General features: G+C 67.9%; 54 protein-coding genes and 1 tRNA gene (1 of these 55 only partly in view). 27 read left to right on the forward strand and 28 right to left on the reverse strand.

The window, feature by feature from the left end; genetic code table 11:
* Window positions 1-80: 80 nt before the first annotated feature.
* A complete protein-coding gene (locus JDV09_RS17005) occupies window positions 81-2,480 on the reverse strand; it encodes an ATP-dependent DNA ligase (RefSeq protein WP_221370408.1) in 2,400 nt (799 codons plus the stop codon).
* 41 nt (window positions 2,481-2,521) lie between these two features.
* Here JDV09_RS17005 and JDV09_RS17010 point away from each other — a divergent pair, with 41 nt between their 5' ends.
* From JDV09_RS17010 to JDV09_RS17085, 16 genes are all read left to right on the forward strand, one after another.
* Window positions 2,522-3,454, forward strand: a complete 933-nt coding sequence (locus JDV09_RS17010; RefSeq protein WP_221370318.1) for a carbohydrate kinase family protein — start codon at window positions 2,522-2,524, stop codon at window positions 3,452-3,454.
* Window positions 3,454-4,359 carry a non-homologous end joining protein Ku gene (ku, locus tag JDV09_RS17015; RefSeq protein ID WP_221370319.1) on the forward strand — a complete coding sequence of 302 codons (906 nt, stop codon included), beginning with the start codon at window positions 3,454-3,456 and terminating at the stop codon, window positions 4,357-4,359. Before JDV09_RS17010 ends, ku begins: the two co-directional genes overlap by 1 nt.
* Window positions 4,360-4,467: 108 nt before the next feature.
* Window positions 4,468-5,259 carry an SDR family oxidoreductase gene (locus JDV09_RS17020; RefSeq protein ID WP_221370320.1) on the forward strand — a complete coding sequence of 264 codons (792 nt, stop codon included), beginning with the start codon at window positions 4,468-4,470 and terminating at the stop codon, window positions 5,257-5,259.
* 11 nt (window positions 5,260-5,270) lie between these two features.
* Window positions 5,271-6,356, forward strand: coding sequence for an NAD(P)H-dependent amine dehydrogenase family protein (locus JDV09_RS17025; protein ID WP_221370321.1), 1,086 nt, complete (start codon window positions 5,271-5,273; stop codon window positions 6,354-6,356).
* A gap of 29 nt (window positions 6,357-6,385) precedes the next feature.
* Complete coding sequence (locus JDV09_RS17030) at window positions 6,386-6,616, forward strand: hypothetical protein (RefSeq protein ID WP_221370322.1); 231 nt, start codon at window positions 6,386-6,388, stop codon at window positions 6,614-6,616.
* Between the two features lie 264 nt (window positions 6,617-6,880).
* Window positions 6,881-7,012, forward strand: a complete 132-nt coding sequence (locus tag JDV09_RS27515) for a hypothetical protein (protein ID WP_372452943.1) — start codon at window positions 6,881-6,883, stop codon at window positions 7,010-7,012.
* A gap of 36 nt (window positions 7,013-7,048) precedes the next feature.
* Window positions 7,049-7,285 (forward strand): hypothetical protein, encoded by a 237-nt coding sequence (locus JDV09_RS17040; protein WP_221370324.1) that lies wholly within the window; start codon window positions 7,049-7,051, stop codon window positions 7,283-7,285.
* 112 nt (window positions 7,286-7,397) lie between these two features.
* On the forward strand, window positions 7,398-8,624 hold the full coding sequence (locus JDV09_RS17045) for an Nramp family divalent metal transporter (protein ID WP_308124150.1): 1,227 nt from the start codon (window positions 7,398-7,400) through the stop codon (window positions 8,622-8,624).
* Window positions 8,625-9,701, forward strand: coding sequence for a poly-gamma-glutamate hydrolase family protein (locus JDV09_RS17050; RefSeq protein WP_221370325.1), 1,077 nt, complete (start codon window positions 8,625-8,627; stop codon window positions 9,699-9,701).
* 130 nt (window positions 9,702-9,831) lie between these two features.
* Entirely contained in the window at window positions 9,832-11,133 is a 1,302-nt protein-coding gene (locus JDV09_RS17055) for an NAD(P)/FAD-dependent oxidoreductase (RefSeq protein ID WP_372452948.1), read from the forward strand.
* Window positions 11,130-11,861, forward strand: coding sequence for a DUF1365 domain-containing protein (locus tag JDV09_RS17060; protein ID WP_221370327.1), 732 nt, complete (start codon window positions 11,130-11,132; stop codon window positions 11,859-11,861). Before JDV09_RS17055 ends, JDV09_RS17060 begins: the two co-directional genes overlap by 4 nt.
* On the forward strand, window positions 11,858-13,129 hold the full coding sequence (locus tag JDV09_RS17065) for a class I SAM-dependent methyltransferase (protein WP_221370328.1): 1,272 nt from the start codon (window positions 11,858-11,860) through the stop codon (window positions 13,127-13,129). Before JDV09_RS17060 ends, JDV09_RS17065 begins: the two co-directional genes overlap by 4 nt.
* Complete coding sequence (locus tag JDV09_RS17070; RefSeq protein WP_221370329.1) at window positions 13,130-13,915, forward strand: DUF1295 domain-containing protein; 786 nt, start codon at window positions 13,130-13,132, stop codon at window positions 13,913-13,915.
* A gap of 2 nt (window positions 13,916-13,917) precedes the next feature.
* The gene (locus tag JDV09_RS17075) at window positions 13,918-14,493 is read left to right on the forward strand and encodes a sigma-70 family RNA polymerase sigma factor (RefSeq protein ID WP_221370410.1); all 576 of its coding nucleotides are present in this window, start codon (window positions 13,918-13,920) and stop codon (window positions 14,491-14,493) included.
* On the forward strand, window positions 14,490-15,206 hold the full coding sequence (locus tag JDV09_RS17080) for an anti-sigma factor (protein WP_221370411.1): 717 nt from the start codon (window positions 14,490-14,492) through the stop codon (window positions 15,204-15,206). Before JDV09_RS17075 ends, JDV09_RS17080 begins: the two co-directional genes overlap by 4 nt.
* 114 nt (window positions 15,207-15,320) lie before the next feature.
* On the forward strand, window positions 15,321-16,145 hold the full coding sequence (locus tag JDV09_RS17085) for a TIGR03621 family F420-dependent LLM class oxidoreductase (RefSeq protein WP_221370330.1): 825 nt from the start codon (window positions 15,321-15,323) through the stop codon (window positions 16,143-16,145).
* Between the two features lie 7 nt (window positions 16,146-16,152).
* Here the strand turns inward: JDV09_RS17085 and JDV09_RS17090 are convergent, their stop codons facing one another.
* Genes JDV09_RS17090 through JDV09_RS17100 form a run of 3 tightly spaced genes read right to left on the reverse strand, consistent with a single transcriptional unit; the run spans window position 16,153 to window position 17,667 of the window.
* Window positions 16,153-16,422, reverse strand: coding sequence for a cytochrome C oxidase subunit IV family protein (locus JDV09_RS17090; RefSeq protein WP_221370331.1), 270 nt, complete (start codon window positions 16,420-16,422; stop codon window positions 16,153-16,155).
* Between the two features lies 1 nt (window position 16,423).
* Window positions 16,424-17,017, reverse strand: a complete 594-nt coding sequence (locus tag JDV09_RS17095) for a cytochrome c oxidase subunit 3 (protein WP_221370332.1) — start codon at window positions 17,015-17,017, stop codon at window positions 16,424-16,426.
* Window positions 17,014-17,667 carry a hypothetical protein gene (locus JDV09_RS17100; RefSeq protein WP_221370412.1) on the reverse strand — a complete coding sequence of 218 codons (654 nt, stop codon included), beginning with the start codon at window positions 17,665-17,667 and terminating at the stop codon, window positions 17,014-17,016. The genes JDV09_RS17095 and JDV09_RS17100 overlap by 4 nt, the downstream gene beginning before the upstream one ends.
* A gap of 156 nt (window positions 17,668-17,823) precedes the next feature.
* Between JDV09_RS17100 and JDV09_RS17105 the strand changes: the two genes are divergently transcribed.
* Both JDV09_RS17105 and JDV09_RS17110 read left to right on the forward strand, forming a co-directional pair.
* Window positions 17,824-17,899 (forward strand) — tRNA-Arg (locus JDV09_RS17105).
* A 225-nt stretch (window positions 17,900-18,124) separates the two neighbouring features.
* Window positions 18,125-19,429 carry a DUF1254 domain-containing protein gene (locus JDV09_RS17110; protein ID WP_221370333.1) on the forward strand — a complete coding sequence of 435 codons (1,305 nt, stop codon included), beginning with the start codon at window positions 18,125-18,127 and terminating at the stop codon, window positions 19,427-19,429.
* A gap of 42 nt (window positions 19,430-19,471) precedes the next feature.
* Here JDV09_RS17110 and JDV09_RS17115 read toward each other — a convergent pair whose 3' ends face one another.
* From JDV09_RS17115 to gntH, 3 genes are all read right to left on the reverse strand, one after another.
* Window positions 19,472-19,669, reverse strand: a complete 198-nt coding sequence (locus tag JDV09_RS17115; RefSeq protein WP_221370334.1) for a hypothetical protein — start codon at window positions 19,667-19,669, stop codon at window positions 19,472-19,474.
* 490 nt (window positions 19,670-20,159) lie between these two features.
* On the reverse strand, window positions 20,160-21,188 hold the full coding sequence (locus JDV09_RS17120) for a CobW family GTP-binding protein (RefSeq protein ID WP_221370335.1): 1,029 nt from the start codon (window positions 21,186-21,188) through the stop codon (window positions 20,160-20,162).
* Window positions 21,185-22,504 carry a guanitoxin biosynthesis MBL fold metallo-hydrolase GntH gene (gene gntH, locus JDV09_RS17125; protein WP_221370336.1) on the reverse strand — a complete coding sequence of 440 codons (1,320 nt, stop codon included), beginning with the start codon at window positions 22,502-22,504 and terminating at the stop codon, window positions 21,185-21,187. Before gntH ends, JDV09_RS17120 begins: the two co-directional genes overlap by 4 nt.
* Before the next feature lie 452 nt (window positions 22,505-22,956).
* Between gntH and JDV09_RS17130 the strand changes: the two genes are divergently transcribed.
* Window positions 22,957-23,427: a MarR family winged helix-turn-helix transcriptional regulator gene (locus JDV09_RS17130; RefSeq protein WP_221370337.1), complete on the forward strand. Its 471-nt coding sequence runs from the start codon at window positions 22,957-22,959 to the stop codon at window positions 23,425-23,427.
* Between the two features lie 347 nt (window positions 23,428-23,774).
* Here JDV09_RS17130 and JDV09_RS17135 read toward each other — a convergent pair whose 3' ends face one another.
* Window positions 23,775-24,440, reverse strand: a complete 666-nt coding sequence (locus JDV09_RS17135) for an FmdE family protein (protein ID WP_221370338.1) — start codon at window positions 24,438-24,440, stop codon at window positions 23,775-23,777.
* 59 nt (window positions 24,441-24,499) lie between these two features.
* The gene (locus JDV09_RS17140; protein WP_221370339.1) at window positions 24,500-25,288 is read right to left on the reverse strand and encodes a sulfite exporter TauE/SafE family protein; all 789 of its coding nucleotides are present in this window, start codon (window positions 25,286-25,288) and stop codon (window positions 24,500-24,502) included.
* 833 nt (window positions 25,289-26,121) lie between these two features.
* Between JDV09_RS17140 and JDV09_RS17145 the strand changes: the two genes are divergently transcribed.
* Window positions 26,122-27,489, forward strand: a complete 1,368-nt coding sequence (locus tag JDV09_RS17145; protein ID WP_308124151.1) for a phenylacetate--CoA ligase family protein — start codon at window positions 26,122-26,124, stop codon at window positions 27,487-27,489.
* Window positions 27,490-27,758: 269 nt separating this feature from the next.
* Window positions 27,759-29,183 carry an outer membrane porin GjpA gene (gene gjpA, locus JDV09_RS17150; protein ID WP_221370341.1) on the forward strand — a complete coding sequence of 475 codons (1,425 nt, stop codon included), beginning with the start codon at window positions 27,759-27,761 and terminating at the stop codon, window positions 29,181-29,183.
* A 204-nt stretch (window positions 29,184-29,387) separates the two neighbouring features.
* Here the strand turns inward: gjpA and JDV09_RS17155 are convergent, their stop codons facing one another.
* The 3 genes from JDV09_RS17155 to JDV09_RS17165 all read right to left on the reverse strand — a co-directional run bounded on the left by JDV09_RS17155 (window position 29,388) and on the right by JDV09_RS17165 (window position 32,036).
* Complete coding sequence (locus tag JDV09_RS17155; RefSeq protein ID WP_221370342.1) at window positions 29,388-30,053, reverse strand: arsenate reductase ArsC; 666 nt, start codon at window positions 30,051-30,053, stop codon at window positions 29,388-29,390.
* 418 nt (window positions 30,054-30,471) lie between these two features.
* Window positions 30,472-31,329 carry an alpha/beta fold hydrolase gene (locus JDV09_RS17160; RefSeq protein ID WP_308124152.1) on the reverse strand — a complete coding sequence of 286 codons (858 nt, stop codon included), beginning with the start codon at window positions 31,327-31,329 and terminating at the stop codon, window positions 30,472-30,474.
* The gene (locus tag JDV09_RS17165) at window positions 31,326-32,036 is read right to left on the reverse strand and encodes a ZIP family metal transporter (protein WP_221370414.1); all 711 of its coding nucleotides are present in this window, start codon (window positions 32,034-32,036) and stop codon (window positions 31,326-31,328) included. Before JDV09_RS17165 ends, JDV09_RS17160 begins: the two co-directional genes overlap by 4 nt.
* 242 nt (window positions 32,037-32,278) lie before the next feature.
* On the opposite strand from JDV09_RS17165, the gene JDV09_RS17170 reads away from it, so the two are divergent.
* The 4 genes from JDV09_RS17170 (at window position 32,279) to JDV09_RS17185 (ending at window position 36,596) form a co-directional block, all read left to right on the forward strand.
* Window positions 32,279-33,508 carry an acetyl-CoA acetyltransferase gene (locus JDV09_RS17170; RefSeq protein WP_221370343.1) on the forward strand — a complete coding sequence of 410 codons (1,230 nt, stop codon included), beginning with the start codon at window positions 32,279-32,281 and terminating at the stop codon, window positions 33,506-33,508.
* Complete coding sequence (locus JDV09_RS17175; RefSeq protein WP_221370344.1) at window positions 33,505-35,034, forward strand: carotenoid oxygenase family protein; 1,530 nt, start codon at window positions 33,505-33,507, stop codon at window positions 35,032-35,034. Before JDV09_RS17170 ends, JDV09_RS17175 begins: the two co-directional genes overlap by 4 nt.
* A 30-nt stretch (window positions 35,035-35,064) precedes the next feature.
* Complete coding sequence (locus JDV09_RS17180; protein ID WP_221370345.1) at window positions 35,065-35,934, forward strand: winged helix-turn-helix transcriptional regulator; 870 nt, start codon at window positions 35,065-35,067, stop codon at window positions 35,932-35,934.
* 212 nt (window positions 35,935-36,146) lie between these two features.
* Complete coding sequence (locus JDV09_RS17185) at window positions 36,147-36,596, forward strand: Hsp20/alpha crystallin family protein (RefSeq protein WP_221370346.1); 450 nt, start codon at window positions 36,147-36,149, stop codon at window positions 36,594-36,596.
* A gap of 9 nt (window positions 36,597-36,605) precedes the next feature.
* Here the strand turns inward: JDV09_RS17185 and JDV09_RS17190 are convergent, their stop codons facing one another.
* Window positions 36,606-37,202 (reverse strand): GNAT family N-acetyltransferase, encoded by a 597-nt coding sequence (locus JDV09_RS17190; protein ID WP_221370347.1) that lies wholly within the window; start codon window positions 37,200-37,202, stop codon window positions 36,606-36,608.
* Window positions 37,199-37,657, reverse strand: a complete 459-nt coding sequence (locus JDV09_RS17195) for a hypothetical protein (RefSeq protein ID WP_221370348.1) — start codon at window positions 37,655-37,657, stop codon at window positions 37,199-37,201. Before JDV09_RS17195 ends, JDV09_RS17190 begins: the two co-directional genes overlap by 4 nt.
* 25 nt (window positions 37,658-37,682) lie before the next feature.
* Between JDV09_RS17195 and JDV09_RS17200 the strand changes: the two genes are divergently transcribed.
* Window positions 37,683-38,156: a cupin domain-containing protein gene (locus tag JDV09_RS17200; protein ID WP_221370349.1), complete on the forward strand. Its 474-nt coding sequence runs from the start codon at window positions 37,683-37,685 to the stop codon at window positions 38,154-38,156.
* Here the strand turns inward: JDV09_RS17200 and JDV09_RS17205 are convergent.
* Window positions 38,146-38,892 (reverse strand): 3-keto-5-aminohexanoate cleavage protein, encoded by a 747-nt coding sequence (locus JDV09_RS17205; protein WP_221370350.1) that lies wholly within the window; start codon window positions 38,890-38,892, stop codon window positions 38,146-38,148. The genes JDV09_RS17200 and JDV09_RS17205 overlap by 11 nt on opposite strands.
* A 52-nt stretch (window positions 38,893-38,944) precedes the next feature.
* Here JDV09_RS17205 and JDV09_RS17210 point away from each other — a divergent pair, with 52 nt between their 5' ends.
* The gene (locus tag JDV09_RS17210) at window positions 38,945-40,633 is read left to right on the forward strand and encodes a potassium channel family protein (protein WP_221370351.1); all 1,689 of its coding nucleotides are present in this window, start codon (window positions 38,945-38,947) and stop codon (window positions 40,631-40,633) included.
* Between the two features lie 32 nt (window positions 40,634-40,665).
* On the opposite strand, the gene JDV09_RS17215 is transcribed toward JDV09_RS17210, so the two are convergent.
* From JDV09_RS17215 to JDV09_RS17275, 13 genes are all read right to left on the reverse strand, one after another.
* Entirely contained in the window at window positions 40,666-42,363 is a 1,698-nt protein-coding gene (locus tag JDV09_RS17215) for a class I adenylate-forming enzyme family protein (RefSeq protein ID WP_221370352.1), read from the reverse strand.
* Window positions 42,364-42,365: 2 nt separating this feature from the next.
* A complete protein-coding gene (locus JDV09_RS17220; protein WP_221370353.1) occupies window positions 42,366-43,565 on the reverse strand; it encodes a MaoC family dehydratase in 1,200 nt (399 codons plus the stop codon).
* A 9-nt stretch (window positions 43,566-43,574) separates the two neighbouring features.
* Entirely contained in the window at window positions 43,575-44,558 is a 984-nt protein-coding gene (acuI, locus tag JDV09_RS17225) for an acrylyl-CoA reductase (NADPH) (protein WP_221370354.1), read from the reverse strand.
* Between the two features lie 22 nt (window positions 44,559-44,580).
* Window positions 44,581-46,017 carry an aldehyde dehydrogenase family protein gene (locus tag JDV09_RS17230; protein ID WP_221370355.1) on the reverse strand — a complete coding sequence of 479 codons (1,437 nt, stop codon included), beginning with the start codon at window positions 46,015-46,017 and terminating at the stop codon, window positions 44,581-44,583.
* A gap of 41 nt (window positions 46,018-46,058) precedes the next feature.
* Complete coding sequence (locus JDV09_RS17235; protein ID WP_221370356.1) at window positions 46,059-47,774, reverse strand: thiamine pyrophosphate-binding protein; 1,716 nt, start codon at window positions 47,772-47,774, stop codon at window positions 46,059-46,061.
* Window positions 47,775-47,776: 2 nt separating this feature from the next.
* Window positions 47,777-48,820, reverse strand: a complete 1,044-nt coding sequence (locus tag JDV09_RS17240) for an acyl-CoA dehydrogenase family protein (RefSeq protein ID WP_221370357.1) — start codon at window positions 48,818-48,820, stop codon at window positions 47,777-47,779.
* Window positions 48,820-50,052, reverse strand: a complete 1,233-nt coding sequence (locus JDV09_RS17245) for an acyl-CoA dehydrogenase family protein (RefSeq protein ID WP_221370358.1) — start codon at window positions 50,050-50,052, stop codon at window positions 48,820-48,822. Before JDV09_RS17245 ends, JDV09_RS17240 begins: the two co-directional genes overlap by 1 nt.
* Window positions 50,049-50,966 carry an acyl-CoA dehydrogenase family protein gene (locus JDV09_RS17250; protein ID WP_221370359.1) on the reverse strand — a complete coding sequence of 306 codons (918 nt, stop codon included), beginning with the start codon at window positions 50,964-50,966 and terminating at the stop codon, window positions 50,049-50,051. Before JDV09_RS17250 ends, JDV09_RS17245 begins: the two co-directional genes overlap by 4 nt.
* Window positions 50,963-52,138, reverse strand: coding sequence for an acyl-CoA dehydrogenase family protein (locus tag JDV09_RS17255; RefSeq protein WP_221370360.1), 1,176 nt, complete (start codon window positions 52,136-52,138; stop codon window positions 50,963-50,965). Before JDV09_RS17255 ends, JDV09_RS17250 begins: the two co-directional genes overlap by 4 nt.
* Window positions 52,139-52,140: 2 nt before the next feature.
* Window positions 52,141-53,307 carry a CaiB/BaiF CoA transferase family protein gene (locus JDV09_RS17260; protein WP_221370361.1) on the reverse strand — a complete coding sequence of 389 codons (1,167 nt, stop codon included), beginning with the start codon at window positions 53,305-53,307 and terminating at the stop codon, window positions 52,141-52,143.
* Window positions 53,300-54,223: an SDR family NAD(P)-dependent oxidoreductase gene (locus JDV09_RS17265; RefSeq protein ID WP_221370362.1), complete on the reverse strand. Its 924-nt coding sequence runs from the start codon at window positions 54,221-54,223 to the stop codon at window positions 53,300-53,302. Before JDV09_RS17265 ends, JDV09_RS17260 begins: the two co-directional genes overlap by 8 nt.
* Complete coding sequence (locus JDV09_RS17270) at window positions 54,220-56,079, reverse strand: flavin-containing monooxygenase (RefSeq protein WP_221370363.1); 1,860 nt, start codon at window positions 56,077-56,079, stop codon at window positions 54,220-54,222. Before JDV09_RS17270 ends, JDV09_RS17265 begins: the two co-directional genes overlap by 4 nt.
* 66 nt (window positions 56,080-56,145) lie before the next feature.
* Window positions 56,146-57,207, reverse strand: the 3' portion of a protein-coding gene (locus JDV09_RS17275) for an aromatic ring-hydroxylating oxygenase subunit alpha (protein WP_221370364.1). The gene runs 324 nt beyond the window's last position; only the last 1,062 of its 1,386 coding nucleotides appear in the window; the start codon falls outside the window, past its right edge; it ends in the stop codon at window positions 56,146-56,148.

Here is a 57,207-nt window from a genome sequence, read left to right on the forward strand (position 1 = left end):
CAGAGCCTCCCTCGACATGACTCGAACATACATTCGACCACCGACAAACCCGGTTCGCCGCGGCACCCAGGTGTAACGCGCTATTCCCACCTGACGTCGGCGGGCTCCTTGTCCGGACGTAGCCCCCGCCAGCTCGGCTGCCGCAACCGCCCGTCACCGGTGCGTTCGCTGTAGCGGACCTCGCCGACCAGCTCCGGCCGCACGAACGTGACGCCCTGGGCGTCCTGCTTCGGAAGCGCAGTAGCGAAAGGGGATTCGTCGCTCTGCAGCGGCTCCAGCGTCTTGCGCAGCGAGTCGAGCTGCTTTTCGGTGAAGCCGGTGCCCACCCGGCCGACAAAGCTGAGGCCGCCGGCCGCAGCATCCGGGTCGGGGATACCGAGCAGCAGGGCGCCGATGCCGCTGGTTCTGCCCCCGGTGCCCGCGCGCCACCCCCCGATGACGACTTCCTGAGTGCTCCAGATCTTGTCCTTGATCCACGACGACGACCGTCGGCCGGGCTGGTAGGTGGAGTCACGCTTCTTGGCGATGACCCCCTCCCAGCGTTTCGACCGCGCGATCTCCACCGCTTCGGCGCCGTCGTCGGCGTCGATCACGTCCGGCACGATCACGTCCCCGCCCTCGGCGAGCGCCTCCAGCAGCCGTCGCCGGTCGGAGTACTTGGCGCGCAACAACGATCGACCGTCGAGGTGGAGGATGTCGAACGCCCAGAACTCGACGCGGGAGGACGTGGCACGGTTCTGCATCTCGGCGAAGCTCGGCACACCGGATTCGTCGAGCGCGACCACCTCGCCGTCGAGGATCACGTGGTGATCGGCGAGATCGGCGCCCAGCGCCTGCAGTTGCGGGTACTCGCCGGTGACGTCGCGACCCCGGCGCGACCGCAGCGTCAGGCGTCCGTGGTCGGCTTCCACCAGCAGCCGGTAGCCGTCCCATTTGCCTTCGAAGGCCCACTGCGCCTTGGTCAGTCGGCTCGCCGAACCCTCGGTCGCCAACATCGGGGACAGATCGGCGACGGTGGGGTGCTGCTGCTCCTTCATCCGGTGGGCAAGCCAATTCTTGCCGTCCGTCTGGATCAGCGCGTACCTGCCCTCGACCTTCTGCCCGTGCAGGGTGACGATGACCTCGCCGCCCTTGTCGGGTCCGTCCGGTGGGTTGTCGCGGAACTTCTCGGCCTCGTAGGTGCCGGTGTCCCAGATGTGGACCTGACCGCCACCGTATTCACCCTTGGGGATCTCGCCGGAGAAGGTCAGGTACTCCATCGGATGGTCCTCGGTGTGCACCGCCAGGTGGTTGACCGACGGAGAGTCCGGCAGGTTCTTCGGCACCGCCCAACTCACCAGCACGCCATCGCGTTCCAGTCGGAAGTCGTAGTGCAGCCGCCGGGCGTGATGCTCCTGGATCACGAACCTGTCGTTGCCGCCCACCGTCGGCGCGTCCGCGGGGACCGGTTCGGGCGTCTTGGCGGTGTCGCGCATGCTGCGGTACGCCGTGAGCCGATCGGGCACCGCCATCGTCTCGTCGAGTTCGGCGAGCAGATCGCCATCGGACCCGACCCGGTCGAGCACCTCGGCGTAGGTCAGATGACGCAGCTGCGGGTCGTCGAGCTCGTCCCAGGTCCGCGGCGCGGCCACCGTCGGATGTGGTTGCCCCCGAAGCGAATAGGGTGCGATCGTGGTCTTGTTTGCGTTGTTCTGACTCCAGTCGACGAACACCTTTCCGGCGCGCAGGCTCTTGGTCATGGTTGCGGTGACCTGAGTGGGCATGGCCTGTTCCAGTTGCTGGGCCACGCGTTTGGCCAGCACCGACGCCCCGCGTGAACTGACCGGCTCGCCAAGCGGCACATACAGGTGCAGACCCTTGCTGCCGCTGGTCAGCGGGAAGGTGCGCAGGCCGATGTCGGCGATCAGATCACGCACCGCACGCGCCACCTCGCACAGCTGACTCATCGCGACGCCCTCGCCCGGGTCCAGGTCGAACACGATTCGCGTCGCCGGTCCCACCCGGCCCGAGTCATTGCCCACCCCGCTTCGCCCGCCCGACTCTTTGCCCGCCCCGCTTCGCCCGCCCGACTCTTTGCCCACCCCGCTTCGCCCGCCCGACTCTTTGCCCACCCCGCTTCGCCCGCCCGACACGAACCGCCACTGCGGGACGTGCACCTCCAACGCGGCCTGCTGCGCGATCCACGCCAGCCCCTCGACCGTGTCGATGATGGGGTAGGTGGTGGCACCCGACTTGTGCGCGATCGTGCCGCGGTCGAGCCAGTCCGGCGCCGACGAGGCGAGCTGCTTCTCGAAGAACGACGCCGCCGCCACGCCATTGGGCCATCGCTTGCGCGTCACCGGGCGACCGGCGATGTGCGGCAACATCGCCGCGGCGACCGCGAGGTAGTACTCGAACACCTCCAGCTTGGTGGTGCCGGTGGCCGGATACAGCACCTTGTCCGGGTTCGTCAGTTTCACCCGGTCATAGCGCTCCACGATTCCCCAGTATCCAAGGTGCAGGCCCCGGTAGCGTCGATACGGTGAGGGCACTGGTCATCGGCGAGGCGTTGATCGACATTGTCGAGCGGGGCGGGCGGGTCACCGGCGAACATGTCGGGGGCAGCCCGCTCAACGTGGCCGTCGGGCTGGCCCGGCTGGGCCGCGACGTCGACTTCCTGACCCACATCGGCCCCGACGAGTACGGCCACCGCATCCGCGAGTACGTCGAATCCTCTGGTGTGCAAATTGTTCCCGGCAGCCAGGACGCGGCACGCACCGCGACCGCACGGGCGCAATTGGACGACGCGGGATCGGCCTCCTACCTGTTCGACATCGACTGGCGACTCAGCGGCACTCCGCAGGTGGCGCCACCGCTGGTGGTGCACACCGGGTCGATCGCCACCGTGCTCGAGCCCGGCTGCCTGGCCGCCGCCGCCCTGGTCGACACCTACCTGCCGTCGGCCACCTTCACGTTCGACCCGAACGTGCGCCCGGCGCTGATCGACGATGCCGACTCGGCCCGCGCGCGCATCGACCGATTGCTCGAGAAGGCAGACGTGGTGAAGGCCAGCGACGAGGATCTGCGCTGGATCGACCCGACCCGCACGGTCGAGCAGATCGCCGGCGCGTGGCTAGCGCTGGGGCCGTCGATCGTCGTCGTGACGATGGGCGCAGACGGCGCACTGGCGATGTGTGCGGCCGGATCCGTGCGGGTACCCGCCATGGATGTGGACGTGGTGGACACCGTGGGCGCGGGCGACGCGTTCATGACCGGGCTGATCGACGCGCTGTGGACCCGCGATCTGCTCGGGGCGCACCGACGGCCTGCGCTGGCCGCCATCGGGGTGGACACGTTGAACGGCGCGGTGCGCACCGCCTCGCTGGCGGCGGCGCTGACCGTGACTCGGGCGGGCGCCGACCTGCCCGATCGCGACCGGATGGTCGCGGCCGGTTCATCGGACATACTGGGCTGATGCGATCCATCTGGAAGGGTTCGATCGCCTTCGGCCTGGTCAACGTACCGGTGAAGGTCTACAGCGCCACCGAGGACCACGACATCAAGTTCCACCAGGTGCACGCCAAGGACAACGGCCGTATCCGGTACAAGCGGGTGTGCGAGGTGTGCGGGGAGATCGTCGAATACCGCGACATCGCACGCGCGTACGACTCCGACGACGGCCAGACCGTGATCATCACCGACGACGACATCGCGACCCTGCCCGAGGAACGCAGCCGCGAGATCGAGGTGCTCGAATTCGTGCCCGCCGGCGACCTCGATCCGCTGATGTACGACCGCAGCTACTTCCTCGAGCCGGAGGGCAAGTCGACGAAGTCCTATGTGCTGCTTGCCAAGACGTTGATGGAAACGGACCGGGTCGCCATCGTCCACTTCGCCCTGCGCAACAAGACCCGCCTGGCCGCGCTGCGGGTCAAGGATTTCAGCAAGCGAGACGTCATGGTCATCCACACCCTGCTGTGGCCCGACGAGATCCGCGACCCGGACTTCCCCGTGCTGGACAAAGAGGTCGAGATCAAGCCGGCCGAGCTGAAGATGGCCGGCCAGGTGGTCGACTCGATGACCGACGACTTCAAGCCAGACCGCTATCACGACGACTACCAGGAGCAGTTGCACGAGCTGATCCAGGCCAAGCTCGACGGTGGTGAGGCGTTCGCCACCGAGGAGGAACCGCAGGAACTCGACGAGACCGAAGACGTGTCCGATCTGTTGGCCAAGCTCGAGGCCAGCGTGAAGGCGCGCCGGGAGCAGGCCGCCCCCGCCGAGAGGACGCCGGCCGAGAAAGCCGCCGCCAAGAAGGCGCCGTCGAAATCACCCGCCGCCAAGAAGACGGCCGCCAGGAAAGCACCCGCCAAGAAGTAGCCAGCGAAGAGGCGCCCCCGAAGAAGTAGCCCGGTCACCAACCTCCGCATCGGATCCCTGCACAGAAACCGCGCCGAACTAGAACAGGTTCTTGTTACGGTGGCGCCCGTGATTCTCGACAGGTTCCGACTCGACGATCGGGTTGCGGTGGTGACCGGCGCGGGCCGGGGTCTGGGGGCCGCGACGGCCGTGGCGTTCGCCGAAGCCGGCGCTGACGTGCTCATTGCCGCCCGCACCCGTGCGCAGCTCGAAGAGGTCGCCGCGCAGGTGGCCGCCACCGGCTGCCGGGCCCACATCGTGGTCGCCGACCTGGCCCACCCGGAGCAGACCGCCGCGCTCGCGGCGCAGGCCGTCGAGGCCTTCGGCAAACTAGACGTCGTCGTCAACAACGTCGGGGGCACCATGCCCGCACCGCTGCTGGACACCTCGGCGAAGGACATGCGCGACGCGTTCACGTTCAATGTGTCCACCGCGCACGCGCTGACGGTCGCGGCGGCGCCGTTGATGCTGGAGCACTCGGGCGGGGGCAGCATCATCAACATCACCTCCACGATGGGCCGCCTGGCCGGGCGGGGTTTCGCGGCCTACGGCACCGCCAAGGCGGCGCTCGCGCACTACACCCGGCTCTCGGCGCTCGACCTGGCACCCCGCATCCGGGTGAACGCGATCGCGCCGGGCTCGATCCTGACCTCGGCGCTGGACATCGTGGCCGGCAACGAGGAACTGCGCACCCCGATGGAACAGGCCACCCCGCTGCGGCGGCTGGGCGATCCGCTCGACATCGCCGCAGCCGCGGTCTATCTCGCATCCCCCGCCGGGGGCTACCTGACCGGCAAGACGCTCGAAGTCGACGGCGGCATCACCTTCCCCAACCTCGACCTCCCGATTCCCGACCTGTAGAGGACGACATCATGGCCATCCCCAGCCCTATCCGTGTCGCCGCCATCGGGACCGGAAACGTCGGACGACACGCTTTGGCACAGCTGATCACCGATCCCCGGTTCGAGCTCACCGCGGTGTGGGTGTCCTCGGCGGCCAAGGCGGGCCGGGACGCCGCCGAGCTTGCGGGACTGGCGAATTCGACCGGGGTGCTGGCGACCACCGACCTCGACGCGGTACTCGCCACCCATCCCGCCTGCGTGGTCTACACCGCGCTGGCCGACAACCGGCTGGCCGAGGCGCTCGAGGACTACCGCCGCATCCTGGCCGCGGGAATCAACGTCGTCGGCAGCAGCGCGGTGTTCCTGCAGTACCCGTGGCGGGTGTTGCCCGCCGAGATGATCGCCCCGATCGAGGAGGCCGCCAAGAACGGCTCTTCGACCATATTCGTCAATGGCATCGACCCCGGTTTCGCGAATGATCTGTTGCCGCTGGCGCTGGCCGGCACCTGCCAGAGCATCCAGCAGATCCGCTGCATGGAGATCGTCAACTACGACACCTACGACAGCGCGTCGGTGATGTTCGACGTGATGGGCTTCGGCGGCGACATGGCCGAGACGCCCATGCTGCTGCAGCCGGGCGTGCTGAGCCTGGCCTGGGGTTCGGTGGTCCGGCAGTTGGCGGCCGGGCTCGGGATCGAACTCGACGAGGTCACCGAGACCCACGTACGGGTGCCCGCCCCCGGGGACTTCGACATCGCGGCCGGCCCGATCGCCGAGGGCACCACCGCCGCGATCCGATTCGAGGTGCGCGGCATCAAAGACGGCAACGTCGCCGTCGTACTCGAACACGTGACCCGGTTGCGCGACGATCTGTGCCCGGACTGGCCACAGCCGGCCCAGCACGGCGGCTCGTACCGGATCGAGATCACCGGCGAACCGTCCTACGCCCTCGACCTGTGCCTGAGCAGTCCCAACGGCGACCACAACCACGCCGGGCTGGTCGCGACGGCGGCCCGCGTCGTCAACGCGATCCCGGCCGTTCTCGATGCCTCGCCGGGCATCGTGACCACGCTCGATCTGCCCACGCTGACGGCGACCGGCCTATACGCTGGTTGACGGCGCACCCGTACAGAACAGGACACGAAATGACGGCCCGCATTGCCATCCTGCTTGCCGCGCTGAGCGCTGCAGCGGCCATCGCCGCCGCGCCCAGCGCTCTCGCGGAGCCGAGCTGCGATCAGGCGGTTCACGGAGGTCAACAGGCTGACGTCGGTACCTGCGAGTCGACCGGAGACACCCACATCGACGCCGGCTGGCCGGACATCATGCCACCCGGATATTGGGGCGGCGGCACCGATGGCTTCCACGTCGAATGATGTCCGTCGGATTCCCGTGAATCGCCTCTGGTCGTTGGTGATCGATGCTGCGCCGGGGATTTTCGCGGCGCCGGAGCTACCTCCCTCAACTGGGAAACAGCTGTACGCTGGGTGCCGACACCCGCTGGAAGGATTGAGAACATGAAGGCTCGCTTGAGCGCCATTGCCGCTCTACTCGTTGCGGGCGGTGCTTCGGTCGCAATCGCCGCCGCACCAGCCGCTCTCGCTCAACCGAGTTGTGAGCAGACCAGCTCCGGAGGTGGAATGCAGGGTGGCGCCACCACGGTGTGCGAGTCCCCGGGCAACGCACAGATCAGCTCCACCCCTCCGGCCTACGCACAGCCGTGGTACGGCGGCGGCATGTTCCCGTGGGACTACGGGATGTACGTCCTCTGACCGGTTTCCGCACCGGCATCTGAGATCGGGGCGATCATGAAGACCCCTGTGCGCTGCGTGGTTCTCGCGCTCACGGGTGCGGCCGTGGCCGTGGGCCTCGCCCCACCGGCGGGGGCGGCGCCGCGGTGCACCGACGTCGGACCGACGGTGACGTACTGCGAGACCAACGGCAGCACCCAGCTGACCACCCAACCACCGCCGTGGAACTTCGGTGGCTGGTACGGCGGTGGCGGCTGGCCGATCTACGGTGGGTTCGGCTTCGGCCCGCAGTAACAGGCCCAGCGCAGACCGCAGCGGTGCTGCGCGGTGAAGGTGCTGGCCCGCCCGGAAGTTTTCGGCTACCCTAACTTTTCTATTCGTATTGCCGGATAGGGAAGGGGGTGCGGTGGCGCAGGACGTCGAACCGCGGGCGCGGCCCGGCTGGATGCTACTCGGCCCGGCGTTCGTCGCGGCGATCGCCTACGTCGACCCGGGCAACGTCGCCGCCAACGTCAGTGCCGGCGCGCAGTTCGGCTTCCTGCTGGTCTGGGTCATCGTCGTCGCGAACCTGATGGCGTGCCTGGTGCAGTACCTCTCGGCGAAACTCGGCCTGGTCACCGGCCACTCGCTGCCGGAGGCCGTCGCCGCCCGGATGGGCCGGCCGAGCCGGCTGGCCTACTGGGTGCAGGCCGAACTGGTGGCGATGGCAACGGATCTCGCCGAGGTCGTCGGCGGTGCGATCGCGTTGTACCTGCTGTTCGATCTGCCGCTGCTGCTCGGCGGTGTGATCACCGGGGCGGTGTCGCTGGGCCTGCTGGTGGTCAAGGACCGGCGCGGTCAGCGGATGTTCGAACACGTCATCACCGGGCTGCTGCTCATCATCGCGGTCGGGTTCCTCACCAGCCTGGTCGCCGCGCCGCCACCGCTCGCCGATACGGCCGCGGGCCTGGTGCCCAGGTTCGGCGGCACCGAAAGCGTGCTGCTGGCCGCCGCGATGCTCGGCGCCACCGTGATGCCACACGCGGTGTATCTGCACTCCGGCCTGGCCCGCGACCGGCATGGCCACCCCGCCCCCGGCCTGCCCCGGCGCCGGTTGTTGCGCGCCACCAGATGGGACGTCGGGGTCGCGATGTTGATCGCCGGCGCGGTGAACCTGGCGATGCTGCTGGTGGCGGCCACCAACCTGCAGGGAATGACGAACACCGACTCGATCGAGGGCGCCTACGACGCGGTACAGGGCACCCTCGGCCACACCGTGGCGCTGCTCTTCGCGATCGGCCTGCTGGCGTCCGGGCTGGCATCCTCGTCGGTCGGCGCCTACGCCGGGGCGATGATCATGCAGGGTTTGCTGCGCAAGTCGGTGCCGTTGCTGGCGCGCCGTCTCATCACGCTGTTGCCCGCGCTGGTGGTCCTGGCCATCGGCATCGACCCCAGCCGCGCGCTGGTGTTGTCGCAGGTAGTGCTGTCGTTCGGCATCCCGTTCGCGCTGATCCCGCTGATCCGGATCACCGCCGATTCGGGCCTGATGGGCGCCGACGTGAACCACCGGGTCACCACCGCTCTCGGGTGGATCGTTGCCGGACTGATTACGCTGCTCAATGTGGTGCTGATCTACCTGACGTTCGCGAGCTGAATGGCCGATCGGCGGTCCGGGCCGCACACCTACTTCGCGTACGGGTCCAACCTGTGCGTGCGGCAGATGGCGCAACGGTGCCCGGATGCGGTCGACCCGCGACCCGCGAAGTTGGCAGACCACGACTGGCTCATCAACGAACGCGGGGTGGCCACCGTCGAACGATTCTCCGGCGGCGAGGTGCACGGGGTGATCTGGCAGCTGTCCGATCGCGACCTCGCGACGCTGGACAGCGCGGAGGGCGTGCCGCTGCGCTACCGACGCGACGAGCTGACGGTGCACACCGAACACGGACCCGCCACGGCGTGGGTCTACATCGACCACCGCGTCGAGCCCGGGCCGCCCCGGCCCGGCTACCTCGAGCGCATCCTCGACGGTGCACGCCACCACGGGCTGCCGCGGCGGTGGATCGAGTTCCTCGAGCGCTGGGATCCCAGCCGTTGGCCGCAACGCCCGGCAGGAACTGGATCCGTTGCACCACAGAGCCTTTCGCAACTGCTTGCCGACCCGGCCGTCAGCGAGCACAGCACGCTGCGGTCCCGGTTCGGATTCCTTGCCATCCACGGCGGCGGCCTGGAGCAGATGACCGACGTCATCGCCGAACGCGCCGCCGACGCCGCCGGCGCGTCGGTGTACGTCGTACGCCACCCCGACCACTACCCGCACCACCTCGCCTCGGCGCTCTACGATCCGGCCGAGTCGGCGCAGCTGGCCGGGTTCCTCGCGCACGTCGACGCCGCGGTGTCCCTGCACGGTTACGGCCGACTGGGCCGAAGCACCCATCTGCTCGCCGGCGGCGGGCACCGCAACCTCGCCGAACACCTGGCACAGCACATCGACGTACCCGGCTACCACGTCGTCACCGATCTCGATGCGATCCCTCGTGAGCTGCGCGGACTGCACCCCGACAACCCCGTCAACCGGACGCGCGACGGCGGTGCTCAGCTCGAGCTGCCCGCCCGGGTCCGCGGCATCAGTCCCCGCAGCCGTCCACCGGATGACGACGGCCTGTCGCCGGCCACCGCCGCGCTGGTACAGGGCCTGGCCGCGGCCGCACGATCATGGTCGCGACACTGACCTGCTGACCCCGCACGCCCGGCACCCATCCGCGGCCGCACGATCATGGTCGCGACACTGACCTGCTGACCCCGCACGCCCGGCACCCATCCGCGCGCCACCTCGCTCCGAATACCCGTACGTGGAAGCCATTCATTCAGGTCAGCGTTCCGTCGCGGTCATCGGAGGAGGCGTGGCGGGCCTGGTGGCCGCCTATGTCCTGTCCGGGCGCGACCGCGTCACCCTGTTCGAAGCGGACACCCGCATCGGCGGGCACGCCCACACCCATCACGTCGACCGGGGCGACGGCCGGGTCGTCGCCCTCGACAGCGCGTTTCTGGTGCACAACGATCGCACCTATCCCACGCTGTGCCGGCTCTTCGACGAACTGGGGATCGCCACCCAGGAGACCGACATGTCGATGTCGGTCCGCGACGACCGCAGCGGGCTGGAGTACGCGGGTGCACGCGGCCTCGGCGGACTGTTCCCCACCCCGTCGTCGCTGACCCGGCCGCGATACCTGCGGATGCTCGCCGAGGTCAAGCGATTCCACGGTGCGGCCACCAGACTGTTGCGCAATCACGACGAGACGCGCGACCAGGAGAGCCTGGGCGCGTTCCTGGACCGGCACGGCTTCTCCGGCTATTTCGTCGACAACTTCATGACACCCCTGGTCGCCGCCGTGTGGTCCTGCCCGCCCGGGGATGCGATGCGCTACCCGGCGCGCTATCTGTTCGTGTTCCTCGAACACCACGGGATGCTGTCGGTGTTCGGCTCACCGACGTGGCGCACCGTGACGAACGGATCGGCCACCTATGTCGACGCCGTCGCCGGCCACATCGCCGAGATCCGCACCTCCGCCGCGGTCACCTCGGTGCTCCGCACCGCCACCGGCGTCGAGGTCACCGCCCGCGGTTGCGCTCCGGCGTCGTTCGACGCCGCCGTGATCGCCTGCCACCCCGATCAGGCGCTGCTCATGCTCGCCGAACCGACCCCCGCCGAGCGCGCGGTGCTCGGCGCGATGCCCTACTCGTCGAACCTCGCCCAGTTGCACACCGACGAATCGGTGCTGCCGCGCCACCGCCGCGCGCGGGCATCGTGGAACTACCTGATGACCGACCGTGACGACCGCGTGGTCGTCAGCTACGACATCACCCGGCTGATGCGCCTCGACGGACCGCGCCGGTTCGTGGTCACACTCGGCGGACACGATGTCGTCGACCCCGCCGCGGTGATCGCCGAGATGACCTACGACCACCCGATGTACACCACAGAATCCGTTGCCGCACAACAGCTCCTTCCGTTGCTGAACGACGAAAAAGTGGTCTATGCCGGCGCCTACCACGGCTGGGGCTTCCACGAGGACGGAGCGGCGTCGGGCCTGCGCGCGGCACGCGCCCTCGGCGCCGACTGGCCGGCCGCGGGCGCACAGCCCGAGGCGGTGATGGCTTGACCACGGCTTTGTACCGCACTCGGATCACCCACCTGAGGCGCGCTCCGGTGCACCACCACTTCGAACACCGCAGCTACAGCTGGTTCGTCGACCTCGACGCGCTGCCCCGGCTGCCCGCGTGGCTTCGGCCGTTCGCCAGGTTCGACGCCCGTGACCACCTGTCCGGAACCGACGGCGACACGTTACGCGCCCGTGCGGAGGCGTTCCTGGCCGACCGCGGCGTCGACCTCGCCGGTGGCCGTATCACGGCGCTGTTCCAGCCCCGGGTGCTCGGCTACGTGTTCAACCCGCTGAGCCTGTTCTGGTGCCATGACGAGCGCGGGGTGCTGCGCTACGTGATCGCCGAGGTACACAACACCTACGGCGGACGGCACGCCTACCTGCTGCCGCCGTCGGGCGACCGGCCGGCGATGGTGTCCAAGAAGTTCTACGTGTCACCGTTCAACGACGTCGACGGCCACTACCTGGTTCACGCGCCACAACCCGGCGAACGGCTGGATATCCGGATCTCATTGCACCGCAGCGGCCAGCCCCCCTTCGTGGCCACCTTGAGCGGCAATCGCCGGCCCGCCGGTGTGAAGCAGATCGTCGCGATGCAGTTCGTCGCCCCGTTGGCCCCGCTGATGAACGCGCTCGGCATCCGGGTGCAGGGAATCCTGCTGTGGTTGCGCCGGGTTCCGGTGGTGCCCCGCCCAACTGCCCAACGAGAGAAGGTGGACCAACTGTGACCATAGACATTGCCGGAACGTCCACTGCGCCAGTCGATCCAGGTCTATGGCCGGCGGTCACCAGAGCCCCCCGCGGCCCACTGGCCGGCGCCGCCGGCGCGATCGCCGACCGGCTGTTCCGCCGTGCCGCGGCCAGGCTGCCGATCCGGGTGGTCTACCCCGACGGCACGCTGATCGGCGCCGCCGATCCGACCCTGCCCACCATGGTGGTGCACCGGCCGCAGGCGCTGGTCCGGCGGGTCGGCCGGTACGGCCTGATCGGCTTCGGCGAGTCCTACATGGCCGGAGACTGGACCTCGACCGACCCGGCCGGCCTGCTGACCGAGTTCGGCAAGCGCCTGGCCGAACTCATCCCCCCTGTGCTGCAACGCTTCCGGCCGCTGGCGGTGGTGCGTCAACCCCGCTCGCAGCACAACAGCATCGCGCAGGCCCGCCGCAACGTGTCCGAGCACTACGACCTGTCCAACGACCTGTTCGCAGAGTTCCTGGACGAGACGATGACCTACTCGAGCGCGTGGTTCGGCTCGCTACCGGCCAGCTGGCCGGACCTGCCCGACGCGCAGCATCGCAAGATCGACCGGCTGCTCGACGCCGCCCGGGTGGGCCCCGGCAGCACCGTGCTCGAGATCGGGACCGGCTGGGGCGAGCTGTGCCTGCGCGCCGCCGCGCGCGGAGCGCGGGTACGCTCGGTCACCCTGTCGGCCGAGCAGCAGCGGCTGGCCACCGCGCGGGTCGCCGCCGCGGGCCTGGCCGACCGGGTCGACATCGAGCTGCGCGACTACCGCGATGTGGACGGCAGCTACGACGCCGTGGTGTCCGTTGAGATGATCGAGGCGGTGGGTTATCGGTTCTGGCCCACCTACTTCGCCGCGCTGGATCGCCTCGTCGCGCCCGGGGGGCGGGTCGCGATCCAGGCGATCACCATGCCGCACGACCGGATGATGGCCAGCCGCAACACCCACACCTGGATCCAGAAGTACATCTTCCCGGGTGGCCTGATCCCGTCCACCGAGGCGATCATCGGGATCACCGAAGGCCAGACCCGGCTCCGCACCGTCGACATGCTCTCGCTTCGCCCCCACTACGCCGCGACGCTGCGGCTGTGGCGCGAGCGATTCGTGCAGCGGCGGGACGCGGTGGCGGCGTTGGGTTTCGACGACGTCTTCCACCGGATGTGGGAGCTGTATCTGGCCTACTCGGAGGCCGGGTTCCGGTCCGGCTACCTCGACGTCTACCAGTGGACCTTCGCGCCGACGGGAGGGCCCTAGATGTCGTTTCTCGCGGTTTCCGTTGCCTCCCTTGCGATCCTGGTACTGGTGCACGCCATCACGTTCGCCGTGGGCCGCAGGATCGGCCGCTACAACGTCGTCGACGTCACCTGGGGGCTGGGTTTCGTCGCCGTGGCCGCCGTCTGCGCGGCCATCGGCGACGGCGATCCCCTCAGGCGCCTGCTGCTGCTGGCACTGGTGGCGGTCTGGGGACTCCGGCTGGCGTGGCACATGGTCGGCAAGTCGGCGGGCAAGGGCGAGGATCCCCGCTACCGGGCTCTGCTGCGCAACGACTTCTCCGCCGGAAACGTGATCCGCCGGATCTTCGTCGTTCAGGCATTGGCCGGCTGGTTCATCTCGCTTCCGCTGCAGGTGTCGGCCGTCCTGGGCCCCACACCGGCGGTGCTGCTACCCGTACTGATCGCGGGCGTGGCGGTCTGGATGCTCGGCCTGACCTTCGAGGCGGTCGGCGACCACCAGCTGCGGCGCTTCAAGGCCGATCCGGCCCACCGCGGTGCGATCATGGACCGTGGCCTGTGGGCGTGGACACGGCACCCGAACTACTTCGGTGACGCGTGCGTGTGGTGGGGGCTGTGGCTGGTCGCGTTCACCGGCTGGATATCCCTGGTAACGGTGGCCTCCCCCGTCCTGATGACGTACTTCCTCGCCTACGCGACCGGCGGCCGGCTCACCGAAAAGCTGATGGCAGACAGGCCGGGATTCAGCGAATACTGTTCGCGTACATCATTTTTCATCCCGCGACCGCCGAAGTTACGATTAACGTGACGATGTCGACCCTGGTGGCTAGGCTACCGCTCGTGACCGCCGAACTCGACCATCTGCTGCGCCAGGTGGCCCGCCAGGACGTCGACGCGTTCGCGACCTTCTACGACCAGACCCGGTCACGCGTCTACGGCCTGGTCACCAGGGTGCTGCGGGACCCCGGCTACAGCGAGGAGACCACCCAGGACATCTACCTGCAGGTATGGCGCAACGCGGCCGACTATGACCCGTCGGCGGGCTCGCCGCTGGCCTGGCTGCTGACGCTGGCGCACCGCCGTGCCGTCGACCGGGTGCGCTCCGAGCAGGCCGCCAGCACCCGGGAATCGCGCTACGGCGCGGCCAACGTCGAACCGCCGGCCGACCACGTCGCCGACGCGGTGATCCTCAGCGAGGAACGCCGCCAGGTGACCGACTGCCTGGCCGGCCTGACCGACACCCAACGGGAATGCATCCAAATGGCGTACTACGACGGCCTGACCTACGCGCAGGTGGCGGAACGCTTGTCGGCCAACCTTGCGACCGTCAAATCCCGGATGCGCGACGCGATCCGAGGTCTGCGCCGATGTCTGGGGGTCTCATGACCGGACCCGCCGCTACCGACCTGCTGTCGCTGGCCACACCGTATGCGCTGCACGCCCTGACCGCTGCCGAAGCCGCCGAGGTCGACCGCCGAATCGCCGGCGCACCCCCGGACGTGGTGGAGACGTTCGTGGCCGAGGTGCGCGCGGTGCGCGAGACGATGGCCGTCATCTCCGCCGCAACGACCGTCGAACCGCCCGCGCACCTCCGGGACGAGATCCTCACCCGGCTCACCACCGAGCCGGTCCCCCTACGCCGGGCACCGCAGGGGACTCGCTGGACCAGGCTCGTACTGGCCGCCGCGGCCGTCGCCGCGATCGGCCTCGGCGCGCTCGGCATCGGTGTCGCGCTGCGGCCCGGGCCGGCGCCGTCGACGGCCGATCAGGTGTTCGCCGCGCCCGATGTGCGCACGGTGTCCGGAGATCTGCCCGGCGGCGGCACCGCCACGGTGGTGTTCTCGCGCGAGCGGCATTCGGGTGTGCTCGTGATGAACAACGTGCCGCCGCCGCAGCAGGGCACCGTTTATCAGATGTGGTTGGTCGACGCCGACGGAGCGCACTCAGCGGGCACGATGGGCCCGGACTCGGTCACCCCGTCGACCACCGCTTTGCTGCCCGACCTCGGCTCCTCGGAGTCGCTGGCGTTCACCGTCGAACCGCCGGGCGGCTCCGCGCAGCCCACCAGCCCGGTGTTCGCGCGGCTGCCGCTGGTCTAGAAATTCGATCCGGCCCGCCGGAAACGATGCACGACGGGCCGGATCGGTGCAGCAAGCCGATGGTCTCTATGCCCGGCTCGGAACGGCGCCAAACATCGGGCCTACCATCGACGCGTGGCCAAGGGTTTCCGGTTCGGGGTCGGCGTCATGCGCGGTGGCTCGCGCGCGATGCTCGAGGATTCCGCACGGCGGGCCGAGGATCTCGGTTACCACGTCATGCACGTGCCCGACCACCTCGGCGGACCCGCCCCGTTCCCGGTGATGACGGCCATCGCGATGGCGACCTCGTCGCTGCGGGTGGGCAGCTTCGTGATGAACTCGGCCTTCTACCGTCCCGCGCTGCTGGCCCGTGACGCCGCCGCGCTGCGCGACCTCAGCGGCGGCCGGCTCGACCTCGGCCTGGGCACCGGGTACGTCGAGGAGGAGTTCGTCGCCGCCGGGATCCGCTTCCCGAGCGCCCGCGAGCGCGTAGACCATCTGCGCGACACCACCGAGTACCTGGCCGAGCATCTGCCCGACGTGCCGATCATGATCGCCGGCAACGGTGACCGGGTGCTGAGAATCGCGGCGCGCTCGGCCCACATCATCGGGCTCACCGGCGGGGACCGGGCCGCCGGTGACGACCAGGATCCCCTCGCCGACCGGATCGCGTTCGTCCGCGCGGCCGCCGGCGACCGCTTCGACGCCCTCGAACTCAACATCGCGATCACGGCGATGCCGCTCGACGACTCGGGCCTGCCGGACCTCACAATCCCCCGCCACTTCCTGCCCGGTCTGTCCGACGAGGAGTTGTTGTGCCACCCCGGCGTGCTGTCGGGATCGACCGACGAGATCGCCGACCGGATACGCGGCTACCGCGACGTCTACGGCATCAGCTACGTGATCGTGCAGGACCGCCACGCGGAGGCGTTCGGCAAGGTCATCGCGCGGCTGACGTAACCCACGGTCACAGCCACAGGTACAGCGCCGAGAGCAGCGCCCACATCCCCACGCAGTAGCACTCGAACGCGGCCCGCAACGGGATGGGCGCGTGCCGCAGCTCCATGAAGTCCAAACCGACCAGCCGCACCTTGACCGCGGCGATGGCCAGCACCACGATCGCCACCATCGAACCGGTGCCGTGCTCGGCGCCGACCGCCCACGACACGACGGTCGCCGCGACCAGGACGAGCCAGCTGACGGTGGCGCGGCTTCGGAGCAATCGCAGGGCGGTCACGTCAGCTCACCAGGTACAGCAGTGCGAACAGGAAGATCCACAGCAGGTCGACCAGGTGCCAGAAGCAGGTCGCACCTTCGACCAGCGCGGTGCGGGTGGCGCCGAGCTCGGAGCGGCGGGTCTGGGTGAGCACGAACGTCAGTGCCGCCAGGCCCAGGCAGACGTGGAACAGGTGCAGCCCGGTCAGGATGAAGTAGTACAGGTAGAAGTGATTGGCGCCGGGCCCATGCCCCGCCGAGGCCAGCGAAACGTACTCGAACACCTTCAGTCCGACGAAGCCCAGCCCGCACACCACGGCTGCGGCGACCGCCCGGGTTCCGATCGCGTTGGCGCCGGCGCGTATCGCCGACAGCGCCAGCACCACGAACAGCGAACTGGTCAGCAGCACCAGCGTGTTGACCACGCCGACGCCGATGTGCAGCGTGGTGCGCGCCGCGTCGAACACCTCCGGCGCCTTGGACCGCTCGACCAGGAACGTGACGAAGAAGGCGCCGAACACCAGCATGTCACCGAACAGGAACACCCAGGTGCCGGCCTCGCCCGGGGTCCTCCTCGCCGCGCGCGGTGGTACGGCGGTCGCCGTCGGGCCCGTCACGCCGGCTGTGCCTGCTCGGCCTTGATCGATTTCAGCATCACCGCGGTGGTGGCGAACAGCCACACCACCAGCACCAGACCCGGAATGTAAAACGCGAACACCCCGTTCCAGGCCAGCGGCCCGTCGTTAAACACCACCACCACGCACCCCGGCAGCGACAGGATCGCCACCCACAGGTTGAGGTAGCCGTACCAGCGCGGGAACGTCGGCGGGTCGGCCTTGTCGGTGAACGCGGCGATGGCCAGGGTGATGTTCTGGATGATGATGGTGCCGACGATGCCGATGAACCACAGCCAGAAAACGTCGTTGAGCGCCTGGGTGAGTTCGGCGGAGCGCTGCTCGGGCCGGTAGGCGGCCACGGCCAGGAAGAACTGCGGGAAGAGCAGGCCCGGGACGAACACCGTCGCGGCCATCAACTGCGTCATCGACAACATGCCCCAGCCGCCCTCGGCACGGCGGATGCGCAGCACGATCGTGGCCAGGAACGGCAGCGCCACGGCAGCGCTCAGCAGCGCGCCCGACACCCCGAACCGGATCCAGAGCTTGTGATCGGTGAAGAACTCGGCGATCTCGGCGGGCGACGAGACCGGCGACAGCGGGGGGAAGAGCCGGGCGACACCGGAGAAGCTGGCGCCGTAGAGAAGGATCATGACCGTGCCGGACCACGCACCGATGCGCTGAAGCGTCAACTCCACGGCTGGCACGCTACCGTCGGTCAACCCGGGTTCTGTCACTTTTGCCACATCCGGACAGCCGTGAGCCGTTGTCGCTTCGCGGTGTCAGCCGGGTAAGCTCCCAGCGGTTACGCCCTCGTAGCTCAGGGGATAGAGCACGGCTCTCCTAAAGCCGGTGTCGCAGGTTCGAATCCTGCCGGGGGCACCAGATCAGGGCATGTTTTCGGAAGTCTGCACGATCAGTGCACGATCACGACTTGCGTCCAAGGATGCCTGAAGCGAACACTGAGCCGCACAACGAGGGGATGGGTCTTTTCCGGCTTGAGCGCGCGAAGGGGAATTTCGATGCACAAGAACATTCCTGGGAGCGTTTCTATGGGCTTGAATCACACCGTGTGCGGGCTATTTGCGATCCACTGAAAGGGTTGATGTCTTGACTACGTTGTCCGATGACCTCCGGACGCTCAGCTACGAGGCGTTCATCTATTTCTATCCGCTGGTGACGATGGACATCACCCGAATGCAGGCCATCAACGCGCCGACAGGTCCCCTGGCCAGCGCCCCGAATCAGTTCCAGCACATCCGCGAATACCCGAGCGCGGATTTCCGTGCCGTGGTGCGGCCCAACTTCGACACCCTCTACTCCACTGCCTGGCTTGACCTGACCGGCGGCCCCGTCATCCTGAGCGTCCCTGATACCGATGACCGGTACTTCATGCTGCCGCTACTGGACATGTGGACCGATGTCTTCGCCAACCCGGGCAAGCGAACCACGGGCACAGCTGCGCAGAAGTACGTCCTGGTCGGGCCCGGACCGGCGGGAACGCTGCCCGACAACATCCCGGTCATCGAAGCCCCGACACCCTACGTGTGGATCATCGGTCGCACCCAGACCAACGGTCCCGCCGACTACTCCGCAGTGCACGCTGTGCAGGACAGCTACACGATTACTCCGCTGGCGCCCGCAGCGGGGCCGTACCCGAAAGACGAGGGCTACGACGTCACAACGGAGCCGTTGCGCATAGTCAACGGCATGGCCGCGCTGGACTACCTGACCTACGCCACGGAGTTGCTCACGGTCAATCCGCCGCACCGGACAGACTTCTCGATCCTGGCGCGGCTGGCCAACCTCGGCATCGAGGCGGGTAAGCCCTTCGACGCAGGACGATTCGGTGCCACCGAGCGCGCCGAGATCGAGGCCGGCAAGAAGGACGCACTGGCTGCGATGGAGACCGGGGCCACGACGTTGGGCACCATCATCGACGGGTGGATAAGTACCACCGAGAATATGGGGGTCTACGGAAACTCCTATTTTCGCCGTGCGGTGGTCACCCTGATCGGGCTCGGCGCCAATCCCCCCGAGGACGCAGTGTACCCACTGCTCGTCACGGACGTAGACGGGCAGCAACTCTCGGGCGAGAACAACTATCTCATCCACTTCGACGCCGACAAGCTGCCACCCGTGGATGCGTTCTGGTCGGTGACGATGTACGACGAAGAGGGCTACCAAGTGGCCAACGAGATCAACCGCTTCGCAATCGGTGATCGGGACGCGTTGCGCTACAACACCGACAGTTCGCTGGACCTGTACCTGCGCCACACCAATCCGGGGCCCGACAGGGAGTCGAACTGGTTGCCCGCCCCACCGGGACCGCTGGGTGTGACGCTGCGCCTGTATGCGCCCAGGCGCGCGGTGCTCGACGGCACGTGGAACCCACCGCCGGTACACAAGGTCTGACTGAGTCCCCAACTCAGGTCTCGCAAACTCCTAGGCGGGTTGCTATACCGGGGTTCGGATGATGAACGAGTCGGTGTTCTCGTCGTAGCCGACTGTTTGATCCACAAACAGTTCCCCGACCGGGCGACCGTCCTCGGCGACGGCGATGAAGGTGGCTGCCTCCTCGTCGTAGGTCACCGATCCTTGCACGAACATCGCGGCGATCTCGTGGCCGTCGGCTGCGAAGACGACAAGCTTCAAACTGTGCCGCGCGACAGCGCAGCGCTCGTGCTCGCTGTCGACGCAGACGTAATCGCGATCGACACCGCACGCGCCACGGCAGCAGCACGAACCGTCAACGCATGGGACCTCGCACGCGCAGGTGCCCCGCTGCGACTCGCAGCACCGTCAGCGTTCATCGAGGCTGTAGGTCGCATCACCGCTGAACGGCAGCGGCGCACGGCAGCGCGAACATGAAGAGTGTCGCGCACCCCTGTCGCGCCAGCGGTCGCTGCGACGGGCCCCCGCCGTCGCGTTGTGCAGCGAGACGAGAACGACTATCAGCGCGACGTGGCCAGTGGTCCCCCACCCACCCCGTAGGCGCCACCCGGCTGCATAAGCGGGATCTCTCTACAGGAGAATTTCTCAACCATGGTTGAGGCTCGTGGGAATTCAGGTATCCCGCGTCGACCTCAAATGGCGGACGCTCGGCAGTGCCTGATTACGGGTTGTCCCGCGGCGGGGCCGCGGCTCAACGGGGATGGCACCGCTCCGCGGGTCTGACTACGCACGTGTCGAACAGGTGACCAAGCTCTGAGCCGTTGATCTGCCTGCCGATCGCCACGAGTTCACTTGTTCCTTTCGATACCCGACCCTCGAGGTCGAGCGGGGTGATGTCGCAGCGGCGGCCGACGACTTGTAGGGCGTGGGGCTGATCAGAGTCGGTGGTGAAGATGACGCCCTTGCACCGGTACACCGAGGCGGGAAGCTCGCGTTTGACCATGCGTTGCAGCGCATCTGGGGAGAATCGGTCCCGGGTGCGGTGGCTCCAGCGCTCGACCGGCGGCCCCGCCGGTCGGTGCGTCTGGTCGTTGGCTGGTAGGCGCGTGGGATCGAAGCGACCCGCTCCGAGCAGTACCTCCAGCGGGGCGTCGCCGTGGGTGGTTTCGACGATGCGGATCCGCTTGATGTGCAAGTCGATCCAGTCCCGGATCACCTCGACGTGGGCCGGTCCGACCAGATCGGTCTTGTTCAGCACGACCAGGTCGGCGAAGGCGATCTGACGCAGTTTGAGCGCGTTGAGCCGGTCGTCGTCACCGTCGCGGAAAAGGCCCTCGGCGTCGACGAGACAGATGATGCTGTCGATACGCAGCAGCCCCGTGTACCGGGCATCGAGGAAGGTCATCACGATACCGGCCGGATCGGCGATCCCGCTGGCCTCCAGGATCACGTAGTCGATGCTGTCGGTTCTGTCCAGCAGGTTTTCGACCGAGGCGACGAGGTCGTCACGGATTTCACAACACACGCACCCGTTGGCCAGGCTGATCGTGTTCTCCTCGACGCTCTGCACCAGCGCAGCATCGATGTTGATCGCCCCGAAGTCGTTGACCAGCACCCCGACCCGCAGGCCGTGATCCCCGGTCAGGATCCGGTTGAGCAGCGTGGTCTTGCCCGCACCGAGGAACCCGGTCAGCAGCGTGACCGGCACCGGACCCCGGCCCGGCGCCACCGACGGGCGGGCCCGCGGCGCCGGCGCCAGCAGCGGGGCTTGGGACCTCATGAGGGCTTGCGCCAGTCGGGGTCCAGCTCGATGCCGCGCTGGGCGAGCATCTCGCGCGGGTTGATCGTGACACCGGGCCAGGTCTGCGTCGGCTCCCGGAAGACGTCACGCGGATAGTACTTTTCGGGGTCGATCTCCAGATCACGCACGAACTGCTCCTGCTGATTCTCCCGGGGGTTGCGCGGGGTGGGGAAGGTGATCGACTCCGGCAGCGGGTCACCGGGTTTGAGGAACCAGCGCGGGTCCATCGAGGCCGGTGCCGCCCCGTCGGAGACCACCGCCTGGCGCGACCAGATCGCGTCTTTGGTGATGTTGATGACGTTGAGGTCGAACCCGAACATGAACAGCCCGTCCCAGTGCGAACGGATCTCGGCGACCGACTCGGCCATCAGTTGATCGTCGCTCCACTCGAAGTGACAGATCGCCCCCATCCGGGGCTGCGCCTGGGCGAACATGTAGCCCGCCGCGTAATAGGGCGTGTGGTAGATGTCCATCGTGTACTCCCACAGATCGGCGGGCGCGCCGACCTTCAGCCCGGTCAGCCACGGGGTGTCGATGGTGCCCTCGGTGACGAACAGGTCCACCCCCGCGCCGTACTGCACCGACAACTCGTCGGGACGTCCATCGCCGGTCCAGACGAACGACAGGCCGGCGTCCTCCCAGTCCAGCCGGTAGGCCGACGCGCCGTCCTTGACGTGTGAGCGCGGCCAGTGCCGCACCGTGACCCCGTCCTGCTGATAACAGATGCCGTTGCGCTCGGTCCAGTCGAACTCGTGGACGTCGATCTCGAAGCCGTCACCGATCGGGCAGGAGTCGAAGTTCTCCTCGTGCCAGCGGTTCATCTTGCGCATGTTCTCCACCATGGCGGCCATCCCCAGCTCGGGTGTACGGCCGGACGGGCCGTACACCCGCAGCGCCTCGAAGCCACCCGAGAACGCCCGGAACGGATACATGTAGGGCAGATCGGCGTAGTGGTCGGCGTGCAGGTGGCTGATGAAGATGTCGTTGATCAGGGCTGGTGGGACCTGCAGTGCGATCGCGTGGCCCACGCTGCCGTTGCCCAGATCGAAGAAGAACCGCCGCGGTTGGTCGGTGCCGTTGCCCAACTCGACCAGCATCGAGGTGCCCTTCTGCAACGCATTGGGCGGCCACGGCGAGCTGCCCAGAAACGTCACCCGCATCTCGTTCTCGGGCAACACCTCGGTACCCGGCAAGAACATGTTGCGGTTTTTGATCGCCGGCCACGGCTGGTAGTACTCCGGCAGGCTGATCCCGCCCCCCGGCCGCCCCCCATACGGATTGGATGAACCTGACATTTCGTTCACTCCCTTTTCTTCGTCGTCACATGCCGTGACGAGCGCGGACGCTGTTGCCGTGCCCGCCCCGAGCACCGCGAGTCTGCCCAGCGCGGCGCGTCTGGTGATTCCGCCGCGGCCAGCCCCGGCCACCGAACCGAGGACTTCTTGACCGGAGTGCACGAGACGGGCCGTGCCTGTCGACGGTAGGTGGCCTGCCGAGTCCCCATCGGCGAGTTCGCCAGAAATCAAGTCGCGAGTTTGGTTCGGGCTGAACGGATTTCGTCCGGATTCGGGTGTGTCACGAGCCATCATCAACTCCAAGCCCTGTCTTGCTGCGAAGCGCGATCATCTCGACTTCGATGCCTAAGTATAGGTATACGTATATGCGAGTCAATACCTCTGAGAAAACGAAGACACATGCTACCTTTGGTAAGGTGCTCCTAAATTCCCGCATTTTGGAGGGAGAGCCAATGACCGCATCCCGTGCACCGGGGAAGCGCCAGCTCGACGCCGAGCGGGTCAGGCGTCCCGACCTCCGCGCCCTTCTCGCTGTCTTATCTGCCGCTTCCCAACTCCAAATGCGTGGTCAAGCCGACCTGCGGCGCATGGATAGCCCCCTGAAGATCCACGACTTCGACGTGCTGGTCGCCATCGCCGTGCACGGACCGCTGCGTCCGTCCCAACTCACGCGGAAAGCATCGCTTGCGCCCAACCCAACAACCGTCTCCTCGATCGTGGCGCGCCTCGAAAAGCGTGGTCTGGTCAAGCGTCAACCGCACCCGGAGGTGGGCGGCGGTGTCTTCGTCGAAGCCACCGAAGCAGGCATCGAGATGCTGGAGCATCTGTTCCCCGAGGTTGAACGCAAGGTCGTCAGCTGGTTTGGGGGTCACTTCAGCGAAGAAGAACTCACCAACCTCGCTGAAGCACTCGAGCGCATATAAGCCAACGACACCAGCGGTGGTGACCAGCGAGTGGTTTCGCACGGTCGGTGACTCATCGTTTATTCATCGTGTATGTCTCAGAATCACGCGCTCGTAACGGTGTTCAGCAACGCACCATCAACATTGAACACACAGCTCAACGCTACTTACTGACAATCATCCGCAATCGTTGCGATTCATTGGCTGCGAAAGCCGGTGTCACAGGTTCGAATCCTGTCGGGGGCACGTCAGAGCACATTTTCGCGCCGGCGTGTGTGTCGACTCGTCACTTGTGCATCACTCATCGGCGATGAACCGCGGGGTATTGCCCCAGTGCCCAACGGCCCCTTGGCGAGGATCCGAGAACACTATGCGGTGTAGCCGGAGCAGGGCAGGCACACCGGCATTCCGTCCTTGAGTCGGGCCTTGTTCTCGGCCACCAGCTCGCCGCACGCGGCGCACAGCACGGTGTCGAAGCACGTGGGTGGCGCGGCTGCGAGCGGATGGGTGAAGAGCTCCGAAACGGTGAAGAGCTCGTCGTCCGTCCGACCCATCAGTCCTTCGACCAACGGGCGAGTGGTGTCCAGTGGCACCTCGGTGGGCGCAATGCCCTCACGCCGCATCCCGACGAAGGGCGACTGTAGTGCGGCTTTCATGACCTCGGGCTTGACAGAGATCCGCACAGCCTGGTGGGTCGCCTTGTCAACCAGGCTCAGTGCCCATTTGCCGTAGTGGGTGCGCTCGATCAGGCCCTTGCCGAAGGTGCAGCCGGTAGCCGTCTGGACGCCATCGGCGAAACACCCGGCCGCATGTCCCGTTCCGGTCTCGACGAAGACCAGGTGGGCCATGTTCTCCTCGCGCGTGATGCCGAGTGCTTTGAGCGCCGCGACGCCCGCCCGGAAACCCAGGGGCATCCCCCCGCACAGGTGGCCGTGCACGACGAACGAGGCCTCCAAGACCCGGTCCCAGGACACGCCGAGAGCCCTACCCAGCTGCGCCAGTTGACGGACAGCCAGCTGTTGGTCTTGCTTCATGCAGAACCCTCCTTGTCATGTCGGTGAATTCGCTGTTGGAGTCCCCTACGTACTGCGCACTACTGCAGCGCCTTGAATACCATCGTCGCCGCGATCACCAGCAGGAACCAGCCAAACGCGACCTTGAGCTTCCGCTTGTCCAGCTTCAGGGTGATCCGGCTGCCGATCTGGCCACCGATGAACACTGCCGCAGCCAAGATCAATGACAGCCTCCAGTTCCAGTGGCCGTGCAGGAGATGGCCGGCAAACCCACCGCCGGCGGTCACGCCGACCATCAGCGCGCTCGAGCCGACAGCGATGTCCATCGGCACGCCCAGCACGAGCACCATGAGCGGGACCTTGACCAGACCACCCCCCACGCCCACCATGCCGCTCAGCGCTCCGACGAGAAGGGACAGCGGCAGCGCAAGCGCCATGTTCACGCAATAGTGCTGCTCACCCAGCGTCCGGCTCCAGGCCAGAAAGCCACCATGTCCCTGGGTGCACGGCTCGGGCTCCTTCACCGGTCGAATCATGAAAACCGCACCCACGCCGATGACCGCCGCGAAGATCACCGAGAGCGTCGCACCCGAGAACCGCCCCGATCCCAGGCCGCCGGCAAACCCACCGACCGTGGTCACCGACTCCAACACGAGGGCCAGCGGCCAGTCGATCCGTTTCGCCTTCCCGAAGACGAGGGATGCGGCCAGCGAGGTCACCATGATCAGGAACAGGCTGGTGGTCGCGGCTTCGTGGAACTCAATCCCCGTCCACACCTGCAGCGGGGTATACAACGCGCCGCCACCCTGGCCGAGCATGGAGAACACCACGGCGACAGCGAACATGGCCCCGGCCAGAATCAGCCACACCGGTCACTCCGCCCCGACGACGGGCACGCCCTGCAGTCGGGCGCGACCAAATGGACGGCCTTCACCGCATAGCCCGGCCAGCAGCCGATCATCGCCCAGACCCCGTGCCGCCGTTGGCCGCTGGCACACCGAGCTGTACGCATCCATCAGCGGTCGTCAGGATGAGCCCTTTCATCAGGCTGGGTGGTCCCGCCTGTGACTGGGGAGTGTCGTCAGAGTCGAGACCATTCCGGCCTGAGAACCCTCGTCGTTTTGCACTGTCCAGCTCCGGATCTGTGGAACTTCCGTGTCGCAGACGAATTCGCGCGGCCGGCGTGAATGTCATCGGCGATCCCTCGAATTGGCTCCGACCAATGCTATGCGGTCGCGTGTGAAGGTCGCCGCGACTTCAAGCCGGCGACGATTCAGCAGACAAAGAGCGGGAAGCCGTCGTGCGGCAGGCGGCAAGGCGCCCCTGCCCGGAGCTCATCACGCGCCTCGCTGATCCACGGCCACGGGAGTGAGGCACCACAGGACGAGATGGAGGTGACCTTGGCCCCTACAGCATCCGTCCCGGCGCCTCGATGCTGACACGGTGGGGAAATCACCTTGCCCGATCTGACCCTCACGGGAGGATCCCCATGAGGCGCCGGAGCGCACGACGGGTCCTGGTCCGACGTGTGCCGATGCTGCCGGCACTCGAGGCGGTGTTTGCTGCCTGCAGGTGCACAACATGCGTTCGTTGCTTCGTCCGGACATCACCGGCGAGCGATAGCGCGGTCGGGTGAGCGGGGCAGCACATGCGACCGAGATTTCCACGACGACCTGCGCGAGATATTCGCGCAGCCGGTCGCGTGACGCTGATCGCCTGGGAGGCTTGGCGTTTCCGGCGCGGTGCCGACAATGCCGCCTCCCACCGCCGGCAGGCCCGGCTGCAGGCGCTCGTCCAGCATGCCCGAACGGCCTCGCCGTATTACCGCCGCTTGTACCGACACGTCCCTGCGGGGCCGGCGCAGTTGGCGTCACTGCCCATCGTGTCCAAGCGCGACCTGATGGCACACTTCGACGACTGGGTCACCGACCCGGACATCACCATCGCCTCGCTGCGGCGCGACTTCCTGTCCGACCACTCGCTCGTGGGGGCTCGCTACCTGGGCCGCTACCACGTCGCGACGACGTCGGGAACGAGCGGGGAGCCGGCCATCCTGATTCACGACGACGCGTCGTGGGCGGTATTCCAGTTCGTGGGCCGGCGCGGCGAAGGACGGTTCATCGCTCGCCGGAACCTGCTGTCCGGGGTGCTGCGGCGCGGTCTGCGGGTGGCAGCACTGTTCGTCGCCGACGGGCACGTCGGCGCCTTCGCCGCGTTGGAGTCTGCCCGCCGGCGCAGCCGCTTTCTCGCCGACCGTGTGCGCGTGTTCTCGGTGCTGCGGCCGCTGCCCGATCTGGTCGGCGAGATCGACGAGTTTCAGCCCACGGTCCTCGAGGGCTACCCGAGCGCATTGGGGTTGCTGGCCGGTGAACAACGGGCCGGCCGGCTGGCGATCCGGCCGCTGCTGGCGGTCACCGCAGGTGAGCAGCTGACGGCGGCGCTGCGCGCCGGTATCGAGTCGGCGTTGGGCTGCCCGGTGGAAAACCGGTATGCCTCAGCCGAGTTCCCGGGCTTGTCGATGGAATGCCGGTACGGCTTCTTCCACGTCAACAGCGACTGGTATCTGTTCGAGCCGGTCGATGAGAACTACCGGCCGGTCGCGGCGGGCGTTGTCTCCCACACGGTTCTGGTCACCAACCTGGCCAACCGGGTGCAGCCGCTGATCCGCTACGACCTGGGCGACCGGGTGAAAGTGGCCGACACGCCATGCAGGTGCGGTAATCGGCTGCCGGCGATCTCCGTCGAAGGCCGTACCAGCGACCTCCTCTCGTTCGACGCACCGGACGGGACGACGGTCACGGTGCTGCCGCTGGCGCTGGTGGAGGTCATCGAGGAGACCCCCGGTGTGCACCGGTGCCAGGCTGTCCGCACCGGCCCGCGGGCCTTGAGCGTGCGACTGGAGATGTCGTCCGGCGCCGACCCGGAACAGGTGTGGCGTGCGATCGACGAGCAGCTGCAGGCGTTCTTCGCCGCACAGGGAACCGCGCCAGTCGTCGTGGAACACGCGGCCGAACCGCCGGCGATCGACCCGAGAAGCGGCAAGTTCCGCCAGGTATGGTCGGTGCGCTAGCGGCTACACGGGCCCGGGCAAGTCCGGGGCACCCGCCCATGGCGTGGACAAACCGGGCGGGCAGTCGGGCAGGAACCGGAGGCTGCGGCGGCGGTCGGGCCCGCTGGCAGCCCGGGACCACTCCCCGGCGCCCGACGGCCGCGGGAAGGCAACCCTGCCCTTGTGGCCAGCAACTTTTGTAAGTTTGCTGATATTCCGCATTCTCAGCTCGATCTCAGCTACGTTCTGTGATGACTACGAGGTCACAACTCTGAAACGTGAGGGTCACAATGCAGATATCCGTCCGTTCGTATCTCACCGCCGGTGTCGCGATGTTCGGTGCGAGCGCGATTGCTCTCGCCCCCGTCCAGGCACTGCCTGCGGATGCGGCGACGACCGCCCATGCGGCCAGCTCACAGTCGGTCGCGTTCACTGCGGGGTTCGACCCCATCACGCCGTGGCTGGAGGTGTGGAACAACTCCAAGGCCAACGTCGCCGCGCTGGTCAATGCGTACCTGGAGGCGCCCTTTCCGATAACCCGGCAGGTGATTGCCAATCAGCTGCTTTACCTGTCGGAGCTGCCCGACATCGGACTGATCGTGGATCAGATCGTGGCCAACCTCGGCGCAGCGATCGAAGCCCCGTTCGCCGAGGACACCAGCACCCTCGACGAGGCGCACGCCGCCATCTACGACATCCTCGTGAACGGCCTGCAGATCGAGTTCCCACCCCCCATTCCTCCGATCGTTATCATTCCTCCGATCATCCCGGAGGACCTCCAGCCCCTGGTCGCGCTGACCACGACGTACCTCAGCGGAGCGCTGCTCGGCCTCGTTGGGCCGGTGATCGGGCCCCTCATCGTTCTCGCAGCCGGCGTCGAGGGCATCGTCGAGAACCTGTTCGGTGAGCAGCCCGATTTCGCGGCTGCGCTCAATGACCTGGTCGACATCCCGGCGAACATGACCAACGCCTTCTTGAACGGCGGCACGGTCCTCAACCTGGCCCCGCTGATCGGCCTGCTGAACATCGACCTGCCCGATGGTGTCGACAGCGTCGGTATCGCGATGGGTGGGCTGCTCAGTCCGGGGGGCTCGCTGTTCAACGCCGTGGATATCAGTGCCTCCTTGCCGGACTTGCCCCCGATCGTCCTCCCGGGACAGGGTCCGGGCCTCATCGGCTCGCTCATCGGGTTGGACCAGCTCATCGGCAAGGCGATCGGCGGGGACGGTCAGGGCAATCCGCTCCAGCCAAGCGACATCGTCGATGACGAGGAATCCGGCGATTCCGCGTCGGATGTGATGAGGTCGTCGATCAGCGAGGGTCCCGCAGAGTTCGACTCGCTGTCGGTGCAGACCCTCGACGAGGACCCGGCGACGGATCCGCTGCCAGGTGGGCAGGACGAGTCCGCCGGCGGCGGATCGGAAGGCTCCGCGCAGGGCACCGGCGACGACGAACTCGGCGGTGACGAGTCCGGCGACGAGTCCGGTGGCGACGAGCTCACCGGCGACGAACTCGGCGGCGACGAACTCGACGGCGACGAATCCGGCGACGAATCCGGCGACGAATCCGGCAGCGACGAACTCGGCGGCGACGAATCCGGCGACGAATCCGGCAGCGACGAATCCGGCAACGACACCAAACCCGGCAATGACGACTCCGGAAACGACGCCGGCGACCATGAGTCGGGGGACGGCGGCAACGCGACCGCCGCCTGATTCGGCGCCGTCAGAAACGTAGCGAGCAACAACTGCTCAGGGTGCGGTGGGAACGGTCATCCGTTCCTGCCGCACCCGGCGCCGCACGCCGCACCCGGGGTGACCCCGGTTTGACCATCGGTCGGTCGAAGTTCGCTGGAGCTATGCCGATGCAACCCCATCGGGCATGTCACCTCGCTGACCCCGAACCGCACGCAGGGCGGCTCAGGTCGCGGCAGCGACCCCGAGTTCGTCGAGAAGGTGGCGGACGCGCCCTTCGATGTCGTCGCGGATGGCGCGCACCGCCTCGACGGACTGGCCGGCCGGGTCCGGCAGATCCCAGTTCTCGTACCGCTTGCCGGGAAGGACGGGGCAAGTGTCACCACAACCCATCGTAATGACGACATCGGCGGCCCGCACGATTTCGTCGGTCCACGGCTTGGGAAACTCGCCGGTGATGTCGATGCCGACCTCGGCCATCGCCTCGATGGCCGCAGGATTGATCTCGTGACCGGGTTGCGAGCCGCCCGACCAGGCGTGGGCGGCCTCGCCGGCCAGATGGGTGAAGTAGCCGAGCGCCATCTGCGATCGTCCGGCGTTGTGCGTACACAGGAACAGGGCGGTGGGTTTACCGTCCGCACTACCCTCCGCCCGTTCGAGCGCGTGCAGTCGCTGACGTGTGAATCGCTCGGCCAGCAGGGGCAGGAAGTTGGGAACCTTGGCGTGGTCGGCGAATTGCTCGTACGAGGAATGCAGGAATGTATCGACGGTCTCTGCGCCGATCCTGCCGTCGAACTCGCGCTCGAGGGCCGCTGCAGCGTGTTTGAGGGCGACCCGCTGATCGATGGAGAGGTCGTGGCGGAGCTGGTGGGTGACGGGTGTTTCACTCATGGTCCGTCGATTTTGACATTCATCGAATCCGCCGACAAGCACCGTTGAGCAGGGAGACCGAGGACAGCGCGCCGGACTACGGCGCGGCCGTCGCCGCCCAGGCCCGCGTGGGGACGCTCGGCCACGGCGCAGACCGTGGACCAGTCGACGCCCCCGGGAAAGCCGCCGTTCATGGAGCTGACCGTGACCGTGGTCCCCGCCGGGCATTCACCGTCCACGGTTGCCTCGGGAGTGCCTGCGCGCAAGGAACTTTCGCCGGGCTCGCAGACCAGGCCGTCGACGACGCGTTCTCCTCTGCCGTCTCCGAACCACACCCGCGAGCAGCGTCATCGACGCCACACCGGCGACACCGATTCGGACGGCAGAAGCGTCCGAACCGATCCTGCTCAGGGGGCCCGACGCTACCTGTGTTGTGCCGTCACGGTCGGGCGTTCGGGCCCTCCAAGAAGGCCACCACAGCCGTGTCGAACGCCGACGGATTCTCCAGATGCGGGAAGTGCGTGCCACCGCCGCTCCCGGTGACGCAGGCGAAGCGCGACCCCCCGACCCGCCGGTGGATCCACCGTTGCGAGGCCAACGGAACGTTGACCGAGCCCCCGGCGATCACCAGCGTGGGCAGCTCGATGTGCGGGATGAGGGCACGCCAGTCGTGGGTCGCCACATCGAAGATCAGATCTGCGGCGTAGCGCCGGTCGAACAGCCCGTTCTGCTCGGCCAGCCAGGCCAATCGCTCGGCGGGAAAACCCGGCGAGGTGACGTCGGAGAGGAAGCCCCCGCGCGGGTCGGGACCCTGGCCGCGCAGCAGGTCGGTGAATTCGAACAGGCCGGCCGGGTCCATCGTCGCACCGGCGTCGGCCGCCTCGTCGTCGGTCCAACCCGGATTGCGCAGCGCACAGGGCATCTGGTCGATGAACACCAGCGATCGCAGCCGCTCGGTGCCGAACAACTCGAGATAGGACCAGACGACCGCGGCGCCCATCGAGTGGCCCAGCAGGTGTACGCCGTCGAGATCGTGGGTGGTCAGCACGTCGTGGACGTCGGCCGCCAGCCGGTGCAGGTGGTAGCCGATCGGCGGGGTCGAGGACCGGCCGTGCCCACGGTGATCGATCGCCACCACCCGCCACCGGTCGGACAGCGAGCGCAGCTGAGACTCGAAGCTCTGCGCCGGCTGCGACCAGCCCGGCAGCAGGACGACGGGCGTCCCGGCCCCCGATTCGAGGTGCCGGATCAGTGCACCGTCGCCGCATACCGTCTCACCGCTGCGCAACCCGCTCACCCCAACGCCTCCAGACAGAACAGCGCGAGAAAGCCGATGAAGAACATCGCCGCCATCCAGGGCCGCTCCGGCGTCTCGTGGGCCTCGACGAGCAACTCCTCCACGACCAGCCACAGCAGCGCGGCAGCGGCGAACGCCAGCACGAACGTCAGAACCGGCGCGCTGGCGTCGGCCAGCAGCAGCGCGCCGACGATCGCACCGACGGCCACCACCAGGCTCAGCCCGGCCGTGACCGCGGCGGCCGCGACCCGGCTCATCCCGCAGCGCATGAGTTGCAGCGCCGCCGCCAGGCCCAGGAACAGCACCTCGGCGGTCAGCGCCACCGTGATGATCGTTGCGGTGCCGGCGGACACCGCCGCGCTGGCCCCCACCAGCAGGCCGTCGATCAGCAGGTCGACACCGATCACCGCGAGGAATCCGACGGGCACACCGCCGGCCGCGTCGCCGTCGCCCTCGAATCGGCTCATCACCAGCAGCAGCGCCACCGCCGTCGCGAACCCGATCACCATCAACGACAGCGGGCCGCTTGCCTGCAGTTCGGGCAGCACCTCGCCGGCCACCGCGGCCATCACGATGCCGGCCGCCAGGTGTTGCACACCGCTCACCAGCGCCGGCGACGGTGTGCGGATCACCGCGACCGCGCCACCCACCGCACCGGCGAGCACCGGGAAGACGACCAGCGAGGCCGCCGTCGTCACAGCGCTGATCGCAGAACCCCCGTCCGGCGCGTCGAGACTGAGCTTGTGTGCGGGTTTCCGCCCGATTCTCGCGCACAAGTTCGGTTTCGGCGGGCCGTTGCCGGGTTTGCGGTGTCCGTCACGGGGCAATGCAGCCCGAAGGCAGAGGCGACGGTCGACATTCGCATTCTGCCCAGGTCTCGCCGGTTCAGAACTCAGCCGGCGGGGCCGCCTGCTGTTGTCACTCTGTTAGTTGTAGTAGCGTCGCGCCCATGGACGGCCCGCAGGTGTGGATCCTGGGCGGATACCAGAGCGATTTCGCGCGCAATCTCGACCGCGAGGGGTGCGACTTCGCCGGTCTGACCGGCGAGATCGTCACCGGCACACTCGACGCGGCCGGGGTCGACCCGGCGGACATCGGTGTGGTCCACGTGGCCAACGCGTTCGGCGAGCTGTTCGCCCGCCAGGGGCACCTGGGGGCGATGCCGGCCACCGTCGTCGACGGCCTGTGGAGCACCCCGGCGACCCGCCACGAGGCGGCCTGCGCCTCCGGCGGCGTCGCCACGCTCGCGGCGCTCGCCGACCTGCGCTCCGGCGCGTACCAGAGCGCCCTGGTCGTCGGCGTCGAACTGGAGAAGACCGTGCCCGGCGACACCGCGACCTCGTTCCTCGGCACGGCGGCCTGGACCGGACACGAGGGCGCCGACGCGAAGTTCATGTGGCCGCACGTGTTCGAGGCCGTGGCCGCCGAGTACGACCGCCGCTACGGTCTCGACGACGGCCACCTGCGGGCCATCGCGTCGCTGAATCTCACCAACGCGCGCGCCAACCGCAACGCACAGACCCGCACCTGGTCGGTTCCCGAACCGTTGACCGCCGACGACACCCAGAACCCGGTGGTCGAGGGCAGGCTGCGCCGGTTCGACTGCAGCCCGATCACCGACGGCGGCGCCGGCGTCGTGCTGGTCACCGACGACTGGCTGCGCGCCCACCCCGGGGCCCGTCCGCTGGGCCGGATCGACGGCTGGGGGCACCGGACCGTCGGCCTCGGCCTGCGCCAGAAGCTGGGCCGCTCGGCCGATGACCCCTACGTCCTGCCCCATGTCCGCGCGGCCGTGCAGGACGCCTTCGACCGGGCCCGGGTCACCCTCGACCGGGTGGACGGCTTCGAGGTGCACGACTGCTTCACGCCCAGCGAGTACCTCGCGATCGACCATATCGGGCTGACCGCACCCGGCCAGTCCTGGCAGGCGATCGAGAGCGGCGACATCGAGATCGGCGGTCGGCTTCCGATCAACCCGAGTGGCGGCCTGATCGGCGGGGGCCACCCGGTCGGCGCATCCGGGATCCGGATGCTGCTGGACGCCGCCCGCCAGGTCAGCGGAACCGCGGACGACTACCAGGTCGAGGGCGCCTCGACGTTCGGCACGCTCAACTTCGGCGGCAGCACCGCCACCACCGTCAGCTTCATCGTGAAAGGCCCGACAGGGAGCAAAAATTGACCGTCCGCACCCACCCCGAGATCGTCGGCAGGTTCCTGTCCACGTTGCCGGCCGACGACGATCATCCGTACCGCACCGGCCCGTGGCGACCACAGACCTGCGAGTGGGACGACGACGACCTGGTGGCGGTCGAGGGCAGCATTCCCGATGACCTCGACGGGGTCTATCTGCGCAACACCGAGAACCCGCTGCACCCGGCGTTGAAGAACTACCACCCGTTCGACGGCGACGGCATGCTGCACATCGTCGGGTTCCGCGACGGAAAGGCCTTCTACCGCAACAGGTTCGTTCGCACCGACGGTTTCGCCGAGGAGAACGCCGCCGGCGGGCCGCTGTGGCCCGGCATCGCCGAACCCGTGGAACTGGCCCGCCGCGACTACGGCTGGGGCGCGCGCACGCTGATGAAGGATGCGTCGTCCACCGACGTCGTCGTGCACCGCGGTGTCGCGCTGACCAGCCACTACCAATGTGGCGACCTGTACCGGATCGACCCGTGCAGCGGCGATGCGCTGGGCAAGGAGACCTGGCACGGGGGCTTTCCGTCCGACTGGGGGGTGTCGGCGCACCCGAAGGTCGACGACCGAACCGGTGAGCTGCTGTATTTCAGCTACAGCAAGCAGGAGCCGTACCTGCGCTACGGCGCGGTGGACGCCGCGGGCCGGGTGGTACACGGGGTGGACGTCCCGCTGCCGGGTCCGCGGCTGCCGCATGACATGGCGTTCACCGAAAACTACGTGATCCTCAACGATTTTCCGCTTTTCTGGGATGCGGCGCTGCTCGAGCGCAACGTCCACCTGCCGCGGTTCCACCGCGACATTGCGTCGCGCTTCGCGGTCGTCCCGCGCCGCGGCGACACCGCCCAGGTCACCTGGTTCGAGGCCGACCCGACCTACGTCCTGCATTTCCCCAACGCCTACGAGGACGGCGACGAGATCGTGCTCGACGGGTTCTACCAGGGCGACCCGGAGCCCGCGGACAACGGCATGGGCAACCGCTGGCGGCGGGCGTTCCGGTTCCTGGCCCTGGACCGCATGCAGACCCGGTTGCACCGCTGGCGCTTCAACGTGAAGACCGGGCAGGGGCGCGAGGAACCGTTGACCGACACCATCTCCGAGTTCGGCATGATCAACCCCGGCTACGCGGGACGCCGGTATCGCTACACCTATGCCGCGACCGGCAAGCCGGCCTGGTTCCTGTTCGACGGGCTGGTCCGGCACGACCTGCTGACCGGCGGCGAACAGCGGTTCGCGTTCGACGACGGTGTCTACGGCAGCGAGACCGCGATGGCTCCGCGGGTGGGCGGCTCCGCCGAGGACGACGGATACCTGGTCACGCTGACCACCGACATGACCGCCGACGCATCCTATTGTCTGGTGTTCGACGCGGCCCGGGTCGCCGACGGACCGGTCTGCAAAATCGCTCTGCCCGAACGGATCTCCAGCGGCACACATTCGACCTGGGCTGCCGGCCCGGATCTGCCCAGGTGGCGCGAAACCGACTCGGCGGCCGCGTCGATCGGGCTCTAGTTGCCCGGCCCGCCCAACGCGGTGGCCCGGATGCTCGCCGTCCTCGGCGACGAATGGACGCTGCTGATCATCCAACGAGCGCTGCTGGGGGCCCGCCGCTACGGTGACTTCACCGCCGCGCTGCCGGTGTCGCACGCGGTGCTGTCCGGCCGGCTTGCCGCACTGGTCGCCGAAGATCTGCTCACCCGCCGGGAATACCGGACCAACCCGGTCCGCTCGGAGTACCTCGTGACCGCGCGCGGTCGCGCGCTGTGGCCGATGCTCACCTCGATCTGGGAGTGGGAGCGACGGTGGGTGGCCGATCACGCCGAACCGCTGCCGGCCATGCGACACTCGTTGTGCGGAGCCGATTTCGCGCCGCTGCTCACCTGCCGGTCGTGCGGTGCCACGGTGGGCGCGAAGGACGTGGTGGCGCAGTGGGGCCCGAGCGGATCCTGGGAACGCTCGGTGCCATCGGCGGTGACCCGGCGCCGCGCCGGAGCGCGCCGCACCGGCGCGGGCCTGCTGTTCCCGCAGACGATGAGCGTCATCGGCGACCGGTGGGGGTTCGCGCTGCTGGTGGCCTCGTTCGTCGGCCTCTCACGGTTCACCGACTACCAGAACCAGCTCGCCGCGCCGCCGGGAACGCTCGCCGACCGACTGTCGGTGTTCACCACCGAGGGCATCCTCGACAACATCGACGGCCGCTACCGGCTGACCGAGAAGGGCCGGGCGTTCTTCCCGGTGCTGGTGTGTGCACTGGCGTGGGCGCAGCGCTGGTTCCGCAGCGCGGAGGGCCCGGCGGTGATCCTGACCCACAATGGGTGTGACCGCCGCTTCACGCCGGCCCTGGTCTGCGACCACTGCCACGGACGCCTGCGGGGGACTCACATCCTGCCGCGGGCAGAGGGAACGACATGACCACACCGGCGGATCGGCCGAATACCGGCCCTGGTCGTCGTCGACGTGCAGAACGCACAGCAACCACCATCTTGCGCCCACGGGTCGCGCACTGATTCCACGACCGCACGGACCTGGCACTCTCACGGCGAGAGTGCTAATCTCGCAGGTGCACAGTGATTTGGCTGCCCGCCGGGGTGGCGGGCTCTGAGTGACATAGGAGGTGGATTACTGTGCTTCGTTTTGATCCGTTCAGTGACCTCGACGCCCTGACCCGGGGCTTGCTGACCAACCAGACAGGATCGACTCGCACTCCCCGGTTCATGCCGATGGACCTCTGCAAGATCGATGACCACTATGTGTTGACCGCCGACCTGCCCGGTGTCGATCCCGGCTCCGTCGACGTCGACGTCGACAACGGCACGTTGACGATCTCTGCGCACCGCACCGCCCGATCGGACGATTCGGCGCAGTGGCTCGCCAACGAGCGGTTCTTCGGCAGCTACCGCCGGCAGTTGGCCCTCGGCGAGGGCATCGACACCGGTGCGATCTCCGCGACCTACGAGAACGGCGTGCTGACGGTGACCATCCCGGTCGCCGAGCGTGCCAAGCCCCGCAAGATCGAGGTCAGCCACACCGGTAAACAGCGATCCATCGAGCCCACGACCGTCGACTCCGAGTAGGCCGACCGGTCAGCCGTCGCGGTCCAGCCGGAACGTCAGGTTGGACCGCACGGCGGGCCATTCGATGTCCAGAATCGAATACACCACGGTGTCGCGGCGCGAACCGTCGGGCAGTAGCTGATGACTGCGCAGTATGCCGTCGCGCTTGGCGCCCAACCGCTCGATCGCCGCACGACTGGCGGCGTTGAAGAAATGCGTGCGGAATTCCACTGCGACACAACCCAGGTCTTCGAACGCGTGACCGAGCATCAGCAGCTTGGTCTCGGTGTTGACCCCGGAGCGCCGCGCGGCCGCCACGTACCAGGTGTTTCCGATCTCCAGCCGGCGGTTGGGACCGTCCACGTTGAGGTAGCTCGACGACCCGACCAGGGCACCGTCCCGGCCACGCACCACGAACGTCAACCCGGTCTCCGGACTCTGCAGCGCCAGGCGCATGTCGACCCAGTCACCGGCCGCCCCGGGCTTCGGCGCCGCGGTGAACCACAACCGGCCCAGTTCGCCGTCGGCGGACGCCGCTTCGATCTCCGAAAGGTGTTCACGGGTAAGCGGTTCCAGACTGACCCAGCGCTCACCGGTCAACGACACCGGCGTGACGAAGCCGCTCACGCCGGCCCGCCACCGGCCGCCATCCGGCCCCGCGAGGTTGCCCGCCACGCCGCGAACATCGTCCAGACCGACAGCAAGACCGCCACCCCCGCCACCGAAGCGGCGACATAGAGGCCGTAACCGGCCGACACCGGCGGGTAGACGTAGAGCCGGTAGTACCAGACGGCGAGCACCACCAGAACCACCGAAATCGCCAGCGCCACCGTCGAGGCGATGCGCGCCGAGATGCCGCGCGCCGACATCGCGGCGGCCACCACCAACGTGGACGCCAGCAGCACGATCAACTGACCGACCCCGAACCCGGGCGGCGGTACCGGCATCACACCCGCCACCCCGCCGATCGCGTTGGCCCGCCCCCCGCCGTCGGCCGAGGAACGCAACCACGGCAACCATGCGCTCACCGCAATCACCAGGGCACAAAATGCGACCAGCCAACCGGGACGGGCGCGCGCCATGGCCAAAGACTACTAGGGTGAACCGATGAGCGAACTCCCCGAATGGGCGCGTCGGCTGGACCTTTCTCCCCACCCCGAGGGTGGCTGGTTCCGGGAGACCTGGCGCAGCGAGCTCACGGTTCCGCAGTCGGTTCTCCCGCCGGACTACACCGGAACCCGCAACGCCGGCACCGCCATCCTGTTCCTGCTCATGCCCGGCCAGCACTCGGCCTGGCACACGGTGCGCAGCGCGGAACTGTGGATGTATCACCTCGGTGGGCCGTTGCTGCTCGAGGTCGGCGACGAGTTGACCGACGCGCCGCCCGGCGACGGTCGGCACACCGCGACCACCCACCTGCTCGGCGCCGACATCGTGGCCGGGCAGAGCCCGCAGTTCGTCATCCCGCCGGGGCGCTGGCAGCGGGCCATTCCCCGCGACGACGAGCCCTGCCTGGTCAGCTGCGTGGTGGTACCCGGCTTCGACTTCGCCGACTTCGCGCTGGCGGCCGCTACCGACTGAGCAGCTCGACGGCGGCCGACACCAGCGCGGCGTTGCCGTCCGCGGTGGAACCGTCCGGCAACAGCAGCGTGTCCTCCATCCCGATCCTGGTCTGCACGCCCCGCACGCCCGCGTGTTCGAGCAGGGGCCAACAGCTTTCGTCGAGGCCGTGCAGCAGGATCGGGGCCGGCGAGCCGGCCGCGGCCACCATCGAGATCAGTTCGTCGGCGGTGGCGAGGTCGGCGTCGGCACCGAGTTCGATCATCACCCGCATGCAATGCGGCGCGATGTCGGACGCGGCCCACGACTGTGCGGCCTCGGCGTGGAAGATGCCCACCTCGACCCCCAGTCCCCGCCCGAGGATCACCTCGGCCAGCTCCGGCGATCCGGGCTCGTGCCAGTTCAGCGACGTGAAGTCGGGCAGCACGCTCCAGCTCTCGACGGCGCGCAGCCGCTGCCGGGCATCCGGCAGCGCCCAGTACCCGGTGGTCACGCCCAGCGGCAGCCCGGGGGCGGCGTGCCGGACCGCCGCCACCGCGGCGTCCACCTCGGCGGCCAGCAGCGAATCGACCCCGTCGGCACTCTTGGGGTGCATGTGCACCGCCTTGGCCCCCGCCGCATGCGCCGCGAGCGCCTCGGCCGCGAGCTGTTCCGGGGTGACGGGCAGGTTGGGGTGCTGGTCGGGGGTGCGGGCACCGTTGATGCACGCCTTGACGTAGATTTTCGGGATCCTGGGGCTCGTGGGGCTGGAAACCATACCCCCATCTTCACCCGTCGCGGCGGGGATTTCCGCAGTAGCGTTCAGCGGCATGGCACGTCACATCATCGTCTGCGGTGACGACGCCCTCGGCGTGCGGATCATCGAGGAGTTCCGCACCGCGGGCGCCCATGTGGTCACCGTGCAATCGCCGGCCGAACTGGCCGCCGCCGGGATCGCGACGGCCGAGGCGGTGGTCTGCGCCGACGACGACGACGATCTGAACCTGGAGATCGCGCTGCTGGCCCGGCAGGCCAATCCCGGGGTGCGGGTGGTGGCGCGGCTGGCCAACTCGGTGCTGCGCGCGGCGATGGCCCAGAACAACGGGCCCGGCGCGATCCTGGACGTCGCCGACCTCGCCGCACCGTCGGTCGTCGAGGCCTGCCTGAACCGGACCACCCACACCATCTCGGTGGCGGGGGTCGACTTCATCGTCTCCGGGGCTGCCGCTCAACAAGATTCGACGTTACGCGCGATGTTCGGCGATCTGGCCCCGGTGGCGGTCATCCACGGCGAGCATTCCCGCACACCCGGCGAGGTGATCGCCTGCCCCGGCCGCGACCACCCGGTGCGTGCCGGCGACTTGACCGCGGTGATCGGTACCGCCCACGAGCTACGCGAGCAGGGCATCGAAGTGGCCCGGCCGCTGGCGTCGGCCGGGCCGGTCCGCTCTCCCGTGGTGCGGGCGGTGGACACCGTGAACGCATTCCGGGAGGACCTCAACCCGTTGTTCTACCGCGCGCTGGCGGCGTCGCTGACGCTGCTGATCGGCGCCACCGTGCTGTTGCGCTTCGCCTACCGGCACCCGGGCATGAGCTGGATCGATGCGCTGTACTTCTCCACCGAGACGATCGCCACCGTCGGCTACGGCGACTTCACGTTTCTCGACCAGCCGACCTGGCTGCGGATGTTCAGCATCGTGCTGATGTTCGCCGGGGTCACGACGACGGCGATCGTGGTCGCGTTCGTCGCCGACGTCCTGCTGTCCCGCCGGCTGGCGAGTTCGTCCGGCCGGCGCCGGGTCCGGCATCTGCGCAACCACATCATCGTCGTCGGGCTGGGCTCGTTCGGCATCCGCGTCGCCACCGACCTCAAGGCCGCCGGCTATGACGTCGCCGTCATCGAGCGTAGCGACGACAACCGCTACCTGGAGGCGGTGGCCGAACTCGGGGTGCCGGTGATCTTCGGCGACGCCACGCTGCGTCAGACGCTGGCGGCCGCGCGCATCGACCATGCGCGCGCGGTGGCCGTGCTGACCCAGAACGACATGGTCAACGTCGAGACGGGCATCGTGCTAAAGGAGATCAGCCCGCCCCGCGTGCCGATCGTGCTGCGGATCTACGACCGCACGCTGGGCGCGGCGATCGGGTCCCGGTTCGGGTTCGAGCACGTGCGCTCGACGGTGGAGCTGGCTACCCCGTGGTTCATCGGCGCGGCGCTGGGCCTGCAGGTCCTCGGCACGTTCTCGGTGGGACAGCGGTCCTTCATGGTCGGCGGCGTGCATGTCGAACCCGGCAGCGAACTCGACGGCATCCGGATGCAGGAGCTGTCCACCCAGACCCGGGTGATCGCGATCGAGCGCCCGGGATCGGCGCTGCGGCTGCATCCCCGGCGCGACACCGCGCTGTGCGCCGGGGACACCGCCTACCTGGTCGGGCCCTACCGCGAACTGCTGGACACCCTGCGCAAGGGACAGGGCACCCAGCAGTCGGGCGTCACGACACCGGCGACGACGGGTTGATTCCCGCGCCGGGTCGGCCGCGGAGTTCATCGCTACCCGGACAGTCGCTCGGCAGCCAACTTGCGCAGATCGCCGGATTTGATCTTCGCGTTGCCGGTGAGCGCGATCTCGTCGTCACGGAAGAAGAGCACGTGGCGCGGCACCTTGTAACTGGCCAGACGCTCCGACAGAAACGCCCGGATCTCGCCGGCCTGCAGGGTCACACCGCGGTGCGGCACGACGCAGGAGACGACGACCTCACCCAGGGTCTCGTGCGGTACTCCGACGGTCTGGGCGACCTTGATGCCGGTGTGCTGGATGAGGCATTCGTCGACCTCGCGGGGGGAGACATTGGCCCCGCCCGTCTTGATGACGTCGGTGAGCCTGCCCTCCCAGTAGAGCCGGCCGTCGGCATCGAGGTAGCCGCCGTCGCCGGTGCACAGGAAGCCGTCGGCGTCGAGCGTCTCATCCAGCGGCGTGCCGATGTAGCCCAGCATCAGGGTCGGACCCTTCACGCAGATCTCCCCGGATCCACCGCGACCCACGATGGCGCCGGTGAGGGGATCCGCGATCTTGAGGGTCACACCCGGCAGCGGCACACCGCTGCTCTCGGCGTGTACCTCCGCCGGGGTGTTGGCGGGGTAATTCGTGGTGATCGTGAAGGTCTCGGTGTTGCCGTAGGCGTGACCGGGCTCGCACCACGTGGTCGATACGGTCGGATGACGTGCGACCGGTGTCTTGACGTCCACGAACCGGATGCTGCTCAGATCCACCTGCTCCCAGTTGGGCGCGCTCTCGAGTTGCCCCCACTGGTGGGGCCACGCGAACGGAAAGTTCACCCGCTCGGCGGCCATCAACTCGAGAGCCTCCTCGGCGACGAACGTGCGCTGCAGCACCAGCGAACCGCCTGCTGCGAGGGTCGAGCCGAGCGACATGGCGAAGTTGCCCGACCAGAAGAAGCCGTTAGCGGACCAGCAGCGAACATGGTCCTCGGGCCCGAATCGGTACAGGCGCCGGAAGCGCCACATCTGAATGCAGACTCCCCGGTGCGCACTCAAGATGCCCTTCGGTTTACTGGTCGACCCGGATGAGAAGAACAACACGCCGGGATCACTGGGCTGGACCGCCGCTGCGGTCGCCTCGACCAATCCGGGCGGCTCGCCCGCGCCGCGGGCCAGGAACTCTTCCCAGGTGTCGATGCCGGGCGCAGCTTCGCCGATCATCGCGAGCCGGCGCAGATAGGGGAACTTGGCGGATTGCAGCGTGCCGACGGCCGAACCGGCGATCGCGGGTTCGAGGTCGGTCAAGACCGCCGCGAAATCCTTCTTCAGCACGCTGCGTTCGAACAGCAACACCGACGCGCAGGACGACTGCAACAGATATTCGAGCTCGGGGCCCGTAGAGAAGGTGCTGAGCGTGGTTGCCACGCCACCGGCGATCGCGACACCGAACACCGCCGAAAGCCATTCGGGCCGGTTGGTCATCAGCACCCCGACCCGGGTGCCCTTGCCCACGCCACAGGCCCGCAGCGCCCGGGCCACCTCGACCGCCCGATCCCACAGCTGCCGGTAGGTCCAGCGCGTGACACCGCCACCGGCCGGAAAGGCGATCGCCTCCCGATCGCCGTACATCTGCGTCACTTCCCGCAGGAAGCCCGGCAATGTCAGCGATCCGAGACCGGGCTCTTCGGCCAGCGGAGGCCCTGAGACCAGCGAAATCGATTGCGAGGCTTCAGAAACCGCTTCGGTCATCGCTACACCAGGGGCAGTTCGACCTCGGCCGTGCAGCTGACCAGCACGTCACCGTCCTGATTCGCCAGGCGCAGCTTCACCTGGACGAGCGGAACGCCCCACACGGACTCCGGCTCCTTGCCGATGATCTCGCCGTCGAAATACGTCACGTCGCCCTCGAAGGCGGGGTTGCGGAAGTCGGCCTTGGTGTGACGCACCATGCCGTCATAGCCCGCCCAGTAGGCAAGGTAGTCGGTGCACCACGCACCCATCGTCGCGCCGTAGCCATACGCGCGCGCCATCCCGACTTCGCTTGCCCGGTCGGCATCGATGTGGCCCCGTGACGGACCCACATACAGCCCGTCGCGCTTACGGGGATCGATCATCGCGTCTTCCTCGTCGAACGCGAAGTCCTTGCCCCAGCCCGGGTCCTGGTATACCCAGGGATCGTCGACGCCGGGTGGCGACACCCAGCGGAACGTGCCCCAGATGTTGAACAGGAATGCACGGTACTCGGTGGTGAAGCTCGCGATGGTGTGCGGGCCGATCACCCGCGGCGGCAGGGTGTCACCGATCTTCACTTCGTCGAACCGCGGTGAGATACCCATGCGGTTGGACTCGAGCCAATCGCGGCGCACCCGTTCGATCTCCTCGAGTTCGTGCTGCGTCCAGCGCTTGATCTCCCCGAGCTGGCTTTCGAACATGCCGCGTTTGGTGGCTTCCTCGTAGAGGTAGCGGATCGCCGTCGACCGCTCCTTTGCCACCAGCGTTCCGTGCTGATTCCTGTGCACGGTGTCACCGCGCGAAAACATCGTCGGCCCGGCGAATTTCGTCTCCACCACCTTGTAGTCGTGGAATCGGCGCTCCTGGAACAGCTGGTCGCCCGGGCGTACCGGGCAGCCGTAGAACCACCACTCCTCACCACCGAAGATCAGGTGGCTGTTCGGAATGTGTCCCACGCATGCGGGCGCGGCACCATGGCCGTAATCCAGTGCCACGGCGATGGACTGCGGTGCGATCAGACCACCGAACCTGGATTCACGAGCGAACTGCTCATTCCAGTGCACCGGGTTGGGGTAGTCCATCGCCATCACCCAGCGGCGAATGTCGGACGAGCTACACGGATCCCACAACTGCCCGCCACCGATCGGCTTGCCGACACGATGATCGACATCGGACAGATCGAGTTCGACGCCCGGTTGTTTCGCAGACTTGCTAGCCACCCAGCCTCCTCAGCGATTGACGTCGACAACGATGCGGCCGCGCACCGTGCCGTCCATGAGTTGACCCGCGGCATCGATAGCGTCCTTCAGAGCGACCTCTTCGACGATCGACTCGAGCACCGCCGGATCCATGTCGTCCGACAGGCGTTTCCACGCCGCCATCCGCGGCTCCTTGGGCGCCATCACGCTGTCGATTCCGAGCAGCGAAACACCGCGCAGGATGAACGGAGCAACGCTGGCCGGAAAATCCATGCCCTGGGCCAGACCACAGGCGGCAACCGCGCCGCGATAGCGGGTCTGGGCGCACGCGTTCGCCAGGGTATGGCTGCCCACGGCGTCGACCACGCCGGCCCACCGTTCCTTCTGTAGCGGCTTGCCCCGTTCGGCGAACTCCGCACGATCCAAGATCGTGCCGGCGCCGAGTTGCTGCAGATAGTCGGCCTCCGAGGACTTCCCGGTCACCGCGGCCACCTTGAACCCGGCCTTGGCCAGCAACGCGATCGCGATGCTGCCCACGCCACCGGTGGCCCCGGTCACCAGGACCTCACCCTGATCGGGACGCACCCCGTGAGCCAGCAGCGCGTCCACACACAGGCTCGCCGTATAGCCGGCGGTGCCGATCGACATCGCCTGCTTGGTGGTGAAGTTCGACGGAAGCGGCACCAGCCAGTCGCCGTTGAGCCGGGCCCGCTGGGCGAAGCCGCCCCAATGCGTCTCCCCCACTCCCCAGCCGTTGAGCACGACGCGGTCGCCCTTCTGCCAATCCGCGTGTGTGCTGTCGGTGACCACGCCCGCAAGATCGATGCCGGGCACCATGGGGAACTTACGCACCACCGGCGACTTGCCGGTGATGGCCAGGCCGTCCTTGAAATTGAGCGTCGAGTACTCCACGTCGACGGTGACGTCACCGTCTGGGAGTTGGGTCTCCTCGAGGTCGGTGACTCCAACCGTCTGGCCGTCGTCGTTCTTCTCGATCAGGATTGCCGAAAACATCAGTGAATGACTCCTTTCGGGCCTATGAAGTAACCGTTTCCGGTCCGTAGCCCAGTGCCGCCTTGGTCTCCAAGAACTCGCCGAGGCCGAACGCTCCCCACTCGCGCCCGTTGCCGCTGCGCTTGTAGCCGCCGAACGGCGCGTTGAGGTCAAAGCCGTGGTTGATGCCGATGGAACCAGCGCGGATTCGCCGGGCCACCGAACGGGCCAGGTCCAGATCGGCTCCCGACACATAGCCGGCCAGGCCGTACTCGGTGTCGTTGGCGATCTCGAGAGCTTGGTCGAGATCGTCATAGCCCAGGATGCACAACACCGGCCCGAAGATCTCCTCGCGCGCGATCGTCATGTCGTTGGTGACGTTGGCGAACACCGTCGGCTTGACGTAGTACCCGGCGTCCAAGCCGTCGGGCCTGCCGGGTCCGCCCACGACCACGGTCGCGCCCTCGTCGATACCGGTCTGGATCAGACGCTGGATCTTGTCGAACTGCACCTGAGACGCCACAGGGCCGATCGCCCGCTTGTTGTCGGGATCACCGACCACGACATTCTCACCGACCTGGCGGGCCACACCGATTGCCTCGTCCATGCGGGAGTTCGGCACCAGCATTCGTGAGGGCGCATTGCAGCTCTGCCCGCTGTTGGTCATCATCGTGATCACGCCCGCCGTCACACTCTTGGCGAAGTCCTCGTCGTCGAGCACGATGTTCGGGCTCTTGCCACCCAATTCCTGGCTGACCCGCTTGACGGTCGGCGCCGCGTTGCGCGCGACCTCGATGCCGGCCCGGGTCGATCCGGTGAATGACACCATGTCGACGTCGGGGTGGCTGGACAGTGCTGTGCCGACGCCCGGACCGTCCCCGAAGACCATGTTGTAGACCCCGGCGGGAACCCCTGCGGCGTCGATGATCTCGGTGAGGATCTGCCCCGAGTAGGGGGCCACCTCGGACGGCTTGAGCACCATGGTGCACCCGGCCGCCATCGCCGGGAACACCTTGCAGGCGATCTGGTTGATCGGCCAGTTCCACGGAGTGATCAGACCGCACACCCCGATCGGCTCCTTGACCACCAGCGTGCTGCCGAGGATCTCCTCGAACTGGAAGTTCTTCAGCACGTCGATGGTGGTGGCGAGATGACCGGCGCCCATCGCCACGTGCGGGCCCGCCGCCAGCGCCAGCGGCGCACCCATCTCCTCGTTGACCGCTTCGGCCAGATCCGTCGAACGCTTCTGGTATTCGACCTGGATCGCCTGCAGCACGTCGAGACGTTCCTCGCGGCTGGTCTGCGACCAGGTGCCGAACGCCTTGCGCGCCGCCTTGACCGCCTTGTCGACGTCGGCGGCCGTGCCCAGGGCGATCCTGCCGGACACCTGTTCGGTGGTCGGGTTGTCGACGTCGAGCGTCTTGGGCTCGACCGGATCGACCCACTGACCGTCGATGTAGAACTTCAGATATTCACGCATGGGTGCCTCTCCATTCTTTAGGTCCTCGCAGCTCCATGGTCCTACTGGGTACCTTCTGCATACCAGGTCCGGAATCGGTCGTACTTGGGCATCTCCTCGGAGTTCGCCTTCGGGTCGATGCAGACGTGCACGACGGCGGCCTTGCCGCTGGCGTAGGCCCGCTTGATGGCCGGGCCTATCTCGTCCTCCTTCTCGACATATTCGCCGTGGCAGCCGAAGCCCTCGGCGATCTTGTCCATCCGGACGTCCTTGCTCCAGTGCACGCCCGGCTGCGGGGACGGCTGCTCGAACGTGCGCTTGTACACCCCCACCTCCAGGCCCCACTGGTGGTCGACACCCACCACGCACACCAGCGGAAGGTTCTGCCGTGCAGCGGTTTCCAGTTCGGCGATGTGAAACAGGAACGCCGAATCGCTGGTCAGCAGCATGACCGGGCGCTTGCCGCCCTCGGCGACCGAGGCCCCGACCGCGTACGGCAGACCGGTGCCGAGATGGCCGAAGTTCTGGTTCCAGATCACGTCGCGTGGCTTGGTCTGCGAGTAGGTCCACTGGAAGATCACCGTGGCGCCACCGTCGCGCACCATGATGCCGTCCTCGGTGAACTCGTCGAACGCCTTGGTCGCCTCCACCACGTAGCGCGCCGGGTGCACCGGGGTGCGTCCGCTCGGGGCCTCCTCGGCCACCCGGGCCAACTCGGCGGCATCGGCCTCGATCAGGCGCTCGAGGTTGGCCGAGGGCGCGCGCGGGGTGTCCCGCAGCGCCTCGACGAGCTGCGGGACGACGCCACGCAGGTCGCCGACCAGCGGCACGTCGATCGGTCGGTTGACGCCGATCGCGGTGGGGTCCTGCTCGACGTACACCCATTTGCGGTTGGCGTCGCCCTCGGCCCAGTGCTGCGTGCGGCCGTAGTGCATCGGCTCACCGAGCTCGGTGCCCAGCGCGACGCACAGATCGGATTCCTCGACCGCCTGGTTGGCGGCCGGGGAGAACAGGTACGGGAACGTGCGGTCCTGCAGCCCCGGGATGAACGACGTGCCGCCGGAGGTCTGGATCACCGGGCAGGCCATCAGTTCGGCCAGCTCCTTGACCTCCTGCTGGGTGCGGGAGGTGTGCACGCCGTGACCGACCAGCAGAATCGGGCTCTTGGCCTCGCGGATCAGCTTCGCGGCCTCGGCCACCTCGCGGGCCCCGGCGCCCTGGTTCACCAGCCGGTAGCTCGACGGTTCCGGTGGTGCAGCGACATCCAGTTCCTCGAGGATGACGTGCGACGGGAACTCGACATAGGACGGGCCGGGGGTTCCCGACATCGCCCGGCGGATCGCCTCGTGGATGATCTCGTCGGTCTGATCGGCGTATTCGATGGAGCTGCTGTACTTGACCGACGGTGCGAACAGCCCCTCCTGCTGCACGAACTGGATCCGGCCGCGGCGCACCCGGCGCTCGGTGACGCGCGCCCGCTGGCCGCCGAGGAAGATGACCGGCGAGTTCTCCACCAGTGCACACATCATCGCGCCGGCGATGTTGGCGACGCCCGGGCCCAGCGTCCCGATGCACAGCCCCGGCTTGCCGGTCATCCGGGACGCGGCCTCTGCCATGAAGCCCGCGGAGAGCTCGTGGTGCGGGGCCACCACCGACCAGCCACGGGCCTCGGCCTCGGTGAACATGTGCACGAAGTTCGGGTCGGGAATACCGAACAGCGTGTTGACTCCCTCGGCCTCGAACAGGTCGAGGATCCGCTTGTAGACGGGTACACCCATGGTTACTTCCCTTTCATTGGGGTCATCTGGTAACGCTGGTATCGCTGCGTCAACTTTTTTCGGTGTGCTGCAGGCGAACCGAACAGCGAGCGATTCAATGTGGCGCGTTTGAGGTAGGTGTGGATGCCGCTCTCCCACGTGTAGCCGATGCCGCCGTGCAGTTGCATGGCCTTGCCCGCGACGGCGACGGCGGCCGAGCTGGTGTAGGACTTGGCCATCGCGGCGGGGATGGCGGTGTCGGTGTTCTCGGGGCCCGCGGCGATCGCGGCGACGGCGTCGGCGACCAGTTGGCGGGAGACCTCGATGCCGACCAGCATGTCCGCACAGGCGTGCTTGACCGCCTGGAACGATCCGATCGGCCTGCCGAACTGGTGGCGCACCTTCAGGTAGGCGACGGTGGTCGAGAGCATCTGCTCGGCCAGACCCAGGCTGTCACAGGCGATCGCGACCGCCGCGCGGTCCAGTACCGCCGACACCGCGGCGTCGTGGCCGCCCGCAAAGCTCAGCACCGCGTCGGGGACGGCGCCGTCGGCGGTGACGGTGGCCAGTCGCCGGGTCTCGTCGACCACCGGCTGAGCCTGCACGGTCAGTTCGGCAGTGGGCGCGACCACCACACCGGCGGTGGTGGGCACCAACACCCGGTCGGCCCCAGCGGCGTCCGGCACGAATTCGGCACGCCCGGTGAGCCGTCCCGCGTCGACGGTGAAGTCACCGATCGCGACCGCGAGGCGGTGGGTCTCCGCGGCCGCGGCGCGCAGCAGTTCGTCGCGGGTCTCGCCTGGCTGCAGCGCATTGAGCAGGCCGACCGGCAACACGGCGCCACCGAGATAGCCGGTGGTGCCGGCCGCCCGGCCGATCTGGTCGAGCAGCACAGCGGTCTCGGTGAACGTCGCTCCCGCCCCGCCGAGATCCTCGGCGATCTCCATACCGACCCAGCCGGCGTCGACCAGCACCGGCCAAACCGCCTCGCGGTCCTTGGCCAGCAGATCGCCTGCCACCGAACGTAGTTCGTCGTGGAACTCGGCGAATTCGTCGTTACCCGTCATCACGCCACGCTCGGTTCCCGCGGCAGCCCCAGCCCGCGTTCGGCGATGATGGTCCGCTGGATCTCGCTGGCACCACCCGGGATGGTCCACTCCCACGAGCCGATGAAATCCAGCACCCAGGAGCCGGACTCCCAGCCGCTGGACAGCGGTTTGGCCAGCACGGTGTGCGCGCCCGTTCCGCCGATCTCGGCGCCGAAGTCGGTGAGCCGCTGCAGCAACTCGCTGTAGTACAGCTTGACGATCGACGCGTCGGCCGGTCCGTCGGCGCCCTTCTCGACCACCCGCCTGCACATTCCGCGCAGGCCGGCGATCTCGATCTCGAACTGCGCCAGCCGGTCCGCAACGACCGGATCGTCGGTGGGTGCGGCTTCCACCAGCCACCGGAAGCCGGCGTTGCCGAGTCGTTCGGCCAGCTCCAGCATCGTCATCCCGCGTTCGGCGCCGAGGGTGGCCTGGGCAACCTGCCAGCCTGCGTTCTCTTGGCCGACCAGGTTCGCCGCGGGGACGACGACGTCGTCGAGGAAGATCTCGCAGAAATGCGAGTCGCCGATGGCATTGCGGATCGGCCGCACCTCGATGCCAGGGGATGTCATGTCCAGCAGGAAATACGAGATGCCCTTGCGCTTGGGCGCCTCCGGGTCGGTGCGGGCCAGCAGCAGGCACCAGTCGGCGTGCAGACCCCCACTGGCCCAAAGCTTCTGGCCGCTGACGACGAAGTCGTCGCCGACCCGGCGTGCGGTGGTGCGCAGCGACGCCAGATCCGACCCGGCCTCCGGCTCTGAGAAGCCCTGCACCCAGATCTCGCCGTCCAGGATCGCGGGCAGATGGCGCTGTCGTTGCTCATCGGTGCCCGCGACGAGCAGGGTCGATGCGGCGTGGTGGATGCCGACGAAGGCCAGCACCAGCCGCGGCGCGTCATGCGCCGCCAGCTCCTGGTACAGCACAACCTGTTCGGCGACCGAAAGGGCCGGAGCTGCCGGATCCACTCCTCGCGTGCGCGCCCCGCCGGCCCATTCCGCGGGCCAGTGCGGCACCGCGAACCCGGCGCTGTGCAGCTCGGCGAACCACTGCTTCTGGAAGCGGACGAACTCCGCGTCGGTCACCCCGGTCTGCGACGCCCGCCAGTCCGGCGGGACGTGCTCGGCGCACCAGGCCCGCACCTCTCGCCGAAACCGACCCAGTTCGCGAGAATCCGTCGACGACTCGACCACTTCTTCGGTCTCGCCCGTCATGAGAACAGCCCCGTCAGCCCGCGCGCGCCGGCCACGCGGGTGAGATGCTCACGCGTCGCGGACAACCCGAACGGCAGCCGGCGCAGCGGCTGGCTGTACCGCGACAGCCAGGACAGTGTGGTCTCGTCGCAGAAGCCCACCGCGCCGTGCAGCTGATGACACACCCGGAACACCACATCGGCGGCTTCGATGGCCGACATCCGCAGCGCCAGGGCGTCCTCGACGGCCTCGGGCCGATCGGTGGCGACGCTCCACAGCGCGTGCTTGGCCAGGATGTCGAGCCCGCTGCGCTCCACCTCGGCGTCGGTGAGCTGGAACTGCACCCCCTGGAAGGCCGACAACGCCTGGCCGAACTGCTTGCGCAGGCTGACATGCGCGACGGTCAGCTCCAGGGCACGGTCGAGCATCCCGAGCAGCGTCCAGCACGGCAGCACGAGGCCCAGCGCCACATCCCGGGCGCCGGCCTCGTCGAGCGGCGACTGCTCGAGTTCGACCACGAAGCCCGGTCCCGGGTCGCTCTGACCGCTGACCAGCGCTCGGCTACCGCCGACCGTCACGGTGGCCCAACGCTTGTCGATTCCGGCCACCGGCGCGGCCGGCCGTGCGCCGCCGACGACGATCAGCCCGTCGACGTCGAGGTCGGTCGGCTTGGCCAGCAACTCGGCCAGCGGATACGGCACCGCCCAGTGGCCGGCGCTGCGGCACAGCGCGGCGGCGGCCTCCAGCCCGTCGGCGTCCGTGCGGGGGTCGAGGTCCCAGGCGCCGAGTTCGGCGAGCACCGGGGCCACCAGTGGCTCCCTGGTGTCCGGCGCGGCCTCGGCCCGCTCGACCAGCCGGTCACCACCGGCGGCCTCGAAGGCCTGCCGGGCCTGACGGCCGTACTCCTGTGCGTCTTCGCTCAGATCGAGGATCATCGGGAACCGCCCTTGATCATCGATCGCGACAACAGGATCCGTTGCATCTCAATGCTTCCCGACGACACGGTGGCGGCCTGCGAGTAGCGCCAGTGGTCCTCGACCTCGCCGAGGAACCACGCCGCCCGCGGATCGGTGTGCACGACCTCGGCGGCGATGTCCATCAGAACCTCGGCACTGTCCTGGTCCAGCTTGGTGACCGCGATGCGGTATGCCGCGGCGTCGCCGGGGCTGACCTGGCCGCCGGCCTGCGAGGCGACGACGCGGTAGGCCAGCAGTCGGGCCCGGCGGCAGTGCGTCAGCATCCGGACCCAGCGTCCGCGAAGCTCTTCCGAGACGTCGTCCCACCTCTCGCCCAGCACCGAGGGCGCGGCCGCCAGCAGACGTTCGCAGCGCGCGTAGCGCGCGATGCCGACCCGTTCGAACGCCATCACGTCCTGCACGATCGACCACCCCTGATCGACCGTGCCGAGCACGTCGGCGTCGGTGGCCCGCAGGTTGTCGAAGAACACCTCGTTGAGGTGGTGCGGCCCCAGCATGGTGTCGATCGGGCGAACCGTGATCGCCGGATCGTCCATCGGCACCAGGAAGATCGTCAGTCCCTGCTGCTTCTTCTGGGTGGCGCCCTCCCCCACCCGCGACGTGCGGGCGAGCAGGAAGCACCACTGCGCCATCGTCGCGTAGGACGTCCAGATCTTCTGGCCGTTGACCAGCCAGCCGTTGCCGTCCTCGGCACGCCGGGCCGTCGTGCGCAGCGAGGCCAGGTCCGAACCGGCCTCCGGCTCGGAGAAACCCTGACACCAGATCACCTCGCCCGACGAGATCGGCGGCAGGTGCGTTTGCTGCTGTTCGGGCGTGCCGTGGCGCATGATGATCGGCCCGACCCAGTTGACCCCCATGTACTGCGCGCCGCGCGGCTCGTGGTGCGCCCACATCTCCTCGCGGACCACCGTCTGCTCCCACACCGATGCCCCGCCGCCGCCGAACTCCTGGGGCCAGGCCAGGCACAGCATGTTGCGTTCGGCCAGCGTGCGGCAGAACCGCTGGGCGATCTCCAGATCGGCCGGGTCGTCGGTGAAGGCGCCCAGATAGTGATCCGGGACCTGCTCGTGCACCAGATCACGCAGTTCGCGGCGCAGATCGGCCGCGCGCTTGCCCATGTCGAAGTCCACGGCTACACCGCCTCCCCGGATTCGACCGCTCCCAGGCCGAGTTCCTCGAGCACCGCATCGGTGTCCGCGCCCAATTCCGGTGCGGGGCCACGGACATGACCCGGGGTACGGGAGAACCAGATCGGCACACCGGGGAATCGCACCGGCCCGTACGCGGTGTCCACCGTCTCGAACAGCCCGACCGCGTTCAGATGCGGATGATCGAACAGCGCATCCGGTGTGTTGATCGGCGCTGCGGGTATCTCGAGTTCACGGAACAGTGCCAGCCATTCCGCGGTGGTGCGCTCCTCGAGCGTCTTGGCCACCAGGCCGTAGACCGTGTCGATCTGGTGGGCGCGCTTCTCCAGCGTCGCGAACTCCTCGCTCGCCCAAGGTGGCTGCACCGCATCGATGAAGGAGTTCCAGTGCTTGTCGTTGTAGATCAGCGCCGCTATCTGGCCGTCAGCGGTCCGGTAGGGCCGGCGGTTGGGTGCGACGGTGCGCGGGTACACCGCAGGCCCCAGCGGCGGGTCGAACATGGCGCCGTTGGCGTGCTCCACCAACATGAATGCCGCCATCGTCTCGAACATGCTGACCTCGACCTCTTGGCCCTCCCCGGTGCGCTCGCGATGGAACAGCGCAATCATGGTGGCATAGAGCGCGGTCAGCCCGGCGACCTTGTCGGCCATGATCGTTCCGACGTAGTTGGCTTCCCCGGTCAGTTGTTCCTGGACCGCCGGGATGCCGCACTCGGCCTGGATCGTGTCGTCGTAGGCGGGCAGGTCCCGTTCCGGACCGCGCCGACCGTAGCCGTAGCAGTTGGTGTACACGATGCGGGGGTTCACCGACGCCACATTCTCGTAGTCGAAGCCGAGCTTGGCGATGGCCTTGGCGCGCATCGAGTGGATGAACACGTCGGCGTCGGCGACCAGGGCGCGCAATGCGTGCCGGCCGGCGTCGGTGCGCAGGTCCAGCACGACGCTGCGCTTGCCGCGGTTGACGTTGACGAACACCCCGCTCATGCCCGGCGCCGGACCGACCGAGATGAACCGGGTGTTGTCCCCCTCGGGCGGTTCGACCTTGATCACGTCGGCGCCCATGTCCGCCATGATCTGGGTGCAGTACGGTCCCATCACCATCGCCGTGAGGTCGACCACCCGCACGCCCGCCAACGGTCCGGTGTCACCCATGCGGGACCCCTTGTGCGGCCATCCCGAAGCTGTACCGGATGTGGTCGGCGTGGCCGTCGGGCACCACGGGGAAGGCCATCGAACCGGTGGTGTCCCGGATCGCATCGATCTGCGCCCCGACCTCCTCGATGGTCCATGACGGCCGGTACACCCCCGGGGTCTCGGCGATGTAGGCCCGGGCGATCCGCCCGGCGATGGCGACGAGCATCTCCCCGGTGATCGAACAGCTTTCGTGCGCGAGCCAGCCCACCGCGGGAGCGACGAGATCGGCGCCCATCGGCGGATAGGCCGAAGTGTCCAGACCTTCGGCCATCCTGGTGACGGCTGCGGGAACGATGACATTGCACTTCACGTCCGAGGGTGCGCCCTCGATGGCGGCGACGTTGCTCAGGCCGATGATTCCCGCCTTGGACACACCGTAGTTCGCCACGTCACGGTTGCCGTAGAGGCCACCGATCGACGAGGTCAGCACGATCCTGCCGTAACCGGCGGCGCACATCTCCGGGAAGGCCTCGCGCACCACGTGGAAGGCGCCCCGCAGGTGCACGTCGAGCACCGCGTCGAAGTCGTGATACGACATCTCCGCGAGCGGGGCACGGCGGACGTTGCCGGCGTTGTGGATCAGGATGTCGATCCGGCCGAAGTTGTCCAGCGCGGCACCGATGATCGCCCGGCCGCCCGTCACGGTCGCCACCGAGTCGGTGGAGAGCACCGCCTGCCCTCCGGCAGCGAGGATCTCGCGTACCACCTGGTCCGCCGGCCCCGAATCGGCGCCCTCGCCGCCGAGGTTGCCCCCGACGTCGTTGACGACGACCTTGGCACCCCGGGATGCGAGCAGCAGGGCATACTCGCGTCCCAGTCCCCGCCCGCCGCCGGTGATGACGGCGACCCGATCGTCGAACCTCAATTCGCTCATTTGGTTTCGAGGACCAGCCCGTCGAGATCGCCCTTGTCACGCCATTGCGCGATCAGTTCGTCGAACGCGTAGAACCCGGGCGAGTAGAAGTCGCCGAGGAATCCGCCGTTGTTCTCCGATGCCCCGCGGCCCTCGTTGTTGTAATAGCCGGGGGTGCAGGAAAGCTCGAACGCCGAGTTGTCGATCGCGAGTTCCCGCACGGTGTTGACCCAGTTGTCCTGGCCCTCTTGAGACGGCTCCACCGTGATCGCCCCGCGCTTCTGCGCCTCGGCGATGATGTAGGCGATGTGCTCGGCCTGCTGCTCGAACATTGCGGTGGTGTTGGCCGACACGCCGCCCTGGATGAACCCGAGATAGAACTGGTTGGGGAATCCACGGCTGGTCATCCCGTGCAGCGTCTTGTAGCGGTCGTGCCAGTAGTCGAACAGCGACAACCCGTCACGGCCCTCGATGACGTCGACGGCGTACCGGCGGCTGATCTCGGTGGAGATCTCGAACCCGCTGGCGAAGACCACGCAATCGACCTCGTACTCGACGCCGTTGGCGACGATGCCCTTCTCCGTGAGTCGTTCCACGCCCTTGGACTCTGCGACGTCCACCAACGTCACGTTGGGCAGGTTGAAGGCGGGCAGGTAGGTTTCGCTCGAGCATGGCCGCTTACACATGAACCGGTAGTACGGCTTCAGCGCCTCGGCGGTCTCCGGATCCTCGACAACGCTTTCGACGCGGCGCCGCAGCCGCTCCATGATCTTGTAGTCCTCTTCTTCCCGGATCGCCATGATCTCTTCGAGGCTCAGCGAGGCGGGGTCCGGACTGGCCGCGATTCGCGCGGTCATGTTGCGGCCGAGTTCGGTCCAGAAGTCGCACACCAGATCCGGCTCGCCGAACACCACGCCGACGAACGGCGACCAGTTGTGGAAGTTGCGCTTGCGTTCCTCCTGCCAGCCCGGCTGCAGGGCAGCCGCCCACTCCGGATCGGTGGGCGTGTTGTCGCGCATGTCCACCGACGACGGAGTCCGCTGAAACACGAACAGCTGCTTGGCATCCCGGCCGAGATGCGGTACCAGCTGCACTCCGGTGGCGCCGGTGCCGACCAGGGCGACCCGCTTGTCGGCGAGCTTGTGCAGACCGCCGCTCGCGTCGCCGCCGGTGTAGTCGTAGTCCCACCGCGCCGAGTGGAAGGCATGCCCGCCGGCGTCCAGGTACTCCTTGATGCCCGGAATGCCGGGCAGCTTCGGCTTGTTGTAGGACCCCTGGGCCATCACGACGAAGCGAGCGCGGATGTCGTCGCCGCGGTTGGTCGTCAGCCGCCAGCGCTTGATCGACTCGTCCCAGCGCATCGTCTCCACCTGGGTGGAGAAGATCGCGCCGTCGTAGAGGCCGAAGTGTTTGCCCATCGCCTGGCAGTGTCCGAAGATCTCGGCACCGTCGGCGAACTTCTTGCTCGGCAGGAAGTCGAGTTCCTCGAGCATCGGGATGTAGCAGTAGGCGTCGTTGTCGCACTGGATGCCGGGGAACCGGTTCCAGTACCACACCCCACCGAAATCACCGGCCATGTCGATCACCCGGACGTCCTGGACGCCCGCCTTTTTCAGGTAGGCACCGGAGAGCAGGCCGGCGAAGCCACCGCCGAGCACCACGACCTCGACGTCCTCGTCGATCGGATCACGTTCGGTGACCGGCGTGTACGGATCCACCTCGTAGAGCTCGGCCAGGTCGCCGTCGAGTTCGAGGTACTGCGCCGCGCCCTCTTTGCGCAGCCGTTTCTCACGCTCCTGGGCGTACTTGATCCGCAGCGCATCGATGTCGACGTCCTGCGGGACATCGGTGGGCCCACAGGGGTTCTCGGTGGTCATGTGTCTCCTTGTTCCGAGCGATTTCGGTGTAGTTCGTCACGCCGAGCGTGACGAACTACACCGAAATCACAACTCCTCGGGGGCTCCGGTGCCCATGTACTTGGACAGCTGGTGGTGCAGGTTGACGGTGCTGCGTTCGCGGTACGGATTCGGCATGGTGCCGGGGAATCCGGCGGACTTCATGCCCTGCTGCACGGCGGCCATGTTCGAGAAGTCCTGCGGCAGCACGGACCGCCAGTTCGGGTCCCCGGGCGGCGTGTACTCCCACTCGGTCTGCGGCTCTTCGTCTTTCGGGTACAGCTCGAAGACCGACACCTCGAAGATGCACTTGTCGGGATCGTAGCTCGGGTCGGGGCGAGCGCTGTAGCACAGCGCCACGGTCAGGCCCTGGCCGATCTGGAAGTTCGGGAAGATCTGCCACGCGGTACCGCTCTGCCCCAGGACGTCGGCCGGAATGGTCGGCCAGATGACCCCGCGCGCCTCGTCGTCACGGCGTGCCGAGGCCAGCCAGTGCTCGAGCACCTTGTCGGCGGGAGTGCCCTCGGGCAGTTCGTCGACGAGCCGTTTGGCGGCGTTCACCAGCGTCTCGGTGGTGGAGGTGTTGGTCTCCTCCATGGTGTAGACCTGCATCTCGGCGGTCGAGATCCGCGGATCGGCGCCGCTGCCGAGCCGAATCTTGGACTTGGTGGCCTCCATGTCCTCGGGAGCGTCGTAGCCGATGTTGCTGTGCTTGCCCTGTGCCTTGGCCCAGCCCTTGAACTCGCCGAACTTGTTGAACTCCGGGTGCGTCGTGAAGACGTGGTAGGTCTCGTTGAAGGCCTCCAGCGCCACCTTCCAGTTGCAGTCGAAGTTCAGCCACTTGCGCCACTTGAAGCGCATGTTCTCCAATCCGAACGGATCGAGGATCTTTGCGGCGGGGAACAGGTAGTCGGCCAGCGGTTCGCATTCGGGATCCATGTTGATCCACAACCAGCCGCCCCACGTGTCGACCCGCACGGGTGTCAGGTGGGTGTTCTCCGGCGTCAGCGCGCCCTGCCAGTCGTCCTGCTCGCGGATGTGCGTGCAAGCGCCGTCCAAACCGTATGTCCAGCCGTGGAATCCGCAGACGAACGACTTACGGGCCTTGCC

Source organism: Mycolicibacterium xanthum (genome assembly GCF_019710635.1).
Classification (GTDB): domain Bacteria; phylum Actinomycetota; class Actinomycetes; order Mycobacteriales; family Mycobacteriaceae; genus Mycobacterium; species Mycobacterium xanthum.

What these genes read in the sequence shown, in the direction of transcription:
- ku (WP_221370319.1), top strand. Translation starts at nt 3,454, where the DNA reads ATGCGATCCATCTGGAAGGGTTCGATCGCCTTCGGCCTGGTCAACGTA.
- JDV09_RS17025 (WP_221370321.1), top strand. Translation starts at nt 5,271, where the DNA reads ATGGCCATCCCCAGCCCTATCCGTGTCGCCGCCATCGGGACCGGAAAC.
- JDV09_RS17030 (WP_221370322.1), top strand. Translation starts at nt 6,386, where the DNA reads ATGACGGCCCGCATTGCCATCCTGCTTGCCGCGCTGAGCGCTGCAGCG.
- JDV09_RS27515 (WP_372452943.1), top strand. Translation starts at nt 6,881, where the DNA reads ATGCAGGGTGGCGCCACCACGGTGTGCGAGTCCCCGGGCAACGCACAG.
- JDV09_RS17040 (WP_221370324.1), top strand. Translation starts at nt 7,049, where the DNA reads ATGAAGACCCCTGTGCGCTGCGTGGTTCTCGCGCTCACGGGTGCGGCC.
- JDV09_RS17050 (WP_221370325.1), top strand. Translation starts at nt 8,625, where the DNA reads ATGGCCGATCGGCGGTCCGGGCCGCACACCTACTTCGCGTACGGGTCC.
- JDV09_RS17070 (WP_221370329.1), top strand. Translation starts at nt 13,130, where the DNA reads ATGTCGTTTCTCGCGGTTTCCGTTGCCTCCCTTGCGATCCTGGTACTG.
- JDV09_RS17075 (WP_221370410.1), top strand. Translation starts at nt 13,918, where the DNA reads ATGTCGACCCTGGTGGCTAGGCTACCGCTCGTGACCGCCGAACTCGAC.
- JDV09_RS17080 (WP_221370411.1), top strand. Translation starts at nt 14,490, where the DNA reads ATGACCGGACCCGCCGCTACCGACCTGCTGTCGCTGGCCACACCGTAT.
- JDV09_RS17100 (WP_221370412.1), bottom strand. Translation starts at nt 17,667, where the DNA reads ATGATCCTTCTCTACGGCGCCAGCTTCTCCGGTGTCGCCCGGCTCTTC.
- JDV09_RS17120 (WP_221370335.1), bottom strand. Translation starts at nt 21,188, where the DNA reads ATGAGGTCCCAAGCCCCGCTGCTGGCGCCGGCGCCGCGGGCCCGCCCG.
- gntH (WP_221370336.1), bottom strand. Translation starts at nt 22,504, where the DNA reads ATGTCAGGTTCATCCAATCCGTATGGGGGGCGGCCGGGGGGCGGGATC.
- JDV09_RS17130 (WP_221370337.1), top strand. Translation starts at nt 22,957, where the DNA reads ATGACCGCATCCCGTGCACCGGGGAAGCGCCAGCTCGACGCCGAGCGG.
- JDV09_RS17135 (WP_221370338.1), bottom strand. Translation starts at nt 24,440, where the DNA reads ATGAAGCAAGACCAACAGCTGGCTGTCCGTCAACTGGCGCAGCTGGGT.
- gjpA (WP_221370341.1), top strand. Translation starts at nt 27,759, where the DNA reads ATGCAGATATCCGTCCGTTCGTATCTCACCGCCGGTGTCGCGATGTTC.
- JDV09_RS17155 (WP_221370342.1), bottom strand. Translation starts at nt 30,053, where the DNA reads ATGAGTGAAACACCCGTCACCCACCAGCTCCGCCACGACCTCTCCATC.
- JDV09_RS17170 (WP_221370343.1), top strand. Translation starts at nt 32,279, where the DNA reads ATGGACGGCCCGCAGGTGTGGATCCTGGGCGGATACCAGAGCGATTTC.
- JDV09_RS17180 (WP_221370345.1), top strand. Translation starts at nt 35,065, where the DNA reads ATGCTCGCCGTCCTCGGCGACGAATGGACGCTGCTGATCATCCAACGA.
- JDV09_RS17195 (WP_221370348.1), bottom strand. Translation starts at nt 37,657, where the DNA reads ATGGCGCGCGCCCGTCCCGGTTGGCTGGTCGCATTTTGTGCCCTGGTG.
- JDV09_RS17200 (WP_221370349.1), top strand. Translation starts at nt 37,683, where the DNA reads ATGAGCGAACTCCCCGAATGGGCGCGTCGGCTGGACCTTTCTCCCCAC.
- JDV09_RS17205 (WP_221370350.1), bottom strand. Translation starts at nt 38,892, where the DNA reads ATGGTTTCCAGCCCCACGAGCCCCAGGATCCCGAAAATCTACGTCAAG.
- JDV09_RS17210 (WP_221370351.1), top strand. Translation starts at nt 38,945, where the DNA reads ATGGCACGTCACATCATCGTCTGCGGTGACGACGCCCTCGGCGTGCGG.
- JDV09_RS17215 (WP_221370352.1), bottom strand. Translation starts at nt 42,363, where the DNA reads ATGACCGAAGCGGTTTCTGAAGCCTCGCAATCGATTTCGCTGGTCTCA.
- acuI (WP_221370354.1), bottom strand. Translation starts at nt 44,558, where the DNA reads ATGTTTTCGGCAATCCTGATCGAGAAGAACGACGACGGCCAGACGGTT.
- JDV09_RS17230 (WP_221370355.1), bottom strand. Translation starts at nt 46,017, where the DNA reads ATGCGTGAATATCTGAAGTTCTACATCGACGGTCAGTGGGTCGATCCG.
- JDV09_RS17235 (WP_221370356.1), bottom strand. Translation starts at nt 47,774, where the DNA reads ATGGGTGTACCCGTCTACAAGCGGATCCTCGACCTGTTCGAGGCCGAG.
- JDV09_RS17240 (WP_221370357.1), bottom strand. Translation starts at nt 48,820, where the DNA reads ATGACGGGTAACGACGAATTCGCCGAGTTCCACGACGAACTACGTTCG.
- JDV09_RS17245 (WP_221370358.1), bottom strand. Translation starts at nt 50,052, where the DNA reads ATGACGGGCGAGACCGAAGAAGTGGTCGAGTCGTCGACGGATTCTCGC.
- JDV09_RS17250 (WP_221370359.1), bottom strand. Translation starts at nt 50,966, where the DNA reads ATGATCCTCGATCTGAGCGAAGACGCACAGGAGTACGGCCGTCAGGCC.
- JDV09_RS17260 (WP_221370361.1), bottom strand. Translation starts at nt 53,307, where the DNA reads ATGGGTGACACCGGACCGTTGGCGGGCGTGCGGGTGGTCGACCTCACG.
- JDV09_RS17265 (WP_221370362.1), bottom strand. Translation starts at nt 54,223, where the DNA reads ATGAGCGAATTGAGGTTCGACGATCGGGTCGCCGTCATCACCGGCGGC.
- JDV09_RS17270 (WP_221370363.1), bottom strand. Translation starts at nt 56,079, where the DNA reads ATGACCACCGAGAACCCCTGTGGGCCCACCGATGTCCCGCAGGACGTC.